The sequence below is a fragment of the Flavobacterium pallidum genome (genome assembly GCF_003097535.1).
In the GTDB taxonomy this organism is placed as follows: domain Bacteria; phylum Bacteroidota; class Bacteroidia; order Flavobacteriales; family Flavobacteriaceae; genus Flavobacterium; species Flavobacterium pallidum.
Map to the genome: position 1 here is coordinate 2,998,914 of NZ_CP029187.1, position 57,671 is coordinate 3,056,584.

General features: G+C 42.8%; 48 protein-coding genes (2 of these 48 cut by a window edge). 17 read left to right on the forward strand and 31 right to left on the reverse strand.

Going from position 1 to position 57,671, the window contains the following annotated elements; genetic code table 11:
• The 4 genes from HYN49_RS12535 to HYN49_RS12550 form a co-directional block, all read left to right on the forward strand.
• Window positions 1-196: the 3' end of a hypothetical protein gene (locus HYN49_RS12535; RefSeq protein WP_108904434.1), read on the forward strand. The gene continues 206 nt to the left of window position 1, outside the view; 196 of the gene's 402 nt are visible here — the last part of the coding sequence; its start codon lies beyond the left edge, outside the window; its stop codon occupies window positions 194-196.
• Between the two features lie 92 nt (window positions 197-288).
• Complete coding sequence (locus tag HYN49_RS12540) at window positions 289-723, forward strand: hypothetical protein (RefSeq protein WP_146185099.1); 435 nt, start codon at window positions 289-291, stop codon at window positions 721-723.
• A gap of 117 nt (window positions 724-840) precedes the next feature.
• Window positions 841-3,336 (forward strand): PIG-L family deacetylase, encoded by a 2,496-nt coding sequence (locus HYN49_RS12545; RefSeq protein ID WP_108904436.1) that lies wholly within the window; start codon window positions 841-843, stop codon window positions 3,334-3,336.
• 108 nt (window positions 3,337-3,444) lie between these two features.
• Window positions 3,445-5,160, forward strand: a complete 1,716-nt coding sequence (locus HYN49_RS12550) for a sodium:solute symporter (protein ID WP_108904437.1) — start codon at window positions 3,445-3,447, stop codon at window positions 5,158-5,160.
• A 46-nt stretch (window positions 5,161-5,206) separates the two neighbouring features.
• Here the strand turns inward: HYN49_RS12550 and HYN49_RS12555 are convergent, their stop codons facing one another.
• The gene (locus HYN49_RS12555; RefSeq protein WP_108904438.1) at window positions 5,207-6,049 is read right to left on the reverse strand and encodes a DUF2911 domain-containing protein; all 843 of its coding nucleotides are present in this window, start codon (window positions 6,047-6,049) and stop codon (window positions 5,207-5,209) included.
• Window positions 6,050-6,185: 136 nt separating this feature from the next.
• Here HYN49_RS12555 and HYN49_RS12560 point away from each other — a divergent pair, with 136 nt between their 5' ends.
• Window positions 6,186-6,665: an SRPBCC family protein gene (locus HYN49_RS12560; protein WP_108904439.1), complete on the forward strand. Its 480-nt coding sequence runs from the start codon at window positions 6,186-6,188 to the stop codon at window positions 6,663-6,665.
• Window positions 6,665-7,966 (forward strand): cryptochrome/photolyase family protein, encoded by a 1,302-nt coding sequence (locus tag HYN49_RS12565; RefSeq protein WP_181368959.1) that lies wholly within the window; start codon window positions 6,665-6,667, stop codon window positions 7,964-7,966. Before HYN49_RS12560 ends, HYN49_RS12565 begins: the two co-directional genes overlap by 1 nt.
• On the opposite strand, the gene HYN49_RS12570 is transcribed toward HYN49_RS12565, so the two are convergent.
• The gene (locus HYN49_RS12570) at window positions 7,958-8,614 is read right to left on the reverse strand and encodes an HAD family hydrolase (protein WP_108904440.1); all 657 of its coding nucleotides are present in this window, start codon (window positions 8,612-8,614) and stop codon (window positions 7,958-7,960) included. The two genes, HYN49_RS12565 and HYN49_RS12570, sit on opposite strands and share 9 nt — an antisense overlap.
• 132 nt (window positions 8,615-8,746) lie before the next feature.
• On the opposite strand from HYN49_RS12570, the gene HYN49_RS12575 reads away from it, so the two are divergent.
• From HYN49_RS12575 to HYN49_RS12590, 4 genes are read left to right on the forward strand one after another with little or no spacing between them, the layout of a single operon-like run.
• Window positions 8,747-9,289: an RNA polymerase sigma factor gene (locus HYN49_RS12575; protein ID WP_108904441.1), complete on the forward strand. Its 543-nt coding sequence runs from the start codon at window positions 8,747-8,749 to the stop codon at window positions 9,287-9,289.
• Window positions 9,290-9,319: 30 nt separating this feature from the next.
• Window positions 9,320-9,730: a hypothetical protein gene (locus HYN49_RS12580; protein ID WP_108904442.1), complete on the forward strand. Its 411-nt coding sequence runs from the start codon at window positions 9,320-9,322 to the stop codon at window positions 9,728-9,730.
• A 2-nt stretch (window positions 9,731-9,732) separates the two neighbouring features.
• Window positions 9,733-10,173 (forward strand): sensor of ECF-type sigma factor, encoded by a 441-nt coding sequence (locus HYN49_RS12585; protein WP_108904443.1) that lies wholly within the window; start codon window positions 9,733-9,735, stop codon window positions 10,171-10,173.
• A 52-nt stretch (window positions 10,174-10,225) separates the two neighbouring features.
• Window positions 10,226-11,422: an LETM1-related biofilm-associated protein gene (locus HYN49_RS12590; RefSeq protein WP_108904444.1), complete on the forward strand. Its 1,197-nt coding sequence runs from the start codon at window positions 10,226-10,228 to the stop codon at window positions 11,420-11,422.
• 30 nt (window positions 11,423-11,452) lie between these two features.
• On the opposite strand, the gene can is transcribed toward HYN49_RS12590, so the two are convergent.
• The 4 genes from can to HYN49_RS12610 all read right to left on the reverse strand — a co-directional run bounded on the left by can (window position 11,453) and on the right by HYN49_RS12610 (window position 14,820).
• Entirely contained in the window at window positions 11,453-12,088 is a 636-nt protein-coding gene (can, locus tag HYN49_RS12595; protein WP_108904445.1) for a carbonate dehydratase, read from the reverse strand.
• Between the two features lie 77 nt (window positions 12,089-12,165).
• Window positions 12,166-13,812 (reverse strand): SulP family inorganic anion transporter, encoded by a 1,647-nt coding sequence (locus tag HYN49_RS12600; RefSeq protein ID WP_108904446.1) that lies wholly within the window; start codon window positions 13,810-13,812, stop codon window positions 12,166-12,168.
• Window positions 13,813-13,890: 78 nt separating this feature from the next.
• Complete coding sequence (locus HYN49_RS12605) at window positions 13,891-14,154, reverse strand: hypothetical protein (protein ID WP_108905072.1); 264 nt, start codon at window positions 14,152-14,154, stop codon at window positions 13,891-13,893.
• A 186-nt stretch (window positions 14,155-14,340) separates the two neighbouring features.
• On the reverse strand, window positions 14,341-14,820 hold the full coding sequence (locus HYN49_RS12610; protein WP_108904447.1) for a Dps family protein: 480 nt from the start codon (window positions 14,818-14,820) through the stop codon (window positions 14,341-14,343).
• A gap of 95 nt (window positions 14,821-14,915) precedes the next feature.
• On the opposite strand from HYN49_RS12610, the gene HYN49_RS12615 reads away from it, so the two are divergent.
• Window positions 14,916-15,872, forward strand: a complete 957-nt coding sequence (locus HYN49_RS12615; RefSeq protein ID WP_108904448.1) for a LysR substrate-binding domain-containing protein — start codon at window positions 14,916-14,918, stop codon at window positions 15,870-15,872.
• 57 nt (window positions 15,873-15,929) lie between these two features.
• Here HYN49_RS12615 and HYN49_RS12620 read toward each other — a convergent pair whose 3' ends face one another.
• Window positions 15,930-16,127, reverse strand: coding sequence for a hypothetical protein (locus HYN49_RS12620; protein ID WP_108904449.1), 198 nt, complete (start codon window positions 16,125-16,127; stop codon window positions 15,930-15,932).
• Between the two features lie 184 nt (window positions 16,128-16,311).
• Here HYN49_RS12620 and pheT point away from each other — a divergent pair, with 184 nt between their 5' ends.
• Complete coding sequence (pheT, locus tag HYN49_RS12625) at window positions 16,312-18,735, forward strand: phenylalanine--tRNA ligase subunit beta (protein WP_108904450.1); 2,424 nt, start codon at window positions 16,312-16,314, stop codon at window positions 18,733-18,735.
• A gap of 52 nt (window positions 18,736-18,787) precedes the next feature.
• Here the strand turns inward: pheT and HYN49_RS12630 are convergent, their stop codons facing one another.
• From HYN49_RS12630 to HYN49_RS12690, 12 genes are all read right to left on the reverse strand, one after another.
• Window positions 18,788-19,345 (reverse strand): fasciclin domain-containing protein, encoded by a 558-nt coding sequence (locus HYN49_RS12630; protein ID WP_108904451.1) that lies wholly within the window; start codon window positions 19,343-19,345, stop codon window positions 18,788-18,790.
• Window positions 19,346-19,644: 299 nt separating this feature from the next.
• Entirely contained in the window at window positions 19,645-21,918 is a 2,274-nt protein-coding gene (locus HYN49_RS12635) for a DUF7619 domain-containing protein (protein WP_108904452.1), read from the reverse strand.
• A 132-nt stretch (window positions 21,919-22,050) separates the two neighbouring features.
• Window positions 22,051-24,570: a DUF7619 domain-containing protein gene (locus HYN49_RS12640; RefSeq protein WP_108904453.1), complete on the reverse strand. Its 2,520-nt coding sequence runs from the start codon at window positions 24,568-24,570 to the stop codon at window positions 22,051-22,053.
• An 89-nt stretch (window positions 24,571-24,659) separates the two neighbouring features.
• On the reverse strand, window positions 24,660-26,432 hold the full coding sequence (gene rpsA, locus HYN49_RS12645) for a 30S ribosomal protein S1 (RefSeq protein WP_108904454.1): 1,773 nt from the start codon (window positions 26,430-26,432) through the stop codon (window positions 24,660-24,662).
• A gap of 372 nt (window positions 26,433-26,804) precedes the next feature.
• Window positions 26,805-28,058 (reverse strand): nucleoside permease, encoded by a 1,254-nt coding sequence (locus HYN49_RS12650; protein WP_108904455.1) that lies wholly within the window; start codon window positions 28,056-28,058, stop codon window positions 26,805-26,807.
• A 159-nt stretch (window positions 28,059-28,217) separates the two neighbouring features.
• Window positions 28,218-28,904 (reverse strand): (d)CMP kinase, encoded by a 687-nt coding sequence (gene cmk, locus HYN49_RS12655; protein ID WP_108904456.1) that lies wholly within the window; start codon window positions 28,902-28,904, stop codon window positions 28,218-28,220.
• A 151-nt stretch (window positions 28,905-29,055) separates the two neighbouring features.
• Entirely contained in the window at window positions 29,056-30,084 is a 1,029-nt protein-coding gene (porQ, locus tag HYN49_RS12660) for a type IX secretion system protein PorQ (protein WP_108904457.1), read from the reverse strand.
• Between the two features lie 377 nt (window positions 30,085-30,461).
• On the reverse strand, window positions 30,462-32,909 hold the full coding sequence (gene lon / locus HYN49_RS12670; RefSeq protein WP_108904459.1) for an endopeptidase La: 2,448 nt from the start codon (window positions 32,907-32,909) through the stop codon (window positions 30,462-30,464).
• Window positions 32,910-33,098: 189 nt separating this feature from the next.
• Complete coding sequence (locus HYN49_RS12675; RefSeq protein WP_108904460.1) at window positions 33,099-34,295, reverse strand: DUF6252 family protein; 1,197 nt, start codon at window positions 34,293-34,295, stop codon at window positions 33,099-33,101.
• 41 nt (window positions 34,296-34,336) lie between these two features.
• A complete protein-coding gene (locus HYN49_RS12680) occupies window positions 34,337-35,656 on the reverse strand; it encodes an MFS transporter (RefSeq protein WP_108904461.1) in 1,320 nt (439 codons plus the stop codon).
• Window positions 35,657-35,844: 188 nt separating this feature from the next.
• Window positions 35,845-36,657: a M48 family metallopeptidase gene (locus tag HYN49_RS12685; RefSeq protein ID WP_108904462.1), complete on the reverse strand. Its 813-nt coding sequence runs from the start codon at window positions 36,655-36,657 to the stop codon at window positions 35,845-35,847.
• 39 nt (window positions 36,658-36,696) lie between these two features.
• On the reverse strand, window positions 36,697-39,093 hold the full coding sequence (locus tag HYN49_RS12690) for a glycoside hydrolase family 31 protein (protein ID WP_108904463.1): 2,397 nt from the start codon (window positions 39,091-39,093) through the stop codon (window positions 36,697-36,699).
• Between the two features lie 213 nt (window positions 39,094-39,306).
• On the opposite strand from HYN49_RS12690, the gene HYN49_RS12695 reads away from it, so the two are divergent.
• Window positions 39,307-39,711: a DUF1648 domain-containing protein gene (locus tag HYN49_RS12695; RefSeq protein WP_181368960.1), complete on the forward strand. Its 405-nt coding sequence runs from the start codon at window positions 39,307-39,309 to the stop codon at window positions 39,709-39,711.
• 30 nt (window positions 39,712-39,741) lie between these two features.
• On the opposite strand, the gene glgB is transcribed toward HYN49_RS12695, so the two are convergent.
• Window positions 39,742-41,643: a 1,4-alpha-glucan branching protein GlgB gene (gene glgB / locus HYN49_RS12700; protein ID WP_108904465.1), complete on the reverse strand. Its 1,902-nt coding sequence runs from the start codon at window positions 41,641-41,643 to the stop codon at window positions 39,742-39,744.
• A 215-nt stretch (window positions 41,644-41,858) separates the two neighbouring features.
• Between glgB and HYN49_RS12705 the strand changes: the two genes are divergently transcribed.
• Window positions 41,859-44,048, forward strand: a complete 2,190-nt coding sequence (locus HYN49_RS12705; RefSeq protein WP_108904466.1) for a glutamine synthetase III family protein — start codon at window positions 41,859-41,861, stop codon at window positions 44,046-44,048.
• Window positions 44,049-44,109: 61 nt separating this feature from the next.
• Here HYN49_RS12705 and HYN49_RS12710 read toward each other — a convergent pair whose 3' ends face one another.
• The 3 genes from HYN49_RS12710 to HYN49_RS12720 are packed head-to-tail and all read right to left on the reverse strand — an operon-like array spanning window position 44,110 to window position 46,751.
• On the reverse strand, window positions 44,110-45,210 hold the full coding sequence (locus HYN49_RS12710) for a cadherin repeat domain-containing protein (RefSeq protein WP_146185101.1): 1,101 nt from the start codon (window positions 45,208-45,210) through the stop codon (window positions 44,110-44,112).
• Window positions 45,211-45,238: 28 nt separating this feature from the next.
• Window positions 45,239-46,297 (reverse strand): Kelch repeat-containing protein, encoded by a 1,059-nt coding sequence (locus tag HYN49_RS12715; RefSeq protein ID WP_146185102.1) that lies wholly within the window; start codon window positions 46,295-46,297, stop codon window positions 45,239-45,241.
• A gap of 1 nt (window position 46,298) precedes the next feature.
• Window positions 46,299-46,751 (reverse strand): T9SS type A sorting domain-containing protein, encoded by a 453-nt coding sequence (locus HYN49_RS12720; RefSeq protein ID WP_181368961.1) that lies wholly within the window; start codon window positions 46,749-46,751, stop codon window positions 46,299-46,301.
• Between the two features lie 102 nt (window positions 46,752-46,853).
• Between HYN49_RS12720 and HYN49_RS12725 the strand changes: the two genes are divergently transcribed.
• A complete protein-coding gene (locus tag HYN49_RS12725) occupies window positions 46,854-47,747 on the forward strand; it encodes an OmpA family protein (protein ID WP_108904470.1) in 894 nt (297 codons plus the stop codon).
• Window positions 47,747-48,547, forward strand: coding sequence for an OmpA family protein (locus tag HYN49_RS12730; RefSeq protein ID WP_108904471.1), 801 nt, complete (start codon window positions 47,747-47,749; stop codon window positions 48,545-48,547). Before HYN49_RS12725 ends, HYN49_RS12730 begins: the two co-directional genes overlap by 1 nt.
• Before the next feature lie 119 nt (window positions 48,548-48,666).
• Here HYN49_RS12730 and HYN49_RS12735 read toward each other — a convergent pair whose 3' ends face one another.
• Window positions 48,667-49,101 (reverse strand): DUF1573 domain-containing protein, encoded by a 435-nt coding sequence (locus HYN49_RS12735; RefSeq protein ID WP_108905073.1) that lies wholly within the window; start codon window positions 49,099-49,101, stop codon window positions 48,667-48,669.
• Window positions 49,102-49,396: 295 nt separating this feature from the next.
• On the opposite strand from HYN49_RS12735, the gene HYN49_RS12740 reads away from it, so the two are divergent.
• The gene (locus tag HYN49_RS12740; protein WP_108905074.1) at window positions 49,397-52,030 is read left to right on the forward strand and encodes a valine--tRNA ligase; all 2,634 of its coding nucleotides are present in this window, start codon (window positions 49,397-49,399) and stop codon (window positions 52,028-52,030) included.
• 26 nt (window positions 52,031-52,056) lie between these two features.
• Here HYN49_RS12740 and HYN49_RS12745 read toward each other — a convergent pair whose 3' ends face one another.
• From HYN49_RS12745 to ftsH, 7 genes are all read right to left on the reverse strand, one after another.
• Window positions 52,057-53,445 (reverse strand): T9SS type A sorting domain-containing protein, encoded by a 1,389-nt coding sequence (locus HYN49_RS12745; protein ID WP_181368962.1) that lies wholly within the window; start codon window positions 53,443-53,445, stop codon window positions 52,057-52,059.
• A gap of 4 nt (window positions 53,446-53,449) precedes the next feature.
• On the reverse strand, window positions 53,450-54,226 hold the full coding sequence (locus HYN49_RS12750; protein WP_108905075.1) for a superoxide dismutase: 777 nt from the start codon (window positions 54,224-54,226) through the stop codon (window positions 53,450-53,452).
• A 2-nt stretch (window positions 54,227-54,228) separates the two neighbouring features.
• Entirely contained in the window at window positions 54,229-54,498 is a 270-nt protein-coding gene (locus tag HYN49_RS12755) for an acyl-CoA-binding protein (RefSeq protein WP_108904473.1), read from the reverse strand.
• The gene (locus tag HYN49_RS12760; protein ID WP_108904474.1) at window positions 54,499-55,164 is read right to left on the reverse strand and encodes a phosphatidylserine decarboxylase family protein; all 666 of its coding nucleotides are present in this window, start codon (window positions 55,162-55,164) and stop codon (window positions 54,499-54,501) included.
• A gap of 1 nt (window position 55,165) precedes the next feature.
• Window positions 55,166-55,990: a phosphatidate cytidylyltransferase gene (locus HYN49_RS12765; RefSeq protein ID WP_108904475.1), complete on the reverse strand. Its 825-nt coding sequence runs from the start codon at window positions 55,988-55,990 to the stop codon at window positions 55,166-55,168.
• Between the two features lies 1 nt (window position 55,991).
• Complete coding sequence (locus tag HYN49_RS12770; RefSeq protein WP_108905076.1) at window positions 55,992-56,588, reverse strand: lactate utilization protein B/C; 597 nt, start codon at window positions 56,586-56,588, stop codon at window positions 55,992-55,994.
• A 110-nt stretch (window positions 56,589-56,698) separates the two neighbouring features.
• On the reverse strand, window positions 56,699-57,671 hold the 3' portion of the coding sequence (ftsH, locus tag HYN49_RS12775; protein ID WP_108904476.1) for an ATP-dependent zinc metalloprotease FtsH. It continues 947 nt past the right edge of the window; 973 of the gene's 1,920 nt are visible here — the last part of the coding sequence; the start codon falls outside the window, past its right edge; it ends in the stop codon at window positions 56,699-56,701.

Sequence of the window (57,671 nt, forward strand, 5' to 3'; positions counted from 1 at the left end):
GCCCGGCCAGGCTAAAAAGGTCCGCTGGATTAAACTGAGTGATTACCGTGGGGACACGCCTTATGTTGATATTGAAAGGCACAAAGTGTTGTATGTGAAGCCAAAAACGGTTGTAGTTGCTACAAAGTCGAATACCGTAGCGGTAAAATCCTCAGGAAAAGTGAAGGCTAAAAGAGTCCATGTGACGAAAAAATAAATTCTTTTCAGGTCAATCCGAGGAAAAATGCCTTCGCCTTTAAACCAAACCAAAGGCCGATTCGAAAATTAATAATATTTAAAACTACGATTATGAAAACATTACGATTAACCTTTGCATTACTGTTGTTTGCAATTGTCACAAATGCGCAGATCAACCTAAACATTAATCCTACGGTTGTCGAGGCAACTCCGAAACCGGTTGTAGTAAGGTATTATTACCTTCCTGACTATTCTTCGTATTACGATGTCTCAACTAAGAGGTATATTTACAGGACCAACAATCGTTGGATCCGCGCTAAATACTTACCTGGACGGGCCAGAAACTATTCTTACGACAAGTGCCGTAAAATAGAAATCAGCGACTATCGCGGGGATAGGCCATATATTTATTACAAAAAACATTATGCCCAGTATGCACCCGTAGTTGTCAGACGTCCTGCCGTGGTTTATGTGGACCGCAAACCCGGAAAAGGGCATGGGAAACACCACGGCAAAGGACATGGAAAAGGCCACGGACATCATTAAAATAAGTTGAAAAATCGAAGCCCCGTCTGGGGCTTTTTTGTTAAACAAAAGGCAATGCAGTTATGGGTTTGATATTATTGGGTATATTTGGCGACCATCAAAAATTGAAACCGGAACATGCGAAAAATCAGCTTTTTACTGCTTTTTATTATTTCTGTCAATAGCAGCATCCAGGCACAGCAGCCTGTAAAACCAAATGTCGCCGACATTTATGCCCAAATCCAGAAACTCAACGTCCTTGGCACGGTACTTTATATCGCCGCACATCCTGATGATGAAAACACACGGTTGATTTCCTATTATGCCAATGATAAAAAATACAGGACCGGTTACCTTTCACTGACGCGCGGGGACGGCGGGCAAAACCTTATTGGCCCGGAGCTGCGCGAACTATTGGGAACTATCCGTACCCAGGAATTGCTCGAAGCGCGCAAGATTGACGGTGGCGAACAGTTCTTTTCCCGTGCCAACGATTTCGGGTATTCCAAGAACCCTGACGAAACGTTAAACATTTGGGATAAAAGCCAGGTTTTAAGTGACATCATCTGGCAAATCCGCAAATTCCAGCCCGATGTGATCATCAATCGTTTTGATCATCGTACACCGGGTACAACACATGGGCATCATACGGCTTCGGCTATGCTGAGTTTTGAAAGTTTCGACCTCGTAAATGACCCGAAATCATATCCCGAACAGTTGCAATATGTAAAGCCGTGGCAGCCAAAACGCATGTTCTTCAATACCTCATGGTGGTTTTATGGCAGTAAGGAAAAATTCGAACAGGCTGATAAAAGCAATATGTACAGCCTGCAAAACGGTGTTTATTTCCCGATGCTGGGCAAATCAAACCAGGAGATCGCAGCGCTAAGCCGCAGCCGACACCAATCTCAGGGGTTCGGAAGCACTGGTACGCGTGGGGAAGAAACCGAATATCTTGAATTCATAAAAGGCAGTAAACCTGAAAATAAATCCGATATATTTGAAGGCATCGATACTTCATGGAATCGTGTGGAAGGAGGGCAACCGATCGGCATCCTGCTTGCTGAGGTAGAAAAAAACTTTGATTTCAAAAATCCTGCCGCCAGCGTACCAAATCTTGTCAAGGCTTACCAGATGATTCAGGCATTGAATGAAGACCATTGGAAACCCCTGAAATTGGCAGAAATAAAGAAAATTATAGCAGGTTGCACAGGACTTTATCTGGAAGCCGTAACCAATATTGAGGAAACGACCCCGGGGAGCAGGATAAAAGTAAAAGCTGAGGTGACGAACAGAAGCGATACTGATATGACCCTGACATCAGTGACTTTTCTCCCAAACCACAATACAATGCCACAAAACGCTTTACTGAAAAACAACATTCCTTTCACAATCGAACAGGAAATTGAAATAGGACAGCAAATGGCTTACACGCAACCTTATTGGCTTGATGAAAAAGGCAGCATCGGCATGTACCGTGTCAATGAGCAGCTCAATATCGGTAAACCAGATGTGATCCGGGAATTGAAGGCTGTTTTCAATATTAATATTAACGGCATTGTGATTCCTTTCGACAAGGACATCGTTTATAAATTCAATGATGATGTTAAGGGCGAGATTTTCCGTCCGTTTGATATTGTCCCCGATGTTTCACTGTCCATACTCAACAAAGTTGCCATCTTCAACACGAAAAAATCAAAGCACATCGAAGTGGCAGTCAAAGCCGGAAAAGACAATGTGACAGGCAATCTTTCGCTGAACCTGCCTGCAGGCTGGAAAATTATTCCTTCACAAACGGCTTTTGATTTAAGCAGGAAAGGCGCTGAACAAATTTTCACCTTTGAAGTTTTCCCTCCTGCAATGGGCAGTGAGGCACTCGCAAAGGCAACGGCTGTGATCGACGGGAAATCTTTCAGCCAGGAACAAATCAACATCAACTATGACCATATTTCGAGGCAACAGGTCCTGAAGCCTGCCGAAGCACGTTTTATCAGGCTGGACATCAAAACCGGAGCGGAGAAGATTGCCTACATCATGGGCGTTGGCGATGAAGTACCGAAAAGCCTGACACAGATGGGATATTCCGTAACGGTGATGAAGCCTGAAGAAATCTCTAAGGAACGGCTGATGAATTTCGATGTGGCCATGACGGGCATCCGCGCTTACAATGTTGTCCAGGCACTATCGCTGAAACAGGACGTATTATTTGATTTTGTAAAAGAAGGTAAAACGATGATCGTGCAATACAACACTACCGACGATCTGGTTACCGATAAAATTGCGCCTTTCCCATTGAAATTATCCCGCGACCGGGTTACGGAAGAAAATGCGCCCGTGCGTTTCCTAAAGCCTGACGCGGACATACTGAATTCACCCAACAAAATCACCGCAAAGGATTTCGAAGGCTGGCGCCAGGAACAGGGTTTGTATTACCCGAATGAATGGGATAAGGCCTTCACTCCTATCCTTTCTTCAAATGACAAGGGCGAACCTGCAAAAAACGGTGCATTGCTCGTAGCCAGTTATGGCAAAGGCCACTATATCTATACCGGGCTGAGCTTTTTCAGGGAATTGCCAGAAGGCGTTTCCGGAGCGTACCGCCTGATGGCCAACCTGATTTCCGTTAAAAATTAACCCATGGCCGAAAATCAATCCCGCTGGAAAAAAAGCTACACTGCCGTGCTGTTTGCCAATGCCTGCTACATCCTGATATTTTATTTTCTAATGCGTTATTCTTCGTAAATGGAACCGATTGACTGGATTGTACTGATCGCGACGCTTTTCTTCATCGTTTTTTATGGCGTATGGAAAACGACTGGCAGCAAAAACGTGAACGAATACATCCTCGGCAACAATGAAACACCGTGGTATACTGTCGGGATTTCAGTGATGGCTACCCAGGCGAGTGCCATTACATTCCTGTCGACACCGGGACAGGCTTATGACAGCGGGATGGGTTTTGTGCAGTTTTATTTCGGGCTGCCACTCGCCATGGTCATAATCTGCTATACCTTTATTCCGATTTACCATAAACTGAAAGTGTATACGGCTTACGAATTCCTCGAAAGGAGATTCGACATGAAAACCCGTACACTGGCGGCGATATTGTTTTTAGTGCAACGCGGACTCGGCACCGGGATTACTATTTATGCCCCGGCGATTATCCTTTCGACCATTTTAGGTTGGGATTTGAACAAGATGATTATCGGCATCGGGACATTAGTGGTTTTGTATACTTTTTCAGGTGGCACGAAAGCAGTCAATGTCACACACAAACAGCAAATGTTCATCATCATGCTGGGGATGGGCGTAGCTTTTTACCTGATATTACACGCACTTCCCGACGACATTACTTTCGGCAAAGCATTGCAAATTGCGGGCGCCAGTGACAAGATGACCATTCTCGATTTTTCTTTCGACCCTAAAAGCCGTTATACTTTCTGGAGTGGCATTACCGGCGGTTTGTTCCTGATGCTGTCCTATTTCGGGACCGACCAATCGCAGGTGCAGCGTTATCTTTCGGGGAAATCGATCAGGGAAAGCCAGATGGGGCTTATCCTGAACGGAATCATGAAAGTCCCGATGCAGTTTTTCATCCTTCTGACCGGTGTGATGGTTTTCGTTTTCTTCCAATTTCGTGAAGTCCCGCTGAATTTCAATCCGAACAGTAAAGGGATTGCAGCACATTCCGCTTACGCAAAAGAATATCAGTCACTTGAAACTGAACTGTCCGATGTGGGCGCTAAAAAGAAATTGGCCGTCATCGCATTGGCCAAAAGTGACACTGAAAACCCTGCCCTGAAAATGGAAATCAAATCGCTCAACAAGTACGAAAAAGAACTCCGTACCAAAGGCCAGGAACTGATCGGGAAAGCACAGGGAAAAGACAAATCCAGTGACGCCGATTATATCTTCATTTATTTCATAGTGCATTACCTGCCACGCGGATTTATCGGACTGCTGCTTGCGGTGATCTTATGCGCTGCCATGTCATCTACGGCATCGGGATTGAACGCGTTGGCATCGACTACTGTAATTGATTTATACAAGCGCAACCTGAACACGGAAAAACCCGATAAGCATTTCGTAAATGCTGGCAAGTTCTTTACCATATTATGGGGTGCCGTCGCCATCTCATTTGCCTGTGTCGGAAGTTTATTTGTGAACCTGATCCAATTGGTAAATATTGTCGGATCAATATTCTATGGCACGGTATTGGGGATTTTCCTCGTTGGTTTTTACATCAACTATGTGAAATCTGCAGCCATCTTCTGGAGCGCGGTCATCAGCCAGCTGATTATTTTTATCATCTATTATTATGCCATACACATATATCCTGACGGACAGGAAAAACTGGGTTATTTATGGCTGAATTTTATCGGTGCGGTATTGACAGTATTGTTTTCAATAATCTTTCAAGTATTTGCGCTAAAGAAAAATACCTCACTTGAAGCATAAAAAAAGCCGTGAAATTCAGGGCTTTTTTTTTAATATTTCAGGATAATTATTTCTTGCTCCATTCCGCAATACTGTCCTTGTTCATTTTTACGTAATCCGCGTTCTTGGCTGCTTCAGCAGCAGCAAGTGAAATCTTTGCAGTCTCGATTGCGCCTTTTTTGTCGCCCAGTTTCGCCTGGATTAAAGACTTAAGCCTGGTGTACCAAAATGGATTCGGTTGTTTCATTTCCAATGCTTTGTTCACATATTCCAAAGCAACTTTCATGTCATCTCCTGACTGGAAATAATATTGCGCCGACGAGAAATAATCGTCAGCTGAAGGTCCGGCCAGTGCTTTCTTGATGCTTTCCGTAGCGGTTTTTCTGGTAGGGACTTCAAATTTAACTGCAGCAACCGTTTTCTCCCAGGAGATTTCAAGCATACCATAGTTATTGTCGAGCCCATTAATACCGATCGTAAAACTCTCCACGTTACGGTTCAGCATTTCAGGTTTTACATTGGTTTTCAAGGCCACTTTACTTTCATCCCAGGTTTCCGGAGTACCCCAGTTGTCAGTACTGCTGTAAAAAATCACATCCCAGTTGTCCGCTTTAGGAGTGGTATACAATGCATATTTCCCTTTTTTCAGGGTCTTGCCATCAATCACGACATCTTCGCTGAAATTAATTGTGGTATTGGCATTCGCACCGGTCCTCCATAATTTTCCGAAAGGAACCAAATCTCCGAAAATGGTGCGCCCTTTCACACCCGGGCGTGAATAATCAACGGTAACATCCGTAAGGCCTACCACCTGTTCTACATGTGCCTTAGGGCTTGGCGCCGGCGTTTTTACCTGTGCTGTAAGGTATGTTACACATAATAAAGTCGCTACGATAAATAATTTTCTCATAAGTAAGGTTTTATATTTCGCCAAAATTACGCATTCAGGCAGGGTTGAAATGTTAATATTATATTAATTTAAGTTTAGTCTGTTTCATGTTTTAAAGAAAGCATTAAACATTTGTATCTTTGTGAAAACTTGCCCTATGTTTACAAAAAGAAACATCCAATGCTTATCAACCTCTGTAGATGAAGCCTGGGATTTTTTATCCGATCCGAAAAACCTGGCGAAAATTACACCACCCGATTTACGGTTCGAGATTGTCTCAGGTGCTGAAAAAAAGATGTATGCCGGCCAGATCATCCAATATCATGTACGGTCTTTTTTTGGTATAAAAACAGAATGGATTGCTGAAATCACTTATGTAAAAGAAAAGGCCTATTTTGTTGACGAGCAACGTTATGGCCCATACAAAATGTGGCATCACAAACATTTTATAAGAGCCATTCCAAATGGTGTCGAAATGGAAAATATCGTTGATTATAGCGTTCCCCTGGGTATTTTTGGCAAATGGATTCATTCTTTTATCATAAAGCCAAAATTGGATAAAATTTTTGAATTCAGGCGACAGAAGCTGATTGAAATTTTCGGTGAATATGATCCTGAAGTAAGTAAAACAGCATAATGGAAAAAGACAAAATCAATATTTTCTGGTTCAGGAGGGATTTAAGGCTCGATGACAACCGCGGTTTTTATGAAGCGCTTACATCCGGACTCAAAGTGCTTCCTATGTTCATTTTTGACGATAAAATTTTATCCGAATTGCCAAAAGACGATGCGCGGGTTACGTTTATCCATTCCCTTTTGGATGCGATGAATGAAAAACTGAAGGAGTCAAAATGTTCACTTGCTGTATTTCATGGTGATCCGGCCAAAATTTTTGAAGACCTCATCCGGGACAACCAAATCGAAACTATTTTTACAAACCACGATTATGAACCTTACGCACGCAAACGCGACAAGGCGGTGTACCAGGTTTTTAAAGAAAATAATATTGCATTTAAGACTTACAAAGACCAGGTCATTTTTGAAAAAGATGAAATCATTAAAGAAGACGGTAAGCCCTATGTCGTTTTTACGCCTTATTCAAACAAATGGCTGGAGCATTTCCATAAAACGGATTTGAAGCATTTCCCGTCCGAAAATCATTTTGACAAAATTGCAGCCCACTCACACCCTTTTCCATCATTGAAAAAAATCGGGTTCCAAAAGTCGGGAATTTCGGTTCCCGAATACAACATTTCAAAGGACTTGGTTCACAATTATGAAGGCACAAGGAATTTTCCGGCTCTGGACAAAACTTCAAAACTGAGTCCACACCTGCGTTTCGGAGCCGTTCCGATCAGGAAAATGGTTCAGAAGGCGAATCAGGAATCCAATAAGACTTTCCTGAAGGAATTGATCTGGCGCGAATTTTTTATGCAAATCCTGTGGCATTTTCCGCATACCGTGAATAAAAGTTTCCGACCAAAATATGACAACATCAAATGGATTTACAGTGAAGTAAATTTCAAGAAATGGTGTGAAGGCAAAACCGGTTATCCGATTGTAGATGCGGGAATGCGCGAACTTAATGAAACCGGCCACATGCACAACCGCGTCCGTATGGTGGTGGCGAGTTTCCTCTGTAAACATTTATTGATCGACTGGCGCTGGGGCGAAGCCTATTTTGCCGAAAAATTATTGGATTATGAACAATCCAGCAATGTCGGGAACTGGCAATGGGCAGCGGGAAGCGGTGTGGATGCCGCGCCATATTTCAGGATTTTCAATCCGGCGGAGCAGGCAAAAAAGTTTGATAAGGACGGAAAATACATCCGGAGATGGGTCAGGGAATTTGACACGGATTCGTATCCCGAACCCATAGTCGATCACAAAGAAGCACGTGAACGATGCCTTAAGGTGTTTAAGGAAGCTTTAGTGTAAACCTTTAACGGTTTCAAAATCCAGCTCGTTAAAATGGGTAATGATTTTGTCGGCCAGTGATAAATCCTGTAGTTTCGAATGCGGACTGACGTACCCAATGCAATAAATTCCCGCTGACTTTGCCGCTTTCACGCCATTCGTACTGTCTTCAATCACGATACAGTTTTCAATTGGGGTTCCTGATAAACGCGCCGCTTCAATGAAAATCGCGGGATCTGGCTTTGATTTCGGGAAATCTTCACCCGAAACGATGTATGTAAAATACTGATGCAGCTTAAACCGGTTAAAAACACGCTCAATAGTAACTTTAGCGGAAGATGAAGCTAAAACTAGCTGCATGCCTTTTGAATGCAAATCTTTGATCAGGTTTTCCACGCCTTCTAAAAGGTATAAATCTTCCTTTTTGTCGAAGGCATCATTAAACAATTCCCTTTTTCTGTTGACCAAAACATCGACTTCATGTGGGAGACCGAAGTTTTCCTTCAGTTTTTCATAAGTATTTTTGGTTGAAAATCCGGTGAAGGTTGCATACATTTCTGCCGGAACATCAATGTTTAGATCATTAAAATGCTGGTTGTAGGCAAAATGATGCACTGGCTCCGTATCAACGATAACGCCATCCATATCAAAAATAACTGTTTGTATCATGTGGTTGTATTGTGCGGCAAATTTACAAAGTTTAGAGGGCTACAAATCATTTTCACAAAAAGATAACATGCCGTTTGAAAGGCCATTAAACTATTTGGATTAACTTTAGTCAGAAACACAAAAAATTGACTTTTGACCGACGAGGAAGAATTCATAAAGGAATTGCTTGATCCGAAAACGCAAAATGCCGCGTTTCAGAAATTGCTTGCGCAATACCAGCGGCCTTTATATTCGCACATCAGGAGTATCGTACTGAACCACGACGATGCCGACGATGTGCTCCAGAATACTTTCGTAAAGGTTTTCAGACACCTTAAAAATTTCAAGGGCGACAGTAAGCTCTTTACATGGATGTACCGTATTGCAACGAATGAGTCGATTACTTTCATCAACAATAAAGCAAAAAAACACAGGCAAACCAGTGAAGAATACCAACAAAGGCAGATTGAAAAAATTAAAGCGGATGATTATTTCGATGGCGACGAAATTCAGTTGAAACTGCAAAAATCTGTGACTTTGCTGCCTGAAAAGCAACAACTTGTATTTAAAATGAAATATTATCAGGATTTGAAATATGAGGAAATATCCGAAATCCTGGGCACGTCTGTCGGTGCTTTAAAAGCATCTTATTTTCATGCCGTAAGGAAAATTGAGGAATTCATGAATAAAGGTTAAACTAACGAAAAAATAAAAAGTCTCAGCAATATGGAAAATTTCAAACTGGACGAACACCCGAAAATCAGCAGCGGATTCCGCGAACCAGCAGGATATTTTGAAAGCCTTTCCGCTTCTGTAATGGCAAAAATAAATGCGGAACAGCCAAAGGTCATTCCGCTTTACAAACGTTATAAAATAATATGGTGCGCCGCGGCGGCAGTGGTCTTTGCAGCCCTCATGATTCCTGTCATCAATGATTTTACGCCAAAAGAAGCCCAGCCAGATGCCGTTTCAATCGAGAACTACCTCACTTATCAATCGAATATTTCAACTGATGATATTGCGTCGCTCCTTAATGAGGAAGACCTTGACAATATCGACAGCGACATTTCCCTTGACGATAAATCCATCGAGGAAGTCCTTACTTCCGACAATAATTTTGAAAACCTAATAGATTAATTATGAGAAAGATATTGACCTTCATTTTATTCTTCTGTACAATTGCGACGTTTGCGCAGGTGTCAAAAGAGAAAATCAAATCACTGAAAGTGGCCTTCATTACCAAGGAACTCGAACTGACTTCTGCGGAAGCGGAAAAATTCTGGCCATTCTTCAATGCTTATGAAGACAGGCAATTTGAAATCCGGTTCAAGAAAATCAAGGAGATCAAAAGAAAAATGGAGCAACCGGCGGTAGACAAACTCACGGAAAAAGAGGCCTCGGCATTACTCACACAACTCGAGGAAGCAGAGCAGGACCTGGCAGACAACCGCAAAAAACTGATTACAAACCTGAAAACCGTCATCAGTCCGATCAAGATTTTAAAGCTCAAGAAAGCCGAAGACGACTTCAATCATAAATTATTGCGCCAGTACAAACAAAAAGGCGGAGATAAGGAATGATAATTGCTTTGGTTTCATAAAAAGCAATAGCTTTGTATCCTAACCCGATACTATGATAAATCCTTCGGCTCCAGGCTGGATAGATAAATTTTTCGCAGAGCAGCAACCGCTGAAATTGCAAGAAATTGCTGAGCCTGAAGTACTGTACCAACGCATCAGGAAAACAGGATTCATATATGGCCATATTGTTGCTTTAGACACGCCGAAAGCCATTACCACAAGAAACAAAACGCCCGAGGAAAATTCGAAAATAGCCTTGCTCAGCACGCTTTATAACGTACACAGCCTCGTGACTAAAGAATACGACCCTGCAAAATTTATTGCAGCGGCGGTGTCTTTTTACAAGGCAACGAATAAGGAAAGTTTTAACCCGCTCAAGAAAGTATTGCCCGACAATACTGTTACGGGCGAACTGGAAAAAATGATCGGGGAAAGGGTGCAGACGAATGAAAACCTGATCAGCAGGAATTTTTCTCACATCCTGACCAATGCCTTGCTGTTTGAAGATATCCTGGCGTTTCAGCAGTACCTGATTCACGGTGAAGTTGCAGGCGGATACATGAAACGGTTGGAAGAAACCATTATCAGCGTGGTTTCACTGGCATTAAATACGAAATCAGAAAAATCGCCTTATGATGATCTGCTGGTGAAATTGTTCGAATCTTCGGTACGCTACACTAAATTCTCAAAGGTCAATATCAGTAATCTGGAGGCTTTGGAACTGGATTACTTCAGGTATAAATTCGAGAAATTCTACATAATCGATATGGCCGGACTTGCGATGTGCAGCGACGGCATCATTGAGGAACGGGAAGAGGAATTCCTGTTGAAACTGGCACAGCTGATGGATATCCGTGCTTCATTTGTTGAAGAAAGCATTATGCAGACTGACGCTTTTATCAGCAAATACAAAAAGGAAATTCCCTATTTCAATTATTCGAATCCGGTGAAGCATTTTTACGACCACACCACACAGTATGTCATGATGCTCATCACGCGGAACAAGAAAAGGCTGCAGAAGGAACTGGCAAACAACGGCGAACTGATGATGCTTCTGACGCATTCCACACACAGGAGCCTTGATAGCAAGGAAAAGAAAAAAGTAAAGAAACAGCTGCTGGAGTTTTGCAAAACCGTACCATCGCTGACGATTTTCCTTTTGCCGGGCGGAAGTCTGTTATTGCCGTTATTGATTAAATTCATCCCGAAAATGCTCCCGACAACGTTTAACGAAAACCTGGAAGAATAAAAAAAAGCTGCCCGAAAGCAGCTTTATTATTTAGAATTTTAACTGATAGACCGTCTCCAGGTCTTCCGTTCCCGACAGATCTACGTTCAGGTCGGTTACATAACCTGAATTAAGTCCGTAAACCCAGCCGTGCAGCGTAAGCTCCTGACCTGATTTCCAGGCAGCCTGTACGATTGACGTTTTGGCCAGGTCAAAAACCTGCTCCTTTACATTCAGTTCCACAAATGCATTGAAGCGGTCATCTTCGTTAATGATGGAATCCAGGTAATTGTGGTGCAGCCTGTAAACATCCTTGATGTGGCGGATCCAGTTGTCGATGATACCGATAGAGGAATTTCCCATAGCTGCTTTCACACCGCCGCAACCGTAATGCCCGCACACGATGACGTGTTTTACTTTAAGCACATTTACAGAATAATCGAGTACGCTGAGCATGTTCATATCAGAATGCACGACCATATTGGCAATGTTACGATGCACGAAAACCTCGCCTGGCTTGGCTCCGATAATTTCATTTGCAGGTACGCGGCTGTCAGAACACCCGATCCATAAAAGTGGCGGCGTTTGCCCTTTTGCTAAATCCTTAAAATAATTCGGGTCGATAGCAAGTGTTTTTTCAACCCATTCCTTATTGTTGTCTAAAATCTTTTTATAAAAATCTTCCATTGTTAAAAGTTTTTTTTTCAGGTGTGAGATCCGGGAATAAAAGTACGGAATTCACAGCATCCTGACGTTATTGATTATTAATTATTAAGTTCCGTTTTTGCTTTTTTACCTTTTTGCTCCAATTGGTCATCGTGATGTTTTATCGAAACATGGTTTTGGATTTCATCCGTGTTTTCAAGGTTATAGGCTTTTTTGAAACCTTTGAGCTTGACTTTAATGTTTTCGTCTTTTGCCCGGACCGCTTTGAATTCCCTTATCAGATCCAATACATCATGCGCGATGTAGACCGTATCGGCGGCATTGATGATGACTTTGGAATTTTCAGGGATTTCATTCAATGTAGACTTGATTGCAGCTTTATTCAGGAACGACACTTCCTGTGCCAGATCGATTTGGATGATGTCACCGTCTTCATATTCCCTTTTATGGAAATGATAGGCGCGCTTGAGGTTTCCCTTCAGTACAAAAATGATGCTGATGATAAGCCCTAAGGCCACACCTTTCAGCAAATCGGTAAAAACCACAAACACAAGCGTCGCTATAAAAGGCACGAATTGGTATTTCCCTTTTTCCCAAAAATGCTTTACTGTCGATGGTTTTGCCAATTTATATCCTACCAGCAAAAGCACAGCTGCCAATGCTGCAAACGGAATTTTATTCAGCAACACCGGAATCGTCAGCACGCAAATCAACAGGAAAAAACCGTGGATGATGGTCGACATTTTAGATTTGGCACCGGCACTGCTGTTCGCCGAAGTACGCACTACTACTGAAGTCATCGGCAATCCGCCCAACAAACCGCTCAGCAGGTTTCCAATTCCCTGGGCTTTTAATTCCATATCGGTGTCCGTATAGCGCTTTTGCACATCCATCCTGTCAGCAGCCTCAATACACAACAAGGTTTCGATGGAAGCGACCACTGCAATAGTAGCGCCGGTGATCCAGACCTTATAATTTCCCAAAGCAGTAAAATCAGGCATTGTGATGATATTCTTAAAATCATCTACCGATTGAGGAACCGGTAATTTCACCAAATGCTCCGGGGCAATTGCCAGGGAACTTCCGCTGGAAAGGAAAATTTCATTTAAAATAATGCTGAGGATGACAACGATCAACGCTCCCGGAACCAATTTGATTTTCTTCAGGAACGGTACTTTATCCCATGCAATCAGGATGGTAAGTGAAATTACCGTAATCAATATCGCACCAAGATGAAGGTGGTTGAAAATACCGAAAATTTCTGAAAAGGAGTTCTTTCCATCAAACTGAAGGAAAGATTCATCACCTTCAAAATCTCCATCGTAGCCCAGTGCGTGCGGAATCTGCTTCAAAATAATGATTACTCCAATCCCGGCCAGCATCCCTTCAATAACATTAGTGGGAATGTAGTTGGACAATGTCCCTGCCTTGATGAATCCCAAAATCAATTGAAGAAACCCTGCAACCATAACCGCTGCAAGGAATATATCGAATGCCTTAAAATCTGTAATCGCTACTAAAACAATCGCTGTAAGTCCTGCTGCCGGTCCCGAAACGCTAAGGTGTGAGGTGCTTAACGATCCGACTACGATACCGCCGATAATGCCGGCAATAATGCCCGATAATGGTGGCGCTCCGGAAGCCAGCGAAATACCCAGGCACAGGGGAAGTGCCACTAAAAATACCACCAAACCGGATGCGAAATCGGATTTGAGGTTTGCCAAAAGATTGATTTTTTTTGTCATATTGCCTAAACTGAAATGAATACAAAGTGAAGCAAGCCCGCAATGCAGGGTTGCAAAAAACGATAAGTCAGATTGTATTTACGCGTTAGGCGGTGGAGAAAAGATAGAAGGCGTCACATTATCGTGGCGCGATTGGTTTTCAGAGATGATCAGTCCGGATGTGTGCTTTTCAAAATTGAAGAAATCATAGTGGAAAATCTTCAATTCAGCTTTTAATTCCTTTACTTCTTTGTGTACGAGTTCTTCTTCGGACATGTTGAAAAATACCGATGTATCCGAACTTTTCTTAATCAGGCTCACAATTGTGGGTGTGGCCAGAAAAGTCAGGAATATGATAATCATTATTTTTACAGCAAATTTCATCGGGGGCAAATGTATCGTACAGGAATCTGTTAGAAAAGTTTTACAACCGATTTAATTAAAATTTAACATTTATAAACGGATTTTAAGACTGCGGCGCTTTTAGATTTTAAGATTACTCAATTTCAAATCTTATAGTATCACAGTCTTAAAATCAACAAAACTATTTTATAAAGACTCTTCAAGCCAGGCATTCATCATCCAGATTGTCTTTTCCTGCTCAGAAATAAAGTCACTCATCAGTGAATTGGTGCCTTCATCGTTGATATCTGCGGTTTTGATAAGGATTTCACGCTCGATCTTCAACAATCCGGAAAGCGATTCTACGATCAGGTGGATGGCTTTTTCGTCATTGGAAATATTCTTTCCGACGACAATTTTGTTGTTTTTCACATAATCCTCAAATGTATGCAAAGGTGTTCCGCCAATAGTCAATACGCGCTCTGCCACCAAATCTACCTTCAGCTGTGCGTCATTGTAAAGTTCTTCAAATTTTACATGAAGGTTAAAAAACCGCTTTCCCCGTATATTCCAGTGGATACCGCGCAGATTCTGGTAATATACCTGGAAACTTGATAACAGGATATTAAGGTCGTTGCTGATTTCTTCCATTTCCTTAATGGGAAGGCCTAAAAGATTTATTTTCATAATAATATTGTGTTTATATAAAAATAAGCATTTTCATGCAAAAATGGTATAAGGTAAATTGATAGTTTTTATATTTGTATCAAAAATTACTATATATGACCATCACCCAATTACAATATGTACTCGCTGTCGCTGAATATAAAAACTTCACATTAGCCGCTGAAAAGTGCTTCGTTACGCAACCCACGCTGAGTATGCAGATCCAAAAAATCGAAGAGGAACTTAATATCTTAATATTTGACCGAAGCAAAAAACCGATCCAGCTCACGGATATCGGGCAAAAAATTGTAACCCAGGCCAAAAATATCGTAAACGAAGCCGATCGTATCAAAGACATTGTTGAACAACAGAAAGGATTTATCGGCGGGGAATTCCGTTTGGGAATCATCCCAACGATTATGCCCACGCTGCTGCCGATGTTCCTGAATAATTTCATTAAAAAATATCCGAAAGTCAAACTGATTATTGAAGAGCTCAATACTGAAGAAATCATCAACCGCCTGAAAAACGGACATCTTGATGCCGCGATTGCAGCAACACCTTTGGAAGAAGAAAAGTTAAAAGAAATCGTACTGTATTTCGAGCCTTTTGTGGCTTATTTACCGGAATCGCATGCCATGGCCAACAAAAAAGAAATTGAAGTGAGCGACCTCAATATTGAAGAAATACTGATGCTCCAGGACGGGCATTGTTTCCGTGACGGAATTTTAAATTTGTGCAAAAGCAACGGCGGCGGTAACAATAACGGCAACTTCAGGCTCGAAAGCGGCAGTTTTGAAACACTCATCAAACTGGCCGATGAAGGATTGGGAACTACACTCCTGCCCTATCTCCACACTTTGGATTTAAGCGATAAGGACAAAGTGAAACTGCACCAGTTTAAAGAGCCAAAACCCGCACGTGAGGTCAGCCTTGTCTTTCCAAAAACGGAGCTCAAGATCCATATCATCGATGCCTTGCGGAGCACGATTGCTGGCGTGATCAAAGGCGCGATTGTTTTCCAGAATGTACAGATTGTAAGTCCGTTGGCTAAAGCCGGCAGTAAGCAATAGCAGCTGGAATTATACTATTATCAAATAAAAAAGGAGCCGTTTAAGCTCCTTTTAGTTTTATGCATTTAGATAAATCTGGCAGTGTTTCAATTCGGGTTTTTGTTCCACAAATCTCGAAAGCCACTCCGTTAACTGTTCGATTTCGTACGGCAGCAATACCTTTAGCGCTTTTCGTACTTCTTTACAAAAAAGTATGGGGTCGAAACTGACACTTTCCAGTATGCCTTTGGTATAGGTGAACATAGTTTTTTCCATAAATGAAATTGCTTCTTTTAGTTAAAAACCTTTTTAAACTTCAATACCAAATTTAAAAAATTTAAGATTACAAAATCATTATGGTGTGTTAATTTATTTTTTTTAACTAATTGCTGTTGACAACTATCTTTTAGGGTATTTTTCGCGTGCAATCATTTATATTTGCACCGATTAAAATTCCTTTATGAAGATATCTTACAACTGGCTGAAACAATTCATTAAAATCGACTGGAAATCTGAAGAAACCGCTGCCCTGCTTACTGATTTAGGACTGGAAGTAGAAGCTGTCGAAGCGTATCAATCCGTAAAAGGCGGATTGGAAGGCATTCTTGTAGGCCATGTGCTAACGTGTGTACAGCATCCAAATGCCGACCGCCTGAAAGTAACGACTGTCGACCTTGGAAACGGAACACCTCTACAAATCGTCTGCGGTGCTGCAAATGTTGCGGCTGGCCAGAAAGTTGCGGTGGCCACCATCGGCACGACCTTATATGATAAAGATGGGAACGCCTTCCAGATCAAGAAAGGAAAAATCCGTGACCAGGAAAGCCATGGTATGATTTGTGCCGAAGACGAAATCGGGCTGGGTGACAGCCATGAAGGAATTATGGTCCTGGACGAAACATTGGTTCCGGGAACGCCTGTCGCCAAAGTTTTTAATATCGAAAATGACGAAGTGTTCGAGATCGGATTGACGCCTAACCGCGCTGATGCCATGAGCCATATGGGCGTAGCGCGCGACCTGCGTGCCGGTTTACAGCAAAAAGGCATTAATACGGAATTAAAGACGCCTTCCATCAGCAATTTCAGGATTGACAAGCGCACGCTCAAAATTGACGTGAAAATAGACGATGCCAAGTTGGCCCCGAGATATTGCGGCGTGACCATCTCGGGCGTTACGGTAAAACCTTCGCCGGAATGGCTGCAGAACAGGCTGAAGGCAATCGGGCTTACACCAAAAAACAACATAGTGGATGTCACCAATTATGTACTCCATGAGCTTGGGCAGCCATTACATGCTTTTGACGCCACTAAAATCAATGGCAATAAAATCATTGTGAAAACAATGCCAGCCGGAACAAAATTTATTACGCTTGACGATGTCGAAAGGACATTGCACGAAGATGATCTGATGATTTGCGATGAAAAAGGCCCATTGTGCTTTGCAGGTGTTTTCGGCGGTAAGCATTCGGGAGTTAGTGAAAACACAAGCAATATCTTTTTGGAAAGTGCCTATTTCAATCCGGTGAGCGTACGTAAAACTGCTAAAAGGCAAGCGTTAAATACAGATGCTTCCTTCCGTTTTGAAAGAGGCATCGATCCTACGATTACTGAATATGCGTTAAAAAGGGCAGCTATCCTCATCCAGGAAGTGGCCGGAGGCGAAATCACTTCAGATGTAATTGATGTATATCCAAAGAAGATTGAAGACTTTCCGGTTTTCCTGAATTTTGAAAAAGCAGCGAAAATCATCGGCCAGGAACTGCCAAAAGAAACCATTAAGAAAATTTTAGTGTCCCTTGATATTAAAGTGAATAGCGTTTCCGATGCGGGACTTGGATTGATTATTCCGGCTTATCGCGTCGATGTACAGCGGGAAATTGACGTGATTGAAGAAATCCTCAGGGTTTACGGATACAACAATATCAACTTTACGAAGAAACTCAACGCCACAGTTTCAAATTCACCACGCACCGAAGATTACAAGGTACAGAATATTATCGCAAACCAACTGATGTCATTGGGTTTCAATGAAATGATGGCGAACTCTTTGACGACACCGGAGTATGTGTCGCTTTCGGAGCAGCTTAAGGAAGAAGAAAACGTTATCATCATCAATCCGTTAAGTAAGGATTTATCGGCGATGAGGCAATCTTTATTGTTTTCAGGACTCGAAGCCGTATCTTACAACATCAATCGCAGGAATGCCGATCTGAAGCTTTTTGAATTCGGGAAAAGTTACCGTAAGGATGGCGACGCTTACGCAGAAAACAAACACCTGACGCTTTTCCTGACCGGAAACCGGATGAAGGAAAGCTGGACCATACCGCAACAGGTTTCAGGTTTCTTCCTTTTTAAAGGATATGTAAACAGCATCCTGTCACGCCTTGGCATTACAAAAACAAACATCCAGCCTGTAATTTCCGATGTTTTCGCCGAAGGAATTTCGATTGCTGTTGGGGATGATGTCCTGGTGGAAATGGGTACGGTGAAAAAATCAGTTGCCAGGCATTTTGATATCAAGCAGGAAGTTTTATTTGCCGATTTCAACTGGGAGTTGGTTTTAAAATCCATCAATACCAAAATCCGTTTTGCCGACATTCCTAAATATCCTGAAGTACGACGTGACCTGGCTTTACTCCTGGATGAAAAAATCCAGTTTGATGCCATTTATGATATTGCCAGGCAATCAGAGAAATCCTTGTTAAAGGAAATCGACCTTTTTGATGTTTACACCGGGAAAAACCTGCCGGAAGGCAAGAAATCCTATGCCTTAAGCTTCATCATACAGGACAACAGCAAAACCCTGACTGATGTGCAGATTGACAAAATCATGGGCAAATTACAGCAGAAATTCGAAACAGAACTGGGCGCAGTATTAAGATAAAAAAAATCCCGGCCTCACAGCCGGGATCATCAACCAAACCAAAACAAGTTTCTTATTTGTGCATCAAAACGTTGTCTACAACGTGGATGACACCATTTGACTGGTATACATTGGCGGTAGTTACCGTCGATGTATTCCCTTTTTCGTCTGTCAATACCAGCTTACTGCCCTCCATGCTTGCAGTCAGTTTTCCGCCTTCAACAGTGGTAAGGACTGCTTTGCCTCCACCGGCTTTAATGGCTGCGGCAATGGCTTTGCTGTCCATTTTCCCTGCAACGACGTGGTATGTGAGGATACCTTGCAACATTTTTTTATTCTCTGGCTTTAGTAACGTTTCCACTGTCCCTTTTGGTAGTTTATCGAACGCGGCATTCGTCGGTGCAAAAACGGTAAATGGTCCTTTGCTCTGTAAAGTACCTGCCAAATCAGCAGCTTTCACTGCAGCAACCAAAGTGGTGTGGTCTTTTGAATTTACTGCATTTTCTACTATATTCTTATTGGCATACATCGCTGCACCACCCACCATCGGGTTTTCCTGCGCAAAAACATTAGCTGTTAAAAAAAGTGCGGCAATGGCAACCGCTGCTGATAAAAATTTTGGTGTTTTCATAAATAAGTTATTAAGTTATGATGTAATCTACGCCTATGTCCCGAAGATGGTTTTACAGGATTACCATTTTAACAGGGTTTTATGATACCGGAATACTCGAGACTGATAAAAGAAAACCCCGCATTGCTGCAGGGCTTCCCAGATTTCAGACTTTTTTCTTTAAAAACTTTTCTTTAAAAACTTACTCAAAGTTAGCTATCAAAAACCGTTTCAAGATAGCAAATGAGTATTGGTGCATTTTGAATTAGAATATGAAAAAACGTTGAGATGCCGGGATTTATAAAGTAGGCATTACAAAATTATTGCTTGATAAATTTCGCGGCTGAAGTTCCTTTTTCAGAATATATCCTGACAATATAATTTCCCGCTTCCAAACCGGAAACATCGATTTTCTCCATCGGATGGGTCACGGACTGAAGCAACTGCCCCAAAACATTATAAACAGAAATGGAATTGATCCGGACGTTATCTTTAGATTTGATGCTTAAAATATCACGCACCGGATTTGGGTATAAGGTAAAATCACTGTCGAAGTTAAAATCATCCATCCCTAAAACCTGGATTGCCGTCGTCGTCGTATTGGTAAGAATCGGTGCATTATAATCAAAATAAATACTGGCTGTATTGCTGAAAGTATTTCCTACAACCAACGTGGGCTTGGTCTTGATTTTGAAAGCAACGTAACCGTCATTATTGGCATCATCAAAAGGAAGCTGTATATTTTGAAAGATGAATTCGACTTTATTCGTATCAGTAATCCTTGTAATAAAAGGATGGCTTCCGTCAACTGGAATTAAAGATGCAATATCAAATTTTGAAGTATCAATTATATCTTTTACCACTATATTTTCAGCATTGGCTGTTCCCGTATTTTCAAAACGGATGATATAATGTACATATTTTCCAATCATTTCCGGTGCAATAGTATTGCCTTCAAGACACGTTTTATCATTCGGATCTAAGGAATTGACAACATTTTGAATGATACTTATTTGATTGTCTTGCGGTGTTTCATCAATCAGTGAAGATTGAACAGATGCGTCACAAGAAACAATTTCTCCACTATTCACCGGAGGATTATCCGTAGTAGAATTAATATGCATCACAAATGATATCTCCGTAGTTTCAAATGGCTGTAAACCTTCGAAATCCCAACTGAGCATATTTTCAGCCTGAACTGACGGCGTAGTATCGGTGCTTAAGAGTTCCATAATCAAATCGTTGAAGTTGAAATGAAGCGTGCCCGATTGCACATGGGTTCCGTTATTTTTACAGATGATTTTGTAACGTGAATTAAAGCCTGGCCTAAGCGTCCTTGCAATTAGATTTATTTCAAGGTCATTGTGTTGGCCATTGGCTGAAAGGCAGAAATCTTGAACGAATGGACTGACAGTAGCCGGAAAAGCAACTGTAGCAGTTGGCGGACTTACACTAAAATAGGAAGGATATTCCGGAACGGGAGTAATCGTGTGTGTGCCTGCCTGCACAGGATAAGAATAATTATCGGTAGTATTGTTGAAATATCTGCCCGTGTTGCTACCATCAGAAAATACGAGCCTGAGCAACACATTTGGATCAGTTGCCTCACAGCCGTTACCATCTATATCGTAAGTCGTATTTCCCGTAATATTATAAAAAGCGCCTCCTGGCTCGAACGAGCAATATGAATTGACTTCACAGGAAGTGAAACCATATTGGATTGCCAAGGATTTGATGCCATTGATTCGATTTTCATCAGCACAAATGTACTTGACAGATGGATTAAAATCGAATCTGAGATATGACTCCGTCAATTTACCATTTTTCAGGAATAACGTTTCCAATTGATTTGAATTGAGGTAAAGCTGCTGGACTTTAGGAAGGGAAGTGATATCCAGTGTCGTCAGATTATTATTTTCACAGGTAATATCCCTCAGTTCAGTTAAACCATCGAGCTGCAATCCGGTGATGGCATTGAGGCTCACATCAAGGTATTGAAGCTGGGGATGCGCAGTAAGGTTTATGGGGCCAGAAATTCCGCATTGGCGACAGCCGAAAGTGAGGAGCGAGTGCAGTACCGGTAGATTGTCCAAAAGATCCGGTATATTATTATTATTACTGATCAGCACCGTTAAATTGGGCACAAGGTTCAGGTCTAAACTGGTAATGCCTGTAGCCGAACACCGCAACAACAAAAGATTCCCCAATCCATTCAGGTCGATTTGCCCCAGCGCATTATTGTTGCAGTAAAGGCGCTGGAGGTTTGACAGCATTCCGATATTAAGGGAAGTAAGATTATTTGTACTGCAATCGAGCATTTTCAGATTGGTAAAATATTCGATTCCTCCCAATGAGGTCAATCCTACATTGAAAAGATTCAATCCTGCAACGGCCAGCGCTTCAGTCTGATCAATTTCCAAATCTCCGTTGGTATCTACAATCATACCCTGATTATTAGTACCCATGGCATTCATATTTGCACTATTTGAAGCAAGAAGTTTTGCTTTGAACACAGGATCGGTAAAGTTAATTGCCTGTGCATTTACGGATAAACAAAAAGACAATCCAAAAACAAAAAAGTAAAATTTCTTCATAGTCAATATTATTACGCCATAAATGTAAGCATGAAATTTGTAAAAATGAACCACAATGAGTATATGGCCGTTTTGAACGAGAATCTAAAAAAAAAGCCCCGCATCACTGCAGGGCCTTAATCATTAATGCGATTACCTTTTAATAAATTTCGACGAAGCCTTGCCCTTATCCGTAATAATACTAATGATATAATTTCCTGCTGTCAATTCAGAAACGTTAATATTTTCCATGGGATTTGCAACTGTTAAAATCAATTGCCCCAAAATATTATAAACCGAAATGGAATGAATTATCGTATTGTCTTTTGATTTAATTTTCAGCGTATCATTTACAGGGTTTGGGAATAATGTAAATTGAGTGTTAAAATCAAAATCATCTGTCCCTAAAACCTGAATCGCAGTTGTAGCAGTGTTAGTTACAATCGGTGCATTATAATCAAAATAAATATTAGCTGTATTGCTGAATGTATTTCCAACAACAAGTGTAGGTCCCGTTTTAATTTTGAAAGCAACGTAGCCATCATTGTTGGCATCGTCAAAAGGCAACTGAATATTTTCAAAAATGAATTCCACTTTATTGGTGTCAGAAATGCGCGTCGTGAACGGATGGCTGCCGTCAAGCGGAATCAAAGATGAAATATCAAATTTTGAAGTGTCAATCATGTCTTTTACAACGATATTTTCAGCATTGGCTGTTCCCGTATTTTCAAACCGGATCATATAATGTACGTATTTCCCAACCATATCCGGCGAAACAGTATTGCCTTCGAGACAGGTTTTGTCGTTTGGATCCAAAGAATTGACGACGGTTTGGTTTAGGGTAAAGGTGTTGTCTGCAGGCGTTTCATCAGTTTGGGAAGATGAAATCGCGACGGTATAATGCAGGATCTCACCGCCTTGTAAAGATGGCGTTTCAACAGGAGAATTTAGATTAATTGTGATATAAATGGTTCTTGATTCAAAAGGCTGTAAATCTGTAAATGTCCAAACCAATGATTCCGGAGATGGTCCGACAGTGTCAGGATTCGCATCAGTAACTTCAAGAATTGTATCGTCAAATGACATGTTTATTGACCCGGATTGTGCATGGGTACCTTTGTTTTTGTATATAATTTTATAATTTGCGTCGAAGCCGGGTCTTGCCACATCAATCGGTACTAGTGAAATTTCAAGATCAGGGTGGGTGCCGTTAGGTGAAATACAGAAATCATGCAAACTTGGACTGGCCGTTGATGGAAAATTAACTGAAAAGTCTGGCGGCGACACAACAAAATATGACGGATTTTCAAGTATTAACGTAACAACCTGATTACCGGATGGCGTGGCAATCATGTAATTCCCTGAATTGTCGGAAGTAAAAGTAGCTTCAGTAGTCCCATTTGTTACATTATATTTTAAACGTGGAAATGTCGGATCGTTTGCATCACAACCATTGAGATCAGCGTCAAAAATATTCTTTCCCTGTATAGTATAAAACGTGCCGCCGGGAGTAAAAGAACAGTAAGTATTCACTTCACAGCTATTGTATAGGCCAATGCCATAGAGATGATTACGAATATATGTGATCTCGTTTTCATCCGCACATATATAATTCAGTTGGTTATCATTAGTAAAATTGACAGTACCCTGATAACGCCCATTCTTGATGAAAAGGCTTTTGAGTTGCGAATTGTCCTGTGCATAAATTTCTGTCAGCAATTTACAATTGCTTAAATCAAGTGTTTCAAATTGATTGCTTTGGCAGCGTATAACATGAAGGTTCGTCAAGTCCTGCGTATTCAAGGTGGTTAACAGGTTATTCATGCAATTTAATCCGTAGAGGTGTATCAGTCCACTGAGATCCAGTGATGTGAAGCTATTGTAATTTACATCAATCACACTTAAAGAAATCGCCGCACTGAGGTCCAGCGTGGTGAGTTGATTATAAGAACAATAAAGTGTCTGGATATTCACCCCGGAAATATTAAGTGAATTTAGTCCACAACCGTCACACCTGAGTGAATTAACAGACGTCATTCCAACAAAATCCAGAACATCAAGCTGGTTGTTATAACTCGCATTAAAATCGAACATATAGGTTAGTCCGGACATGTTCAGCGTTTGCAATTGGTTGTTATTGGCATATAAATACCTTAAATTACTTAAGCCTGTCAAATCCAGGTTTGTAATCTGGTCATGAGAGCAATCCAGATGATAAAGATCGGACGTACCGGAAACATTCAGCGACGTAATCTGGTTATAATTGCAATCCAGATGATAAAGATTGGCCAGACCAGAAACATCCAGCGACGTAATCTGGTTATAACTGCAATCCAGATAATACAGATTGGGCATACTGGAAACATCCAGCGACGTAATCTGATTATTCTGGCATGTGATATATGTCAGGTTTGTGAATGCTTCAATTCCGGTTAAGGACGATATGTTTGACGCATGAAGTCCCAACTTGTATACCTGCAACGCTTCGTTCACTTGTATTTCACCATCGCCATTCGCATCAACAGTAATATAATTACCTAATATATCTTTAGCAACACTATCATTAGCAGGCAATAACAATTTTGCTTTGAAAATGGGGTCGGGGATATTTATAGTCTGACCATTAACTCCTATTATAAAGAACAAAAAAACGAAAAATGGAAATTTTCTCATAAATAAATATTGGCCAGTAAATATATAAAATTATTTTAACAAAAAAGCCCCGCATTTCTGCAGGGCTTTCATATAATATAAAGAAATTATTATTTCTCTCCTTTTTCCATCTTCGCTTTCAATTCAGCAAGAATGTCGTTGTTGTCACCTAACGTAGATGCAGAAGCATTGTTATTGTTAGAAGTAACAGCGTCGCTGGCCGCTTTCGCGTTTTTCTCTTCTTCCTCACGGAAGATAGCAGTATGCGAAGCTACAACCCTCTTAAATTCCTTATTGAACTCGATTACCTTGAAATCAGCTACTTCGCCTTTTTTCAATTTCTTTCCGTCTTCTTTCTCAAGGTGACGTGAAGGGATGAAAGCAACGATATCGTCTCCGAATTCTACAGTAGCGCCTTTGTCAACGATTTCTGAGATGGTCCCGTTATGAACGGTGCCCACTGCGAAGGAATCCTCATACTTATCCCAAGGGTTGGCCTGGGTTTGTTTGTGGCCCAAAGATAGTTTACGTCCGTCAACATCAAGTTCAAGTACTACAACCTCAAGTTTTTCGCCAACGCTAACAAACTCAGATGGGTGTTTGATTTTCTTAGTCCATGACAAATCAGAGATGTAAATTAAACCATCAATTCCTTCTTCCAATTCTACGAATACACCGAAGTTGGTGAAGTTACGAACGATTCCTGTGTGCTTGGAACCTACAGGGTATTTAGAAGTGATATCAGTCCATGGATCCTGTGACAGTTGCTTGATGCCTAAGGACATCTTACGGTCTTCACGGTCCAAAGTAAGGATAACTGCCTCTACAGTATCACCAACTTTTACGAAATCCTGAGCCGAACGCAGGTGCGTAGACCATGACATTTCAGATACGTGGATTAAACCTTCAACACCTTCAGCTACTTCGATAAATGCACCGTAATCAGCGATAACGACTACCTTACCTTTTACTTTATCACCTACTTTCAGGTTAGCATCAAGCGCATCCCATGGGTGTGCGTTCAATTGCTTAAGACCCAATTGGATTCTTGTTTTCTCATCATCGAAATCAAGGATTACCACGTTCAGTTTCTGATCTAATTCAAGAACTTCGCTTGGGTGGTTGATACGTGACCATGAAAGGTCAGTGATGTGGATCAATCCGTCAACACCTCCAAGGTCGATGAATACTCCGTAAGAAGTGATGTTTTTCACAACGCCTTCAAGTACCTGTCCTTTTTGCAATTGACCGATAATTTCTTTTTTCTGTACTTCAATATCCGCTTCGATAAGCGCTTTGTGAGAAACCACTACGTTTTTGAATTCGTGGTTGATTTTCACTACTTTGAATTCCATCATCTTGTTTACATACTGATCGTAATCACGGATTGGTTTTACGTCAATTTGTGAACCCGGAAGGAAAGCCTCAATTCCGAAAACGTCAACGATCATACCGCCTTTAGTCCTGCATTTTACAAAACCGTTTACGATTTCTCCTGTTTCGTTTGCGTTGATTACGCGATCCCATGCTTTGATCGTACGTGCTTTTCTGTGCGAAAGAACCAACTGACCTGTTTTGTCCTCACGGATGTCAATCAATACTTCTACTTTGTCACCTACTTTCAGGTTTGGATTGTAACGGAATTCGTTCAAAGAGATAACTCCTTCAGATTTCGCGTTGATGTCAACAATAGCGTCACGGTCAGTGATCCTTACTACAACACCTTCCACTACTTCTTCCTGATCTGTTGAGATGAAAGTCTTGTCTACCAATTCTTCGAATTCCTGTAGGTTTTTTTCGTCAACAGCATCAATTCCTTCCTGGAAGTTGTGCCAGTTAAAGTTCTCTAAAAATTCCGCTTGTGTTTTTGTTTGTTCAGACATGCTGATAAAAAATTTGTATTCTGTATTCCTGCGCTGCTTAAGATAAAAATATCAGAAGTGTTTTTAAAATAAAGTTCAGTACCTAAAGGGCAACGCTTCTCTTCCAAAAGGTGCGCAAAATTACGACTTTATTTTTGATTTGCAAATAGTTGGATATTCAAATACGCTAAAATTTACTTAAAATGAAAATATGGATTTTCAGGAGCATTACGACGGAACTTCTCAGGATTCATCTGCCCGCTGTCCGCTATATCTTTTCTGGCTAAAGAAGCCATAAAAAGGATGCCGCTTCCATCGGGGCTAGGATGCCGCACTGTACTCCTATCAAATAAGAAACCCTTTCGTTTCAAGGAAAGGGCTTCTTATTTGATATTAATGCGCTATCTCCGCCACATCTTCCGGCACGTGCTTATGCTTGAACATCAATCCAAACAAAACAGCGATCACCAAAGCATAACCTGCAAATGAAAGCCAGATGTTATGCCAGTCCCTCGCGCCATCGTGGGTGAAATAAGTATCGATCACATAACCGCTGATCAATCCGCCAAAGAAGGCACCAAATCCGTTGGACATCATCATAAATAATCCCTGGGCTGAAGAACGGATTTTGGAATCGGTAGTCGTTTCTACAAACAGTGATCCCGAGATATTGAAGAAATCGAATGCCATTCCGTAAACGATACACGACAATACGATCATCCACAATCCATCGGCAGGATTTCCGTACGCAAACAAACCGAAACGCAATACCCAGGCAAACATCGAAATCAGCATCACGCGCTTGATTCCAAACCGTTTCAAAAAGAAAGGAATCGCAAGGATAAACAAGGTTTCTGAAATCTGCGAAATAGACATAATCAACGTTGATTTCTTTACGATGATACTTTCCGCATATTCCGGCATTTTCCCGAACTCGGAAAGGAATACGTCACCATACATATTGGTCAATTGCAGCGCAGCCCCTAAGAACATTGAAAACATAAAGAACAACGCCATTTTATAAGTCCCGAACAATTTGAAGGCATCCAGTCCCAGTTTCTGAGCTAAAGTAGCATTCTCAGAAATCAGTTTTTGCGGCGGGCATTTGGGCAGACTGAAAGAATAAATTCCAAGTGCAATGGCGGCTACAGCGGCAATGTAGAACATATTGGCAGACGCTTTATTGTCGGTTAAATTGGTCAGCCACATAGCCGCAATGAAACCAACCGTTCCCCAAACCCTGATGGGTGGAAACACTTTTATCACATCGTACTGATTGTTTTTCAGCACATTGTATGCTACCGAATTCGAAAGTGAAATCGTTGGCATATAACATAGCATTGCTGCAAATATAACCCAGTAAAACGTTGTTGGATCCTGAACCTGCGGAATGTAAAATAAGGCGACCCCGCCAAGGATGTGAAGTATGCCGTAAAGTTTTTCGGCATTAATCCATTTGTCTGCAATTATCCCTGTGATAGCAGGCATGATGATAGATGATAATCCAAGTGTGGAAAAAATCGCCCCAAATTGCTCACCACTCCATTGTTTGGTAGCAAACCAGTAATTCCCGACAGTAATCAGCCACGCTCCCCAAACAAAAAACTGCAGGAAGCTCATGGCCGTAAGCCTAAATTTTATACTCATATTAAATTAGTTTTTGGTTGATTAATAAACAGCCTGTAAAACTAACATTAAAAATGAGATGGGCAAATGGAAATTAGAAAATGTGGCAATTAGAAAATGAGATAATGAATAGGGGATCGATAAAATTATGCGCTTTTTATTGACAACGAATCGCATTATCTAATTATCTAATTCCTTAACGAGTCCGAGTACCGTTTCGAATTGCTCCTCCCGCGTCAAATCCGAATTGTCAATCTCATAAGCCCCATCCGCCTTTACCAATGGGGAATCGTCACGGTGGGTATCAATATAATCGCGCTCTTCAACGTTTTTGAGGACTTCGTCATAAGAAACGCTGTCGCCTTTGGCTTTGAGTTCGTCATACCGCCTCTGCGCGCGGGTGGCGGCGCTGGCAGTCATGAATATCTTCAATTCGGCATCGGGAAAAACAACGGTTCCGATATCACGGCCATCCATTACGATGCCTTTGTCTTTGCCCATTTGTTGCTGTTGCTCGACCAGTTTGGCACGAACTTCAGAAACTTCGGCAACCTTGCTCACAAATCCCGACACTTCAATCGTACGGATTTCCTTTTCAACATTGACATCGTTCAAATACATTTCACCAAACCCCAATTCCGCATTGAAAACAAAATGAAGCTTAATATACGGAAGGCTCGCAATCAAAGTGTCCTTATCAAAAAATTCCTTGTCTATATAACCATTCTGCATCGCGAAATAAGCCACTGCGCGATACATCGCACCCGTATCGACATAAACATAGCCCAAATGTTTCGCGAGCTGTTTTGCAATAGTACTTTTTCCGGTGGATGAGAAGCCGTCAATGGCGATGGTGATTTTTTTCATTTTTTTGAGTTGCAAAGTGACAAAGCAGCAAAGTTACAAAGTTTGAGGAGGATTTTAAGACCGCTGCGCTGTAAGATTTTAAGATATTGTATTACAGCCGTCACAAATCCTAAAGCGCAGCGGCCTTACAATCTTATAATCCAATTACTAATTAATCTTCATCTCCAAAATTAATCGTCAACCCAAATAAACTCGTATTGGCTGCCAAGGTATATCGTGAATAAGAATAATCAAATTTCAATTTGTTGATCTTTAATCCGAAACCGACGGAAATCCCCGAGAAATTACGCTGTTCCAGAAGCCGAAGCTCCTCTGCCCTCCTGAAATTATAGCCTACACGCAGGTTAAAACCTTTCTTGGGAAACAATTCCGCACCAAGTATGACGTGGCGCAAGGCATTATTAAAAATAGATATCTTTTCCGGAGTCGAACCGCCGTCAATAGAACCTTCAGCACGCGCCGGATTCGAAAAAGCGATCTGCCATTGCTGTAAATTCTCGAGCGTCACATGCCAGCGGATTGGTACGTTTTCCATTTCCTGCGACACGCCGAACATGACTTCCAAAGGCAATTTCTCACGCGTCCCGGCATAGGTCGTAATCTGCGTCCCGATATTCCGGATCACAAACGCCCAGTTCACATCATTGTCCTCATCGATGTAGAGCGCGCCCAAATCTGCGGCGGCGCCAAAAGAATTATACGTTTCCAAAGTAGACGAAATCAATTTTGCATTCGCCCCTACATAAAAATCCGAATACGGGATATTATAAGCATACCCAAACGACAGCGCGATCTCACTCCCTGTAAAATCCGCCGTCCGGTTTCCATTTTCATCCGTTCCCTGAAATGTACCGTAATTGACATAATTGATCCCGCCATGGAACGTTTGCACATGCCGGTCATACGTATACGCATAAGCCGCCGTGCCATAAGTCACTTCCCCGAACAAACTGCCGTAATTCATCGACAGCCTGTTGTCCATCGCAGGGTTTATCGTAGCCGGGTTAAAGAACGCCTGGTTGACATCATAGTCATACAGCGTCAGGATTTTACCACCCAAAGCCGACTGCCGTGGCGATGTTATCAGGCTCAGGAACTGGTAAACCGATTTCCCACCTATCTGACCAAAGGAAGCAGCAGAGATAAGGAATACGATGCAGGTAAGTCGGTTTTTAAACATGAATGCCGTAGTAATTGCGGTACTATAACGCAGCTGCGAAGATATTATTTTTTTAGAGAAGAAAGAATCAGGATTCAGGAAGAAGATAATGATTATCTGCAAATCCTGAATACTGCCAACTCTTATTGATTACTGCGGCTATTTTGGGCGTGCCCTCGTTGCGGAAATTATAGACATACATCGGAAGTCTTTCCTGCAACGAGGCCGGGCTGTCCGCTTTATCTTTTTCTAACCCCCCGGGATTAGAAAAAGGATGCCGCTTCCATCCCTCACGCAGAATACCCAAAAATTAACGAATCATTTCCAATGAAAAAAGCCGGAAATACTTCCGGCCTGATTATCTAATTTTCTAATTATCGGATTGTCTAATTATCTAATTACAAAGTCTTCGCATGCTTCACCTTCTCATCCAGAATCGCAATCTTCAGCACCTCGCTCATTTCCTTAACATAATGAAAGGTCAGCCCTTCAATATAAGTCTTGTTGATCTCCTCAACATCGCTTTGATTGTCGGCACACATAATGATTTCCTTAATGTTGGCACGTTTGGCCGCAAGGATTTTTTCTTTGATTCCGCCCACAGGCAGCACTTTGCCGCGAAGCGTAATCTCGCCTGTCATCGCAAGGTTTTTCCTGATTTTATGCTGCGTCAGCACCGATACCAACGATGTCAGCATGGCAATTCCCGCACTTGGCCCGTCTTTCGGCGTGGCACCTTCCGGAATATGGATGTGCAGGTTGTATTTCGGCAGGATTTCAGGGTCAATGCCCAGCCTGTCCGCATTAGCTTTGATGTATTCAAGTGCAATCGTCGCCGATTCTTTCATCACCGTCCCTAAGTTACCGGTCATCGTCATAGAACCTTTCCCTTTGGAAATCAGCGATTCAATGAATAATATATCACCTCCAACACTCGTCCAGGCCAATCCTGTCACCACTCCGGCCACATCATTGCTTTCTGACTTATCGCGGTGGAGTTTCGGTGCGCCCAGGATTTGCACAACGTCAGCATCTGTAACCTTGATATTGTAATCTTCTTCCATCGCAACCGATTTTGCCGCATGTCGGATCACCTGTGCAATCTTATTCTCAAGGTTCCTGACACCGGATTCACGGGTATAGCCTTCTATGATTTTTTCGAGTTGCTTCTTGCCAATAGAAAGTTGTTTGGCCGTCAATCCATGTGCCGTAAGTTGCTTCGGGAACAAATGGTTCCTGGCAATCTCCACCTTTTCCTCGATCGTATATCCTGACATTTTGATGACTTCCATCCTGTCGCGCAAAGCGGGCTGGATGGCACTTAAATTATTGGAAGTGGCGATGAACATGATTTTTGACAAATCATAACCCATCTCAAGGAAATTATCATAAAATTCGCTGTTCTGTTCCGGATCCAAGACCTCCAGCAACGCCGAAGACGGATCGCCCTGATTGCTGTTCGACAACTTATCAATCTCATCCAGAACGAAAACCGGATTCGAAGTTCCTGCCTTCTTAATGCTTTGGATAATTCGGCCAGGCATAGCCCCAATATAAGTTTTCCTGTGCCCGCGGATTTCCGCCTCATCACGCAAACCGCCCAGTGAGATACGCACATATTCCCTGCCCAAAGCTTCGGCCACAGATTTCCCGATTGAGGTCTTCCCTACTCCGGGAGGCCCTGTAAGGCAAAGTATAGGCGATTTCATATCGTTGCGCAGTTTCAGGACGGCAAGGTGTTCGATCATTCTCTTTTTAACATCATCCAACCCAAAATGGTCGCGGTCCAGAACCTGCTGCGCGCGCTTCAAATCAAAATTATCTTTTGAGAATTCATTCCAAGGCAATTCGAGGAACAACTCAAGGTAATTTCTTTGGATCCCGAAATCAGGCGCCTGCGGATTCATACGCTGCATTTTCGACAATTCCTTATCAAAATGCTTTTGTGTCTTTTCATCCCATTTTTTGGCTTTCGCCTTTTGGCGCATGTCGTCAATTTCCTCTTCCTGTGAAACACCGCCCAGTTCTTCCTGGATGGTTTTCATCTGCTGGTGCAGGAAATATTCGCGCTGCTGCTGGTCAAGGTCAAAACGCACTTTCGACTGGATGTCGTTCTTAAGTTCGAGTTTCTGCAATTCAATATTCATGAACCTCAACGTGGCAAGGGCGCGGTCCTTGAGGTTATTCATCGCAAGTAAATCCTGCTTTTCCCTTACCGAAAGGTTCATGTTCGATGAAACAAAATTCACCAGAAACGACTGACTTTCAATATTTTTTATAGCAAAAGTCGCTTCAGTAGGGATATTCGGGCTTTCCTGGATAATCTGTGTGGCCAATTCCTTCAAAGAATCGATAATCGCTGAAAATTCCTTTTCTCCTTTTTTAGGGCGTTTTTCAGGAACCTCCTTGATGTTGGCCTTTAGATATGGTAATTCCGTGACCGTCTCAATCTCAAAACGCTTTTTACCCTGAAGGATTACGGTGACATTCCCGTCAGGCATTTTAAGTACGCGGAGTATTTTGGCTACCGTTCCGATGGTATTGATATCGACAGAAGTGGGATCCTCAATTTCCTCATTGATTTGCGACACCACACCGATGATTTTATCGCTGTTATTCGCATCGTTAATTAACCTGATGGATTTATCCCTGCCCGCTGTGATGGGGATCACGACTCCTGGGAAAAGGACCGTGTTCCGTAATGGCAGGATGGGCAATGATGAGGGAAGTTCCTCATTGGCCATTTCCTCTTCATCTTCGGCGGTTAACAGGGGGATCAGATCTGCTTCAGAGTCTAAATCCTGAAGTGACAAATTGTCAAGTGTAGTAATTTTTTGGCTGGACATATGTTTTTTAAGTCATTTTGTCATTATCCCAAAACTTGGGTAACGACAAATTTATTGTTTAAAATCGTGTATACTTCTGAACGCCAGATAAAATTGAGTTAAAATTTCACCTGCGCTCCAACCTCTGGACAATCATTGTGCCAAAAAAAATCCCGGACAAAGCCGGGATTAGTATAAAAATCGTTTTTATTAGTAATCTACGCTAAAAGCGCCTTCAGTGACCTGAAGTGTTACCGTGCCTTCAAAATTTTTCATGGTAACCGAAAATGTTCCCGTAACATGCGTAGCGGTCATTTGGGTTATTGTAACCGTTCCTGCGGTTGCCTGATATAAAACATCATCTTTCAGAAGATGGGCTCCCACCACGTCATCAGTTAGTGGGCCCGTGATATTATAAGTACCTGGCGACAATCCCTCATTAACTCGCAATCCTAAATTATCATCATTTGGCTTGGTCCCTACAATGCTGATGTAATCCGGAACTCCGGTGCCGGAAACGGCCGCAACATCGATTTGGGTTTCAGCGAATTCAGTACCGTCGATTTTGGCGAAAAACGTATCAGTTGAAGGATTCGGATTTGTGCTCGTGTAGGATACCGTGAAGGTTCCGTTTGTGAATTCCTTGTTTGGGACAGCAGGATTTGCATCAAATTCAGACCAGATTCCGGTAAAGTGAAATGTTCCAGAAATCGTGTGGGCAGTAGTGTTGATTTCAGTAATGACAACCTCGCCGTTGGTTTCAAAATTTTCATTGGCATTGGAATAACCGAATTCGGAATTGGCATTTAAATTATAAAATATACCTGCGTTATCAGTGTAAGTTCCCGTGGTTTGCCCGTCAAGCAATATGGCAAAACCCTGGCCATTCGCTTTCAATCCAGTGATCGTTATCCCGTCACCACTGATAAAAGCACTTGTTGATGTTGCAACAAAGGTGGTACCGTCAAAATCAGCCTTAAAAACACCGGTCTGCGGATTTGGATTCGGATTTGGATCAATGATGATTTCATCATCTACCGAAATCGGGCCCGCCCAGTCACTCTTCAGTTCCCCGCAATTCGTACGCACATAGAAATCATATTCCAGAGTAGTATCCAAGCCATCAACCGAAAAGGAATGCTCGGCGGTTGTGACTGATGTTCCCTGGCCGTGTACAAACCCGGCTGGGCCATATTCCACTTCCCATAAATCGCCTTCCGATACCCATGTCAGCGTAACTTTGGTTTCCACAAAATCAGAGGAAGAAAAGGAAGTCGGTTCCGGACATTCGGTAATGTTTGGATTCAGTACATACGGATCAATCGGTTCTACATCTTCCGAACAGGAGCTTAAGGACAGCAAAGTCAGCAAAGCAAATACCCTGAATATTATTTTGAAGTTTTTCATAACAGTTTTTTTATTCGCCCCAAATATAATTTATTTTATGATTATGTCAACTTTTTCCGCGGGACTCTTCTGAGCAACAATAACCCGACCAGGAAAAACAGCGCCAGGAATACAATGGCAAACCTTGGACTTCCTGTAATCTGGTCAATAATACCGTAAACCATCATACCAATCACGATGCCGATTTTCTCGGAAACATCATAAAAACTGAAGAATGATGCCGTGTCTTCGGTTTCAGGGAGCAATTTAGAATAAGTGGACCGCGACAATGCCTGAATGCCGCCCATTACCAATCCTACCAAGCCTGCCATAGCATAGAATTGCATTGGCGTAGTAATAAAATAAGCCCCAATGCACAATAGGAACCAGAACGCGTTAATGACAATCAATACCGGAATATTGCCGAATTTTGCCGAAGCCCTCGACGTTAAAACCGCGCCCAAAACTGCGACCAGTTGGATGACCAAAATACAAATGATCAGGCCGGTAGTACTTTGGTCTGCATTTTCCCATTTGATTTCCTGTGAACCGAAATAAGTTGCAATCAACATCACTGTCTGTACGGCCATGCTATATACAAAAAAGCTGCTGAGGTATCTTTTGAGCGGCACGTTTTCCTTTAATAATCCCCAGACTTTCTTCAACTCACGGAAACCGTTGAATATCACTTCGCGTGTAATTTTTTCTGCATTTTTATTGCCTTTCGGCAGATAATAATAAGTGTACTGGCTGAAAATAATCCACCAGGCACCTACACTGATGAACGAATATTTCATCGCTTTCAATGCCGCTTCCAAAGGTTCGCCAGTAATCCCGAAAATAGCCGGTTTCATGACCATGGCAAGGTTTACTACCAATAAAATGACGCTGCCCAGATACCCAAGCGAATAGCCTTTGGCACTGATTTTATCCTGCTGTTCCGGATATGCGATATCAGGCAAATACGAATTGTAAAACACGAGGCTTCCCCAAAAACCGATCAGACCAAGGAAATAAAACAACAAGCCTGTATAAATATTCTCGAGGTCAAACCAATACAATCCCATGCAGGAAAATGCGCCAAGGTAGCAGAAAAAGCGCATGAAGTTTTTCTTATTGCCCACATAATCCGCAATTCCGGACAGTAATGGTGAAAAGAATGCCACGGCAAGGAAAGCCGCCGCGGTAACGAAGCTGATCAATGCCGAGTTCTTCAGCGAGGTCCCGAAAACATAGATGTAGTGGTCGCGTCCTGTAAACAGCTTTTCATAAAAAATCGGAAATATTGCTGAGGAAATCGTCAATGGATATACGGAATTCGCCCAATCGTAAAACGCCCAGGCGTTTAGTAGTTTTTTGCTTCCTTTTTCTAAATCGGCCATAGTGAAGATTTTTCACGAATGTATTTATTTTTTTTGGGATTGTGGAAACGTTGCTTCAATTTCACGGAAAGTTAATGCTAAAGGCACCGCAGGATCGTGCCAAAAACTCGCATCACTATGCTGTGCAAATAAAAAAGCTGCCTCTCAAAGAAGCAGCTTCACTATAATTTACTGTAATTGTAGACGGATTACTTATAAACCACGCCAAACTTCGCTGCAGTCGCTTTAGCTTTCGGAATCAGATTCTTGATATTCCTGATCCTTGTGGCATCAGACGGGTGCGTGCTCAGGAATTCCGGCGGCGCGGCACCACCATTTGCAGACATCCTTTGCCAGAAAACTACCGCCTGGTCCGGATTGTAACCGGCAATCGCCATTAGTGTAAGCCCGATTTCATCTGCCTCAGACTCATTGCTGCGGCTGAAAGGAAGGGTGACCGCGAGGGTCGAGCCCAGTCCGTACGCTTGCTGGAAAATCGCCTGGTTCTGTGTTGATTGCCCTGAAGTAGCGGCGACTACCCCTACCCCGACCAGTTGTTGCAATTGGTCTACACTCATACGTTGTGCGCCGTGGTTTGCCAAAGCGTGGGAAACCTCGTGCCCTAAAACGGTAGCCAATCCGGCTTCATCTTTGGTAACCGGCAGTATCCCGGAGTATACCACAATCTTTCCGCCCGGCATGCACCAGGCATTCACTTCCTTATTCTCTACCAGTTTGTATTCCCAGGCATAACCGTTAAGGTAATCTTTCTGCCCGAGTGAATTCAGGTATTTCTCGGCTGCAATACGGATTTTGTTACCCACAGTCTGTACCTGTTGTGCGGCAGCCGAGCCCGACACTACTTTATTTTCCGTAAGGAATTGCTTGTACTGTGCAAATGCAGTTGGAAATATCTGATCATTCGAAACGAAGTTCAGCGTTTTCTTTCCGGTAAACGGGTTTGTCGCACAGGATGCACCGAGCGCAACTGCAAAAGCAGATATTATTACGTATTTTCTCATGGTTTATGGTTTTAAAACATTCCAAAAGTACGATTTTAATTACGCGCCGGTAATATGTAATTCCGTAAAATCTTTATCAATAAACAATGTATTCCCATTAAACTGGATCGTATCTGCAGCAGCGCGTTCATTATCAATATAAATGGTCTTGACCTGGAATGGGAGTCCGTGGAGGTTGATTTTGAATTTGCTGTACGGAATCTCAAACTTCCCTTCCTTATGCTGCTGGATAATAAGCTGGTTTTCCTTGCCATTGAAGGTAAAGGTTGAAAAGCTGTAACGCCCTTTATTGTAATCATAACCGTCCTGAGCGTCTTCATACAGGAAGGATTTTTCCTTTCCGAGCTTATAATATACTTCCAAAGTCACCTCGTCAAATTTCAGTTCGCCTACATATTGCTGCACCGGATATTTCGGGATGATGCCGCCTTCCTTAATGAAAATAGGAATCTGGTCATAATCCGTTTTTACCCAAAGTTCTTTCTTTCCTGAAACCAGTTCACCGGTCCAGTAATTGTACCAATTCCCGACAGGAAGGTACATTCTCCTCCCCTGCGCATTCGGTTCGAGGATTGGGCAGACCAGGATGTGGTTCCCGAAAATGAATTCATCAGTACGGTAATGCGTCTGCGGATCTTCCTGGTCGAAATATACCAATGGCTTCAGCATAGGGACACCGTCATTAATATATTCATAAAACATCGTATACAGATAGGGCAATAACTGGTAACGCAGGCTGACGAATTTCCGCGTGATGTCAATCACTTCTTCGTCAAATGACCACGGTTCCTGATCACCATGATCTCCGGAGGAATGTGTACGGCAGAATGGATGGAACACGCCCAGCTGGATCCAGCGCGCATACAATTCGCCGGAAGGCTGCTCTGCAAAACCACCGATATCGGAACCCGTAAATCCCATCCCTGAAATGGACATCCGCTGCATCTGTATGTTTGCGATCCAAAGGTGTTCCCAACTTGCTACATTGTCGCCGGTCCAGGAGGACGTGTAGCGCTGCGCCCCGGAATATGCAGAACGCGTAATGATGAAGGGCCTTTTCGGGTATGCGAAACGCTTCACGCCTTCATAAGTAGCCCGTGCCATCTGCGTACCGTATATATTGTGTGCTTTGCGGTGGCTGCAAGGGTTACCGTCATAATCGTGGCGTACGTCCATCGGGAAGGTTTTGCCCGGAACTTCCATTACGGCAGGCTCATTCATATCGTTCCAGACGCCTTTCACGCCGATGTCTGAAATCAGTTCGCGGAACAATCCGGCCCACCATTCGCGGACTTCAGGATTGGTATAATCAGGGAAGTTGCATTCGCCGGGCCAGACCTTGCCTTTCATGTACGGGCCGTCAGCCCTTTTGCAGAAATAATCTTTTTCCAAAGCTTCCTTGTAAACCCAATAATCCTTATCGATTTTTATTCCAGGATCGATAATGACGACGGTCTTGAAACCATCTTCAGCCAGTTCGGCAACCATCTTTTTCGGGTCGGGGAAATACTCCTTATTCCATGTAAAACAACGAAAACCGTCCATATAATCGATGTCGAGGTAAATGGCATCGCACGGGATCTGCAACTCGCGGAACTTTGAGGTAATTTCCCTGACCTTGCTCTCCGGATAGTAGCTCCACTTGCATTGGTGGTACCCTAATGTCCACATGGGCGGCATTTCGGGTTTTCCGGTCAAATGCGTATAAGTGGTCACGACATCAGCCATTTGCGGGCCGTAAATAAAGTAATAGTTCATCTCCCCGCCTTCAGCCCAAAAACTCGTGACGTTCCTTCTTTCCTGTGCAAAATCAAAATTGGTACGGAAGGTATTGTCAAAGAAAATACCGTAGGCTTTCCGGTTATGCAGCCCGATGTAAAACGGCACGACTTTATACAGCGGCTCCTGGTCTTTATGGAAGGCATACTGGTCCATTGCCCAGTTCTCAACACGTTTGCCTTTAAGGTTTGAATGCGAAGCCTTATCACCTAAGCCGTAATAACTTTCACCATCGTGCGATACCTTGCTCATCTTCACGATATTCCCGCCGAAATTGTAATTTTCCTCCCAGTGAAAACCGAGCTCGTCCTCAAGAATGACATTGTTATCCAAATCTGTCAGCAAAATCTTAAGGTCCGTTTTGCTGACACGGCAGATGAGCTTGCTGGTGTTTATCTGATAAAAAGTCTTCTGCTCTATGAGCTCGAGGAAGTTATAGCCATGTGACTGGCTTTTATCGATAGCATAGGAAAAGTCATTGCTGAAATAACCCTTAGTCGTGTAGCGGAAGCGTATGAGGCTGTCGCGCAGCACGGTAATTTTGAGGATGACATTATTATCGGTATGGAAAAAGACGGAATCGGCTTCTTGCTGTACCGATGATACTGCTGTGGGATACAAATCGCCTTTATATTCTAGTTCAGTGTTTGTAATCATGTTTAAGAGGGTTGGAAAAAGCCAAATTTACAAAGTTAAGGTTAAGTTGGTGTTGGTAAGTTGGTGGAGTTTTCAACGATAACGTTGTAGGTTGCAGATGCTGTACCATGGTTTTTGGACTTTTGGGTTTTATTGCAATTTGATAAAGTATCGGGAAAGAATTTTATTCCAGTCGCAATGCAGCTTTTTGATTCATTATATTACTTTTGTTATATGGCAAATCCAAAAATAAAAATCCTCCTCACCCCATTTGATAAAGCCATTGAATCCCTTTGCTGGCTTTTAATAATAAGCATCTGGATTCTGGTATTTGTAAATTACCCGAAGCTACCAGACATCATCCCCATCCACTTCGATCTTTCAGGGAATGCGGATGGCTTTGGCGCGAAGGAAAACCTTTTTGCCCTGCCCATCGTGATTACGATACTGGCTATCGGGCTTTCTTTCCTAAACAAATTCCCGCATATTTTCAATTATATGGCAGCGATAACACCTGGGAATGCCATAAGGCAATATACTCTTGCAACAAGATTTATCAGGTTCTTAAAGCTCGGGACAGTTATTATTTTCGGGATGATTGTATTTGGCATGATCAGGAGCGCGGGCGGGAATGCCTGAATTAGACTGGTGAGATAATTATCCCATTTGCTAATTAACCTTAAATACCACTACGCCTAAAGGCGGCAATTCCACCTCTGCCGAGAAATCTCTCCCGTTCCATTCCTTCTTTTCAATCTTTACAGGTTTGATATTGCTTATGCCTGACCCACCGTATTCCTTGCTGTCCGAATTAAAGATTTCCGTCAGCTTGCCTTTGCCGGGCAATCCAACGCGGTAAGGCATACGTACAACCGGAGTAAAGTTACAAACGACAACCAGATCCTGTTTTGGATTTTCGCCTTTCCTGATGAAAGAGATTACAGCATTCTGATGGTCGTCATGGCTGATCCACTCGAAACCTTCAGGACTGAATTGCTTTTCATACAATGCCGGATTGTTTTTGTATAAGGCATTCAGATCAGTAATTGCTTTCTTAACGCCCTTGTGAAAACTATATTCGAGCAGGTGCCAGTCGAGGCTGCCGTCAAATTTCCACTCCGCATACTGGCCAAATTCTGAACCCATGAACAACAGTTTGCCGCCGGGATGCGTAAACATATAACTGTACAACAGCCTTAAATTGGCGAAAGCCTGCCATTCATCGCCAGGCATACGGCCTAAAATAGAACTTTTGCCATGCACTACTTCATCATGCGAAAGCGGCAGCATAAAGTTTTCTGAAAAAGCATAGGTCATTGAAAACGTCAGGTCGTTCTGGTGGTATTTCCGGTAGACGGCCTCGCGTTTGAAGTATTGCAGCGTATCGTGCATCCAGCCCATCATCCATTTCATCCCGAAACCCAGTCCGCCGTTGTATGTAGGGCGCGACACCATCGGGAATGACGTGCTTTCCTCGGCAATCGTCTGTACGCCTTCAAAAGTGGTGTACACCGCTTCGTTGAAATCCTTCAGGAAGCTGATCGTATCGAGGTTTTCGCGGCCTCCGTAAATATTGGGTTCCCATTCGCCTTCCTTCCTTGAATAATCCAGATGCAACATGGAGGCAACGGCGTCTACCCGCAGTCCGTCAATGTGGTAATTTTGCAGCCAGAAAATCGCATTACTGATTAAAAACGAACGCACTTCATTGCGCCCGTAATTGAACACGAGGCTTTTCCAGTCCGGATGGTAGCCTTTACGGCGATCGGGATGCTCATATAAATGAGAGCCGTCGAAATACCCCAGACCATGCGCATCATCAGGGAAATGCGACGGCACCCAATCCAGGATGACGCCAATTCCCGCCTGGTGCAGCTTATCTACCAAAAACATGAAATCCTGTGGCTTGCCAAAACGCGATGTGGGTGCGAAATACCCGACGAGCTGATAACCCCATGACGGGTCGTATGGGTATTCCATGACCGGTAACAATTCAACATGGGTAAAACCGGTTTCCTGGACATAAGCGACGAGCTGGTCCGCGAGTTCGAGATAGGTCAGGAATTTGCCTTCGGCATTAAGGCGCCACGATCCGAGATGCACTTCGTAAACCGAATAAGGCCTGTCCAATCCGTTCTTGTCTTTGCGGGTGTCCATCCAGGATTTGTCCTTCCATTTATAATCGAGGTCCCAGATGACCGACGCAGTTTCAGGCGGATGCTCGCAGAAAAGCGCAAACGGGTCGGCTTTTTCAGTGATGATACCGTTAAAGGATTGGATTCTGTATTTGTAACGCCCCCCTTTTTCGGCACCGGGGATAAAACCTTCCCAAATCCCTGAAGAATCCCAGCGGACATTGAGTTCATGAACGTCTTTCGTCCAGTTGTTGAAATCCCCGATCACGCATACCGAACGTCCGGATGGCGCCCAGACTGCAAAATATACACCTTTTACGCCATCAACTTCTATCTGGTGTGCACCGAATTTTTCATACAGGCGAAAATGCTTCCCGGCCCTGAACAGGTCAATATCGAAATCGGTGAAAAGGGAATGGGAAATGATTGGGTTCATGGTGGTGGGTTTAGATTATAAACATAGTGAAATTATTTCGGATTTTCAGATTTCAGGTTTTCGGGTTTTCTGAGAATTCAATAGTCCAAAAATCTATTCAGAATAATAAAAAATAAAATACCCCCTATTTTTTTAGGGTAAGTTTATTTTTAAAACCAAAAAATAATATATTTGCATTAAAATTAATAGGGTATCAACTTTAAAAATCAATTTTTATGTCAACATTACGTTTTCAGGCTTTAAAAGAAGCATCTACCAGGAAGCCGGTTAAATTTGAGGAAGCAGGCCGCAAATCAGAAATTTTCGGTGCCAATGTATTTAATGACAAGGCCATGCGACAATTCCTGACACCTGATGCCTATAAAGGCGTGAAAGATGCAGTCCAGCACGGTACGAAGATTGACAGGAAATTAGCCGATTACATCGCCATGGGCATGAAAGAATGGTCATTGACCAAAGGCGTAACCCATTATACCCACTGGTTCCAGCCTTTGACGGGCGCGACCGCCGAAAAGCATGATGCGTTTTTCGAAACTTCGTATGACGGCAGCGATCCGTTGGAGAAATTCGGTGGCGGGCAATTGGTGCAACAGGAACCGGATGCCTCAAGTTTCCCGAATGGCGGTATCCGCAATACCTTCGAGGCACGTGGTTACACTGCGTGGGATCCCACTTCCCCTGCGTTTATTTTCGGAACGACATTATGCATCCCAACGGTATTCATTTCATACACGGGAGAAGCTTTGGATTATAAAACCCCTTTATTAAGGGCATTGAATGCCGTTGATGAAGCTGCGACGGATGTTTGCCGTTATTTCGACAAAAATGTAAAGAAAGTCACCGCCACTTTAGGATGGGAGCAGGAATATTTCCTTGTCGATACTGCTTTGGCCAATACAAGGCCTGATATTTTAATGACCGGAAGGACGCTGCTTGGGCACACCTCGGCGAAAGGGCAACAATTGGACGACCATTATTTCGGATCTATCCCTTCAAGGGCCTTGAATTATATGCGTGAACTGGAACAAGAGTGTATGTACCTCGGCATCCCGGTAAAAACCCGTCATAATGAAGTAGCTCCTAACCAATTTGAGTTGGCCCCAATTTTTGAAGAAACCAATCTTGCAGTAGACCACAATTCCTTGTTAATGGATGTGATGCAAAAGGTAGGCGAACGCCACGATTTCAAGGTATTGTTCCATGAAAAACCTTTCAAGGGCGTGAACGGTTCAGGAAAACACAACAACTGGTCTTTGGCAACCGATACCGGCGTAAACTTGCTGAGCCCGGGTAAAACCCCGATGAGCAACCTGCAGTTCCTTTCGTTTTTCATCAATACGATCAAGGCCGTAAATAATTATGAATCGTTGTTGAGAGCAGCCATTGCCACGGCAAGTAATGACCATCGACTGGGTGCGAATGAAGCGCCACCGGCCATTATTTCCGTATTCATCGGGGAGCAATTGACGAAAGTATTGGCAGAACTGGAAGGCGTTTCCTCAGGCAAACTGTCACCGGAAGAAAAAACAGACCTGAAACTGAACGTGGTCGGGAAAATTCCCGATGTGTTATTGGATAATACTGACAGGAACAGGACATCGCCTTTTGCTTTTACAGGAAATAAATTTGAATTCCGTGCCGTAGGGTCTTCCGCAAACTGCGCCAATGCGATGACCACGCTGAATGCCATCGTTGCGAAACAATTAAAAGACTTTAAAATAGAAGTGGATGCGCTGATTGACAGCAAAGGCCTTAAGAAAGATGAAGCGATTTTTAACGTCTTACGGGAATATATCAAAACCTCAAAAGACATTCTTTTTGAAGGCGACGGTTACAGCGATGCCTGGGAGAAAGAAGCGAAAAAACGCGGCTTGAGCAATTTCAAGACGACGCCATTGGCTTTGAAGGCGAAAATTTCTAAAGAAGCTTTGGCGTTATTCGAAGAAATGCACATCATGAACCACGTCGAAGTGGAGGCGCGCTATGAAATCGAACTGGAGGAATACACCAAGAAAATCCAGATTGAAGGCCGTGTGCTCGGCGATATCGCAAAAAACCATGTAATCCCGACGGCAATCCGCTACCAAAATACGCTGATTGAAAATGTATGCGGACTCAAGGAAATCTTCGGCAATGATTTCCAGAAATATGGGAAAGAACAAATGACGCTGATCAAGGAAATTTCAGAGCATATCGAAGGCATTAACACACAGGTTGAGGAAATGACCGAAGCGCGCAAAACCGCCAATGCCTTAACCGATGCACAGAAAATGGCTGAACAGTACTGTGATAATGTAAAGCCTTATTTTGAAGTGATCCGCGAGCATTGCGACAAACTGGAATTGCTTGTTGATGATGAAAGCTGGACACTGACAAAATACAGGGAATTATTGTTTACGCGATAGCTCAACGTAATCCAATAAAAAAGCCCCGTATTTCGGGGCTTTTTGTTTAAAGATAAATCCCTTAAGGAACCTGTGTTACAGTATAAGATCCGGTACCATTAACATTTATTACAAAGTCAATCTTATAGTTTTTCGGTACTGAGGCAGATGCTCCGGGGAACGAGATTTCTGTGCCGTTCATTTCTGCAATCCCATCTGCAAGATAATCACCATAATTTGTAGTCCCTGAATTTGGATTGGGCATCCTGAAATAGAAATTATCACTGCTTAAAATACCCGTTACGGTAGCGCTTGCAGTATTGGTTGCGGCATTATATATCATATTATAATCTGTAAAAGTCGTATTGATGCGGACTTTAGGCGCGAATTGTGTTACATCCAAATACATCCCATTATCCAGATCATAAGCGCTGACACTGATCCAATACAATCCTGATGAAGGTGCTGTAAATGCACTTCCGTTCAGGACGAGCATTCCGCCAGCATTTCCGTACACTGCTGAATTCGGTGCCGTACCTGAAATTAATTTAATCTGGCTCCCTCCAGTCAGGTATTTAAATCCGGTAAAGTAGCTGTCATTATAATTCAGCAGCTGTGCAGTGGCAGTGTTAAAGCCATTGAAAGTGCCATAAACATATAAATCGGCAGGAAAATTATTTGAATTTGCCGTAGTAGGCAATGATAATACCCCAGCATCATTTACCGATAATTGATAAGCTGTCCCGTTTGGTGAAGTCAAAGTAATGCCTTCTCCCGGAGCCAATACCAGAGATTTTGCAGCCAAAGCATACGGAACCGAAAGCAGTTGCGTTGTCCCGACCAAAACGTAGTTTGAGCCACCGGCCACATCCATTTCTACTTTAAGGAACTTAGAATTGGTTTTCCAGTTGATTCCTGCAAAAGTCCCCGAAACCGGCGTCCCCTGCCCGATCACAAGATTGAAAAGGCCTTGTGCATTGGTCATTTTAGCCTGTGTTTCCGTATATAAAGCCGTTCCTGTAGCTGACACATCAAGGACAGAAAGCCTTATGCCAACATTGGCGCTTACCACAGGATTGCCGGAAGTATTCAATGCAATCGCCTGGTAAGAGATGCCTTGTGGAACCTGCGCAAATGTCACTAACGACAGGAATAGTGCTGATAATAGTATTAGTTTTTTCATATAGGATATATTGTTTTAAATCAGATTTTTAGTTTGTTTCAGATATGGAAATAGATGGTGAAGCATTTTCATCAAATTGCTGGAATGTCCAACTTCCGGTATTTCCGTTGAAGATATAAGCTTTGTTGTCATACGTATCCACAAAAGCAAAATTGCCGTTTGACTCGCTTAACAACGGTGAGGCATTTACATTAAAAGATTGTGATGACCAGGCCCCGTTTTTTCGATTAAAGACATAAGCCTTATTGTCATAAGTATCTACAAAACCGAAACTGCCCTTAGAATTAACAAGGGACGGCGCAGCATTCATATTAAATTCCTGGAATGACCAGGTGCCGTTTTGCGCGTTGTAAACATAGGCCTTATTATCATAAGTATCCACGAAACCAAAGTTACCATTGGATTCAGTTACTGAGGGAGAGGCATTTTCATTAAACGCCTGGAATGACCAGGTTCCCGTTTTGGCATAATAACAATATGCTTTATTGTCGTAGGTATCAATAAAGAAAAAATTACCTTTAGACGAAATCAGGGTAGGCGATGCATTGACATTAAATGGCTGCACAGACCATGCATTGGTATCCACATTGTAAACATAAGCATTGTTGCCATACGTATCTATGAAACCAAAATTTGCATTCTTATTGGCAACAATATCGTCATTGATCGAAGCATTTCCGGCAACACTTGCGGTATTGCCTGCATACATGGCGTAAGGTACCGACAGCAATTGCGTAGTTCCTACAGCGGCATAGTTTGTTCCGCCTGCAACATCCATTTCGACTTTCAGGAATTTGGAATTCATACCCCAGTTAATACCTGAGAAAGTTCCCGTAACCGGCGTTCCCTGCCCTATCACCAGCGTAAAGAGACCTTGTGCAGACGTAGCCTTGATTTGTGTCTCCGTATATAGCACCGTCCCTGAAGCCGAATCGTCCAGAATGGAAAGACGTACCCCAACATTGGCACTGGCAACAGGTTGTCCTACCGCATTCAATGCGATAGCCTGGTAAGAAATGCCCTGCGGAACCTGGGCAAAGGCCATGAACGACAAAAATAATGCGGACAACAGTAATAGTTTTCTCATATTAGTGCTTGATGATTTTAAATGCTTGTTTTTGATTTGAAAGCTGGATCATGTAAATGCCTTGTGCCAGATCCGTAAGGTCGATGCTGTTATCCGCACCGATTTTCCTTTCGAGGACCAATTGCCCCACATTGTTAAAAACAGCCACTGTGGCATTGGCAAGATTTTCATTGGTTTCGAAAGATATCTTTGCTACAGTAGGATTCGGCCAGACGGTAATCTTGTCCGACAGTTCATAGGAAGGGACTTCAAGCATTTGTTGGTTTACCTGAGCTAAAACACCGATAATTCCAGTTGCCGATTGGTTTTGGTTTTGCGGTACGACCACAATCTCTCCAACGCCCACAACCGCATTTGCCGAAATAACACTTCCTGAATTGACGCTTTGTATTACCGATTGCGCCGAACACAATCCGCTGATCAAAAGCGCCGCAATGAGTACAGTTTGTTTCATAAGTTTGATTTTAGGCTTCAAATATATGAATTCATTGTACATTACGTTCTAAATCTTTTACAAGAGCGTAAAAAACAGTAAATTCGTTTTTATAATCTGCCTATGAAAGCCCTCTTTCTACACCTGCTCATGCTTTTGGGGACAGGCACCTGCTTTCCACAGGAGTCTTTTTCCGTGTATTTTGACAGCAATCAATCTGCACTTGCAAAAAAAGAAATCATCAGCCTGAATGATTGGATATCAAACAATAAGGATTCAAAAATAGTTGCTGTAAACGGTTACACCGATGAAGACGGTTCTACAGGCTTCAATGACACGCTCGCAAAAAAACGTGTCGATTATATTGCAGGCATTTTAAAGGACAGGATCAACATCCGCGAAGATTTCAAGACGCGCAGTTTCGGCGAGAAATTCCAGTCTTCCAAAATCAAGGCTGAAAACCGTAAAGTCACTATTTATTATCTTTTGCCAAAAGATTTGCCGCGTGAAAATGAAATTCTGGGCATCAAACCGGAACCTGTAGCAGAAAAGCCAAAAGTGCGGAAACCCATCATATTCCCAACCACGATGACACTCGACAATCCAAATGGGACGAAAACCACCATAAAACTCGATACCATTTTCATGCAAAAAGTGGCTGTTGCCAAAGCGGGCGACAAACTGCAGGTTGAAAACCTTAATTTCCGAATCAACACCTTTATCGTAATCCCGGAATCGGTGCCAAAAATGTACGAACTGCTTTTGGTCATGCAAAGCAATAGGGATTTAAAAATCCAAATCCAGGGGCATTTGTGCTGCATGCCCGCCGACAAACAGGATTTGTCTACCCAGCGTGCCAAAGCGATCTACAATTTCCTTACTGCTTACGGCATCCCGAAAGAAAGGCTGTCTTATAAAGGGCTTGGCGTGACACAGCCCTTGTTCCCAATTCCCGAAAAAAATGAGGCCGAACGTGCCGCCAACCGCCGTGTAGAAATCGAAATCATTTCAAACTGATGAAAAACAAGATATATTTTTTATTGCTGTGCTGCTGCTTTATTTCGTATAAAATCCAGGCGCAAGACCGCCTCGAGGTGTTCTTTGATTTTAATAAATACGACATCAATCCGGCGGCGAAAGAAAAGCTCGACCGCTGGCTTTCCGAGAATAAGAATATCGAGGTGACTAAAATTTACGGCTATTGCGACTGGAAAGGCACGAATGGTTATAATGATACGCTTTCGCTGAAACGTGTCAGCCAAATCTACAACTACATGATCAGCAACCAGGTAACGGTGGCTCCGGGCTATGAAACCAAAGGCTTCGGTGAAGATTTTACGCAATCCAAAGTCCAGTCTGAAAACCGCAAAGTGCTCGTTATCTACGAACCTAAAAAACCGAAACCCGAGCTTGTAGTCCCTAAAACCAAATACCAGACGCTCACCGAACAGGTCAAGACCGCAAAAGCCGGTGACCTGATCAAATTGGAAAACATCAATTTCTTCAATAATTCTGATGCCGTTGTGCCTAAGTCAAAGCCAGTCCTGGCCGAACTGCTTTGCATCATGGAAGACAACCCGAAACTGAAAATCGAGATACAGGGCCACATCTGCTGCCAGACACAGGGCGACGTAAACGATATTTCGACCAAGCGCGCCAAGGCCGTGCATACTTACCTGATACGCAATAAAATCAAAAGCGACCGGCTTTCCTTCAAAGGTTACGGTGTCACCCGCCCAATGCATCCGATCCCGGAAAAAAACAGCCAGGAAGAAGATGACAATCGCCGTGTGGAAATTTTGATTGTTTCGAATTAAGGTTAACCGCAAAGCACGCCAGGCTTTTCGCAAGGAACACAAGGATTTTTCAGCGCACTTTGCAGTAAAAAAATCATAAAAAAACCGCCTCATGGGCGGTTCTTTATTTTGAAATGGAATTACTTTTCCATAATCGATTTCTTCTTCTCCAAAAGGTTCACTTCTTTCTTCGCGATCACCTCCCCTTTGATTTTCAGTGCAATCTTGCCACCTTCCACATTCACCGCATTCGACTCCACAGTAATGGTTTTGCGGATCGCACCCGGATTCATGTTGTATTTCACATCAATCTTACCCGTTTTTCCCGGCATGATGTCTTCAGTTGGTTTTGAAGGCACGGTACAACCGCAGGTCGATTGCACATTGATGATCTTCAGCGGGGCATCGCCAGTATTCTTAAATTCAAAACTCCTGATTCCGCTGTCAGTATCTTTTGAAACTGTCCCGTAATCAATCGTATTGTCCTTCGCCATGAATTCGATTTTCGGGCCTGATTGGGAAAATCCCACTACCGAAATCATCGCAAAAAACGCTAAAAATAATAGTCTTTTCATTTTGTACATTTTTATTTGGGTTCGTAAATTTAAATTCTTTTAACTAATGTGCAAATAATTAATTCTTAATTTTTTATCCCACACGATTTATTTATTTTTGCACACTATTGCAAAAACCGTACCGAAGATTTTTTTCTTTCGGAGCTATTTCCTGCTGTCCGCTATATCTTTTCCCTGCTAAAGAAGCAGGAAAAAGGATGCCGCTTCCATCAGGGCTAAAACGCTGATTTCCAAATCATATTTTGCAGTCACATCAATAATCAGAAATAAAATGCCGGAACGGCAAACCAATACTATGACAATCCCAGCACAATTCGACACCAAAGCCATTGAAGACAAATGGTACGCCTACTGGATGGAACACAATTACTTTCATTCGGAACCCGACCACCGTAAGCCTTACACCATTACGATTCCGCCGCCAAACGTCACCGGCGTACTGCACATGGGCCACATGCTCAACAATACCATTCAGGATGTATTGATCCGCCGTGCGCGCCTTAAAGGCTTCAACGCGTGTTGGGTTCCAGGTACGGACCATGCGTCGATTGCCACTGAGGCCAAAGTCGTAGCCAAGCTAAAATCCGAAGGCATCAATAAAAATGACCTGTCCCGCGAGGAATTCCTGGCCCATGCCTGGGAATGGACTGACAAATACGGTGGCGTCATTTTGGACCAGTTGAAAAAACTTGGCGCTTCCTGCGATTGGGAACGAACGAAATTCACGATGGATCCTGACATGTCCGCATCAGTAATCCGCTCTTTCGTCGATCTGTACAACAAAGGCATGATTTACCGCGGCTATCGTATGGTGAACTGGGATCCGGAAGCCAAGACCACACTTTCCGACGAAGAAGTCATTTACGAAGAACAACAGGGAAAACTCTATTTCCTCAAATATAAGATTGAAGGCACGAACGATTTCCTGACGGTAGCCACGACAAGACCTGAAACCATTTTCGGCGATACGGCGATCTGCATCAATCCGAATGATGCACGTTTTTCACATTTAAAAGGTAAAAAAGCGATCGTTCCCATCTGCGGACGCGTGGTTCCTATCATTGAAGACGACTATGTAGATATGGAATTCGGTACGGGCTGTTTAAAAGTAACGCCTGCACATGACGTGAATGATAAGGCTTTAGGTGAAAAACACCATTTGGAAATCATCGATATTTTTAATGAAGATGCGTCACTGAATGCCCACGGCTTGCATTACGAAGGCAAAGACCGATTTACGGTGCGCGCGGAAATCGCAAAAGAACTCGAAGCCAATGGTGATTTGGCCAGGACCGAAAACCACCTCAATAAGGTAGGCACTTCTGAAAGGACAAAAGCAGTCATCGAACCGCGCCTGTCCGACCAATGGTTCCTGAAAATGGAGGAATTGGTAAAACCTGCCATCAAAGCTGTTCTTGAAGACAACGAAATTAAATTATACCCGAAGAAATTCGAGAATACTTACAGGCATTGGCTTGAAAATATCCGCGACTGGAATATCTCACGCCAATTGTGGTGGGGACAGCAGATCCCGGCATATTATTACGGCCTGGGTAAAGAAGATTTTGTCGTGGCTGAAACGCCCGCTGATGCTTTGGAATTGGCAAAATCCAAAACGCAGAACCCAAGCCTGCAATTGTCGGACTTAACGCAGGATGCCGATGCTTTGGACACCTGGTTTTCTTCCTGGCTGTGGCCCATGGCGGTTTTCGGAGGGATAATGGATCCTGAAAACAAGGATTTCAAATATTATTACCCAACCAATGATTTGGTAACAGGTCCGGACATCCTTTTCTTTTGGGTGGCACGCATGATTATTGCTGGTTATGAGTATACCGGCAAAAAGCCTTTTACGAACGTATACCTGACCGGATTGGTACGCGACAGCCAACGCCGTAAAATGTCTAAATCGTTAGGAAACTCCCCTGATCCGCTGGACCTGATCGATAAATTCGGGGCAGACGGTGTTCGTGTGGGATTATTGCTGAGCGCTTCGGCAGGAAACGACATTTTGTTTGACGAAGAACTGTGCAACCAGGGGAAAGCATTTACGCATAAAATATGGAACGCCTTCAGATTGATCAAAGGATGGGAAGTTTCAGATGCCATTCCGCAACCGGAATCGTCGAAGGTAGCAGTGGAATGGTTTGAAGCCAAACTGCAGCAGACATTAGCCGAAATCGAAGACCATTTTGAAAAATACCGTATTTCAGATGCCTTAATGGCCATTTACAAACTGGTCTGGGATGATTTCTGTTCGTGGTTCCTGGAAATGATCAAGCCTGCGTACCAGCAGCCAATTGACAGCGTTACTTTTGCGAAAGCGCTGGAAATGCTCGAAAACAATATGAAATTACTGCATCCGTTCATGCCGTTTTTGACTGAGGAAATCTGGCAGCTTATTGCCGATCGCAAGCCTGAAGACGCGTTGATCATATCACAATGGCCTGAAAAAAAATCCTTTGATAATAAACTGATTGCGGATTTTGAACATACCATGGAAGTCATTTCGGCTGTAAGGACAGTGCGAAAAGAGAAAAACATCCCGTTCAGGGACGTGATTTCGCTAAAGGCGATTAACAGCGAAAATGTTTCGACGTACTTTGATTCGGTAGTCTCAAAACTTGGCAACATTGATGCTTTTGAATATGTCTCTGAAAAGGCAGACGGCGCTTTATCCTTCCGTGTAAAATCGAACGAATATTTTGTACCGATTACCGGAAACATTGATATGGAAGCCGAAATTAAAAAGCTTACCGAAGAATTGGAATACAACAAAGGCTTCTTAAAATCAGTCCAGGGGAAATTGTCAAACGAAAAATTCGTGAGCGGTGCCCCGGAAAAAGTCATTGAAATCGAGCGCAAGAAAGAAGCCGATGCTTTGGCAAAGATTGCTATGATTGAGCAGAGCCTTTTGAGTTTGAAATAAAAAAATCCCGGTAATTCCGGGATTTTTTATTGTTTTATAATTTTACCAGTGGCATCGCCTTTTGCTGTATGCACTTTAACGAAGTATACTCCGGAAGCATAACCTGCCATATTGATGCGCTGTATGTCACTGGATTTCTGCAGGGCTGCCACCTGCATGCCCAGGGCATTCAAGATTGAAATTTCGGCAACACCACCTGAATCCGACATGCTGAAATCAATATTGACGACATCATTAACGGGATTCGGATACATGGCAGGAGCCTGGATTTTTGCTGGTTCTTCGGTACCGAGTGATTCAGAAATGTTGTAAAGGATGACCAATCCGTGGTTATAGTCTGCAATCGCCACATCCTTTAAACCATCACCATTAATATCACCCAGAGCCATGCCCTGCCTGTTGTAATGGGAAGCATAAGAGATTGGGAAAGCATAATAACCGCTGTACATCCCGGAAGTATTCTGCGTGTAGCAGCTTAAACTATTCCAGCCGCCGTGCGCAGTAACGATCTCATTTTTGCCGTCGTTGTTCATATCCCCTATTTCTATAGGTTCCGGGATATCATATGCCGAAATCGATACCGGAGTATTCATCAGTTGTGTAGCGGGGTTTTGTTTCAGGATCGTTATTTTGGCCGAGGGCGAATTGCCTCCCCTGGAAGCGGCGATGTCAATTTTTCCATCATTGCTTAAATCGCCTAAAGCAATCCCGTTAATCGATAGGCCTGTTCCTGAAAGGTAAGCAACCGGGGAATTAAGCGTCCCGGAAGCATTTTGTGTCAACACATTCAAGGCATCAGAGGATTTCACTACGACATCATCCCTGCCATCATCATCGACATCTGCAATATCAATTTCAATATCATAATTCATCATGATGCTGTATGAAGTGGTAGCAAACGTCGCTCCGCCGGATTGTATCATGACAGAAAATGAATTGAGGTACCCTACGGCAATATCTTTGAGTCCATCATTGTTTAGATCGCCTATCTTCAGGGTTTTGGCATAATTATTAAGTGCCACTTCATTTACTGCATCTAAAGTCCCATTGGTATTTTGATAGTAAATCCCGATCTTATTGCCAAAAGCTATGACGACATCATTAAGCCCGTCATTGTTCATATCGTCAATATCTATTGCCTCTATATCCATACTTGTCGTGGCATACGGGTATTTTACAGGTGTTTCGAGCTCGCCTGAACCGTTTTGCAAATACACAAGGATGCTGAAATCATTGTCTCCATCGGCATAGCTGCCCATCCCAAGGACCACATCCTTAAGCCCATCGTGGTTCATATCCTCAATAGCAACAGTTTCGGGCCAGGAGCCGGTCGGTATAGCTACGTAAGGAGAAAAACTGATCTGTGCTTCACAAACAGAAAATCCAAACAAACAAATCAATAAAAGCCTTTTCATAAAATCAGTTCTTTTTCTTAATCGCTTCTTCATACCGCTCGCCCACTTTCTGCCAGTTAATCACATTAAAAAATGCATTGATGTAATTCTTTCTTTTGTACTGATACTGAATATAATAGGCATGCTCCCAAATATCCAAAGCCAATATTGGTTTTCCCGAAACCAAAACGCCTGGCATTAACGGGTTATCCTGATTTTGCGTTGATGTCACCTCCAGTTTTCCTGATGGATTTACGATCAGCCAAGCCCATCCCGAACCAAATTGATCCGATGCGGCTTTTTCAAATTGTGATCTGAAAACCTCAAACGATCCAAAATCCGCAGCAATAGCAAGCGCTAAAGTATCTTTGGGCTGGCCGCCACCCTTGCCTGACATGCCATCCCAAAAAAAGCTGTGATTGTAAAAACCACCGGCATTGTTGCGCAAAGGCATATTTTCAGTTCCTGCTTTTTTAAGGATATCTTCAATGGACGCTTTCTCCAGATCTGTTCCGGCGAGCGCTTTATTGAGATTATTGGTATAGGTAAGGTAATGTTTTGAATAATGCAGCTCCATGGTGCGCGCATCGATATCGGGAGCCAAAGCGTTGTAGGCATAAGGCAGTTTTACCATTTCAAATGCGCCTTCATCCGCTTTCACGTCTGATGGATCGCCCATGACGGTTTTGGCTGGCGCTTCATTTTCAGGCAAAGGCACCTCGACTTCGGTAAGCTTTTTTTGGTTACACGAAAAAAGTGTCATGACGACAACCGGAAAAAAAAACAAACGTAATATTTTCATGGTCATTTGTTCAGGGAATGGATCAATTCAATATAAGCTTCTTTGGCTTCATCGGCCGACAGATGGCTGATTTGCATCCAGGCATTGGTTTTAAATGCATTGCGGAGGTCAAAATTCGACGCATGCTGGCTATTGTCTATTGTCCCGAAAGTGGCTTGTTTGTAAAAAGCATACAACCGCAACTGGATATCCTGAGGAAGCGACGACTGTGTCATCTCACCGGCAATTTCTACCGCATCGTTAAAGCGCTTATTTAATCCTTCGGGTTCCATTTATGCTTTGGTTGCAATGATTGTCCTGTTTCCGACAGCTTTTTGCTGGAGTTTTACATCCACTTTTGTGCCCAAAGGGAGAAAAATATCAACGCGGGAACCGAATTTGATAAATCCGGCATCTTCGCCCTGCACCACGTCCATGCCTTCTTTGGCATAATTCACGATGCGTTTTGCCAAAGCGCCGGCAATCTGCCTGTACAGGATTTCACCGAAAACCTTGTTCTCGATGACAATGGTCGTCCTTTCATTTTCCTCACTTGCTTTTGGATGCCATGCTACGAGGAACTTTCCGGGATGGTACTTGCTGAATTTTACTTTACCGCTTACGGGAAAACGCGTCACGTGTACATTTATCGGCGACATAAAAATGGACACCTGCACACGATTGTCCTTAAAGTATTCGCTTTCATACACCTCTTCGATGACAACCACTTTTCCGTCAACGGGTGCAATGATATGGTTGTTATTTACCACCAGCGTCCGGTTTGGGTTCCTGAAAAACTGCAGTATGATGATCAGGAAGAGCAATACCGCAATCTGAACGGTTTTCTGAAGCCACAAATCCACAATAAACTTATCGGCCAAAAGCACGATACCCACGCTTATTGCACACGAAACCAGGATAATTGTCGCGCCTTCTTTATGAAATTTTAAAAGTGCCATGCTATAATAAATTTAATATTTGGTAAAACAAAAATACAAATGGGGCGGCGAAAATAATGCTGTCCAGCCTGTCCAGTATACCGCCGTGACCGGGCATGATCTTCCCGCTGTCCTTCACACCTGCAATCCTTTTAAACTTGGATTCGATTAAATCGCCTATCGTGCCGAAAATACTCATAATCAAAGCAAAACCAATCCATATGTTCTGCGCCAGCCTTCCCCCTTCGATATAATATTTCGAAATTAAGAAACCGGCTAAAACTGCAAAAGCAACGCCTCCCAGAAAACCTTCAATCGTCTTTTTCGGAGAGATCCTTTCGTATAATTTATGCTTCCCTATAGATTTCCCGACAAGATATGCAAAGGTATCATTTGTCCAGATTAAAATAAAGATACCAATAAGAATTTTTGGATTATAACCCTTGACACCAAAAGGAATTTTAGTAATGATAATAAACGGCAGGATCACATAACCAATCAGGTAAGCGTATTTTGAAAAAGTATTAACAGAATCCTTGTTGCGGCTGAACAAAAAAACAATCCCTTTAATCGAAACCAGCATGGTCAGGGCCAAAAGGGCCAAATCGAAATTGCGGTCAAAACGGATTTTATTAAAAAGCAGGTAACTGATGGTTCCGTAGGTGGTAAGCGCTAATAACACGGGAAAAATGACATGGAGTTTCACCAGGTTGCAAAACTCAAACACAGCAATCACCAGGAAAATACCGAAAAGAAGAAAGAATGTTTCGGTGGAGTAATAAATCGAAGCAATCAGCAATATCACATAAACAGCGCCGGAAATCCCCCTCTTGAGCGTTTCGTTCATCTTAAAGATCCTCTAAAAGCAACAGATAAAGATTTTTGGCTACGCTTCCATAGTGCAGGAAGTCTTCTTCTTTGGCTTTTTCAAAATACTTGATCGTAGTAATATTTGAAGGATAGTCTTTCTCGTAACGCTTTTTGATTTCACGCAGGCCATCACTTTTATTTTCAATAATCTGGCTTGTTGTACCTACGATGACAATATTTACAGGAAGTTCCTGTGGTTTGAGCTGCTTGATCTGGTTTGATGAAAAAAGCACCGAACCTTCGTCGGCAATCAGGTTTTCACAGGTAGCGAAAAGGAATTTAGGGTTTACCGGATTTTTGAAATTCAGATTGTTTTCTTCAAGCATTGTGTGCAGCTTGGGTTCAAAACACATCGCATCGCTTTCAAACCAGTCATTTTCCTCGAGGATGTCCTCAAAATGGCTCCTGACCTCAGTAAGGTTTTCACAGTAAAGGAATTTACCGCCGTTTTTCCTGAAATTTATGGTAAACAGTTCGTCCATCGGAAGATTTGACGTACGGATTGCATTCAAATCGTTCTCCTTTTCTTCATCAGAAGAATCTCCGGGACCAAAAAATTTTCTAAAAAGACTCATATAAATTGTTGAAAAACCAAATTCCGGACTGAAATTTATCAAAGATAAAAAAATCTTAATTCAAACGGTTTTTTGAATTAAGATTTTTATGAAAAGTCGTTATTTTATTGCTATGAGGCTTCTTCCTGCAGATTTTTGTCAAATGGCCTTTTTCCGAAAATATGTTCAAGATCATCCTTGAAAATCACTTCTTTGTCAATCAGGATATCCGCCAATTGATTGAGCTTGTCTTTATTAACTTCCAAAATCTCAATTGCACGCTGGTATTGGCTTTCAATCAACGTTGAGATTTCCTCATCAATAACTTTGGCCGTTTCCTCAGAATACGGTTTTGAGAAATTATATTCGCTCTGCCCTGTCGAATCATAATAAGTCACATTCCCTATCTTATCATTCAGGCCGTAAATTGTCACCATAGCCCTGGCCTGTCTTGTTACTTTCTCCAGATCGCTCAGTGCCCCGGTCGATATCTTCCCGAAAGTCACATGCTCTGCGGCACGTCCACCCATAGTGGCACACATTTCGTCAAGCATCTGGTCCGGGCGTACAATCTGCCTTTCTTCAGGTAAATACCATGCTGCTCCTAAACTTTGTCCCCTGGGTACAATCGTCACTTTTACCAACGGCGCCGCATGTTCGAGCATCCAGCTTACCGTCGCGTGGCCGGCTTCGTGGATAGCAATTGCTTTTTTCTCGTCTGGAGTAATGATCTTGTTTTTCTTTTCGAGTCCGCCGACGATGCGGTCCACAGCATCAAGGAAATCCTGCTTGTCAACCGCTTCCTTATTCTTACGGGCGGCAATCAGCGCCGCTTCATTACATACATTGGCAATATCTGCACCGGAAAAACCCGGAGTTTGCTTTGCCAAAAAGTCGGTATCAAGGTTTTCGATTTTCTTAAGCGGTGCCAAATGCACTTCGAAAATTTCCTTACGCTCACGGATGTCCGGAAGATCAACAAATATCTGGCGGTCAAATCGCCCTGCACGCATCAGCGCTTTATCCAAAACATCGGAACGGTTCGTGGCGGCAAGTACGATTACGTTTGAATTGGTACCGAAACCATCCATTTCTGTAAGCAGC

Bases quoted from the DNA above. Each gene is read 5' to 3' on its own strand.
- HYN49_RS12695 (WP_181368960.1), top strand. From the start codon at position 39,307: ATGGCAAATCCAAAAATAAAAATCCTCCTCACCCCATTTGATAAAGCC.
- can (WP_108904445.1), bottom strand. From the start codon at position 12,088: ATGGAAGATTTTTATAAAAAGATTTTAGACAACAATAAGGAATGGGTT.
- HYN49_RS12620 (WP_108904449.1), bottom strand. From the start codon at position 16,127: ATGGAAAAAACTATGTTCACCTATACCAAAGGCATACTGGAAAGTGTC.
- HYN49_RS12675 (WP_108904460.1), bottom strand. From the start codon at position 34,295: ATGAAAAACTTCAAAATAATATTCAGGGTATTTGCTTTGCTGACTTTG.
- HYN49_RS12585 (WP_108904443.1), top strand. From the start codon at position 9,733: ATGAGAAAGATATTGACCTTCATTTTATTCTTCTGTACAATTGCGACG.
- HYN49_RS12680 (WP_108904461.1), bottom strand. From the start codon at position 35,656: ATGGCCGATTTAGAAAAAGGAAGCAAAAAACTACTAAACGCCTGGGCG.
- HYN49_RS12610 (WP_108904447.1), bottom strand. From the start codon at position 14,820: ATGAAAATAAATCTTTTAGGCCTTCCCATTAAGGAAATGGAAGAAATC.
- HYN49_RS12565 (WP_181368959.1), top strand. From the start codon at position 6,665: ATGGAAAAAGACAAAATCAATATTTTCTGGTTCAGGAGGGATTTAAGG.
- HYN49_RS12605 (WP_108905072.1), bottom strand. From the start codon at position 14,154: ATGATTATCATATTCCTGACTTTTCTGGCCACACCCACAATTGTGAGC.
- HYN49_RS12750 (WP_108905075.1), bottom strand. From the start codon at position 54,226: ATGAAAATATTACGTTTGTTTTTTTTTCCGGTTGTCGTCATGACACTT.
- HYN49_RS12765 (WP_108904475.1), bottom strand. From the start codon at position 55,990: ATGAACGAAACGCTCAAGAGGGGGATTTCCGGCGCTGTTTATGTGATA.
- pheT (WP_108904450.1), top strand. From the start codon at position 16,312: ATGAAGATATCTTACAACTGGCTGAAACAATTCATTAAAATCGACTGG.
- HYN49_RS12715 (WP_146185102.1), bottom strand. From the start codon at position 46,297: ATGAGAAAACTATTACTGTTGTCCGCATTATTTTTGTCGTTCATGGCC.
- cmk (WP_108904456.1), bottom strand. From the start codon at position 28,904: ATGAAAAAAATCACCATCGCCATTGACGGCTTCTCATCCACCGGAAAA.
- HYN49_RS12720 (WP_181368961.1), bottom strand. From the start codon at position 46,751: ATGAAACAAACTGTACTCATTGCGGCGCTTTTGATCAGCGGATTGTGT.
- HYN49_RS12590 (WP_108904444.1), top strand. From the start codon at position 10,226: ATGATAAATCCTTCGGCTCCAGGCTGGATAGATAAATTTTTCGCAGAG.
- HYN49_RS12580 (WP_108904442.1), top strand. From the start codon at position 9,320: ATGGAAAATTTCAAACTGGACGAACACCCGAAAATCAGCAGCGGATTC.
- HYN49_RS12640 (WP_108904453.1), bottom strand. From the start codon at position 24,570: ATGAGAAAATTTCCATTTTTCGTTTTTTTGTTCTTTATAATAGGAGTT.
- glgB (WP_108904465.1), bottom strand. From the start codon at position 41,643: ATGAACCCAATCATTTCCCATTCCCTTTTCACCGATTTCGATATTGAC.
- HYN49_RS12685 (WP_108904462.1), bottom strand. From the start codon at position 36,657: ATGAGAAAATACGTAATAATATCTGCTTTTGCAGTTGCGCTCGGTGCA.
- lon (WP_108904459.1), bottom strand. From the start codon at position 32,909: ATGTCCAGCCAAAAAATTACTACACTTGACAATTTGTCACTTCAGGAT.
- HYN49_RS12570 (WP_108904440.1), bottom strand. From the start codon at position 8,614: ATGATACAAACAGTTATTTTTGATATGGATGGCGTTATCGTTGATACG.
- HYN49_RS12755 (WP_108904473.1), bottom strand. From the start codon at position 54,498: ATGGAACCCGAAGGATTAAATAAGCGCTTTAACGATGCGGTAGAAATT.
- HYN49_RS12650 (WP_108904455.1), bottom strand. From the start codon at position 28,058: ATGAGTATAAAATTTAGGCTTACGGCCATGAGCTTCCTGCAGTTTTTT.
- HYN49_RS12630 (WP_108904451.1), bottom strand. From the start codon at position 19,345: ATGAAAACACCAAAATTTTTATCAGCAGCGGTTGCCATTGCCGCACTT.
- HYN49_RS12730 (WP_108904471.1), top strand. From the start codon at position 47,747: ATGAAAAACAAGATATATTTTTTATTGCTGTGCTGCTGCTTTATTTCG.
- HYN49_RS12770 (WP_108905076.1), bottom strand. From the start codon at position 56,588: ATGAGTCTTTTTAGAAAATTTTTTGGTCCCGGAGATTCTTCTGATGAA.
- HYN49_RS12735 (WP_108905073.1), bottom strand. From the start codon at position 49,101: ATGAAAAGACTATTATTTTTAGCGTTTTTTGCGATGATTTCGGTAGTG.
- HYN49_RS12690 (WP_108904463.1), bottom strand. From the start codon at position 39,093: ATGATTACAAACACTGAACTAGAATATAAAGGCGATTTGTATCCCACA.
- HYN49_RS12615 (WP_108904448.1), top strand. From the start codon at position 14,916: ATGACCATCACCCAATTACAATATGTACTCGCTGTCGCTGAATATAAA.
- HYN49_RS12745 (WP_181368962.1), bottom strand. From the start codon at position 53,445: ATGAAAAGGCTTTTATTGATTTGTTTGTTTGGATTTTCTGTTTGTGAA.
- HYN49_RS12705 (WP_108904466.1), top strand. From the start codon at position 41,859: ATGTCAACATTACGTTTTCAGGCTTTAAAAGAAGCATCTACCAGGAAG.
- HYN49_RS12740 (WP_108905074.1), top strand. From the start codon at position 49,397: ATGACAATCCCAGCACAATTCGACACCAAAGCCATTGAAGACAAATGG.
- HYN49_RS12600 (WP_108904446.1), bottom strand. From the start codon at position 13,812: ATGACAAAAAAAATCAATCTTTTGGCAAACCTCAAATCCGATTTCGCA.
- HYN49_RS12635 (WP_108904452.1), bottom strand. From the start codon at position 21,918: ATGAAGAAATTTTACTTTTTTGTTTTTGGATTGTCTTTTTGTTTATCC.
- HYN49_RS12545 (WP_108904436.1), top strand. From the start codon at position 841: ATGCGAAAAATCAGCTTTTTACTGCTTTTTATTATTTCTGTCAATAGC.
- rpsA (WP_108904454.1), bottom strand. From the start codon at position 26,432: ATGTCTGAACAAACAAAAACACAAGCGGAATTTTTAGAGAACTTTAAC.
- HYN49_RS12555 (WP_108904438.1), bottom strand. From the start codon at position 6,049: ATGAGAAAATTATTTATCGTAGCGACTTTATTATGTGTAACATACCTT.
- HYN49_RS12560 (WP_108904439.1), top strand. From the start codon at position 6,186: ATGTTTACAAAAAGAAACATCCAATGCTTATCAACCTCTGTAGATGAA.
- HYN49_RS12550 (WP_108904437.1), top strand. From the start codon at position 3,445: ATGGAACCGATTGACTGGATTGTACTGATCGCGACGCTTTTCTTCATC.
- HYN49_RS12760 (WP_108904474.1), bottom strand. From the start codon at position 55,164: ATGGCACTTTTAAAATTTCATAAAGAAGGCGCGACAATTATCCTGGTT.
- HYN49_RS12725 (WP_108904470.1), top strand. From the start codon at position 46,854: ATGAAAGCCCTCTTTCTACACCTGCTCATGCTTTTGGGGACAGGCACC.
- porQ (WP_108904457.1), bottom strand. From the start codon at position 30,084: ATGTTTAAAAACCGACTTACCTGCATCGTATTCCTTATCTCTGCTGCT.
- HYN49_RS12710 (WP_146185101.1), bottom strand. From the start codon at position 45,210: ATGAAAAAACTAATACTATTATCAGCACTATTCCTGTCGTTAGTGACA.
- HYN49_RS12540 (WP_146185099.1), top strand. From the start codon at position 289: ATGAAAACATTACGATTAACCTTTGCATTACTGTTGTTTGCAATTGTC.